A 57,671-nucleotide genomic window follows, 5' to 3' on the forward strand; every position below is an offset into this window, starting at 1 on the left:
GGACTTGCCACAATCCTTACATACATATCGCTGTGTGCCATCTTTACGATGACCATTGCGAACCACATGGATACAGCCACAAAGAGGGCATACACGACCATTTGCAAAGCGTTCCTTTGCTACGAAATCTTCAATATTCAAAGACTTTACAAAGGCAGGACTTAAAAGCATTGTTTTAAGGCTTTCCTGCTCTGCGACAGTCAACTTACCGATAATATCTAATGCGTCTTTGATAGTAGGCATATCCAATTACCTCCTTCGGTGGTACTGTTTCTTACTATTATTATACGATATTTCTCGTCAAAAATCAACCATTTGTTGTGACAGAGCCATTTAAAAAACCTCATGGAGAATACAGGATGGTCCTTGAATGAAGCAATGCGCGTATTGAAGATTCCACCCAATAAGGAAGCGCATTACAGACGGCTCATCAAAAAGCACTGACTGTGGTGAAATTTTATTTTATTGGGGTGTGATATTGTCGAATATCTCCTGTTTCGTGAGTCGGACCGTCTGCTCATGTCCGGCAGCGTCAGCTGCGGCCCGGTATTTCACATAGACCGTGAAATCTCCGTCCGGACGCAGCCAGACTACCATTTGAGCCACTGTCTGTGTATGGCTCGTCTCATCGCCTGTACGCCATAGCGAATTGACCGGACCGGCGGTCTGATCCTCGCCGATGCGAATGAAATCAGCGAGCGTATACTGTTTTTGAGTCTGCAGCAGTTCCATGACCCGGTCATAGCGTTTATGGCTGCTCTCATAATACTTCTCATTTTGCGCCGCCAGATCGGTGCTCAGATAATGGTTCGTATGGGCCAAGACGCCGTTCTGACGCCTCTCTATGCGCACTTCTCCGTTCAGCCCGCCCTCTATCCAGGCGACCTCACTGCGGTCAGCCAGCATGACGAACCGCACGCCTCGGAATAGTTCCGGATGATGCACCGCCTCCTTGACCGTTGCATAGCGCTCCAGCACCTTGCGCAGTGTTCCTTGGACCGGCGGATGAGCTTCGGCAGCTGCGGCCTTCTGCTTCTTCGTCACCGAGCTGACTGCCGCCGAATAGGCCACGAGTCCTGCCTCATTGACACCGCCACGCAGCTGATGACGCTCGAACGGACCACCATAGAGACCATAATAACGATAACCGCCTGGCTGGCGCGGTTCTGCTAGATGCAGTGACTGTTCCTGCGGCCGCCAGTCGCGGTTCTTTGCTGCTATCGTACCGCCGTCTGCTACAGCCGTTCCCTGCGCAGCATAAAGTGTACAGGCCAATGCTGGCACAGGAATACACAGCAACATTGCTCCGAGCATGCCTGCTAGTGCTCCCCGTAAGCCTTTGCCAGACTGTCCTAGCTTACCATGTAGCTGGCTTTTATTCATTTTATATCACTCCAAATCGTACACTATATCGCCAACATAACACAAAAAACTTTATCCTGCAAGAGTCGCAGCTTTTCACAGCTGTGGTTGTGCGTCTAAAAGACGGTATGGTATAATTGATAGATAAAAGTTGGAGGCTTCGCAGACATTGCGTGGGATGATGAAGTAGCTGGTTAGTGGTAAACTACTGTCTTATCACTTGTGGGGGAGATGGATAGATGCATGATGAACAGGCGTACATTCATAAAACGAGCACTATTGGGAGCTGGAGCCTTGTATCTGTGGCCATGGCAATCTTGGACGCCAGTGTGGGGGAGCGAGCGTGCCTATAAACGCCTCGTTGTGCTCGGTGACCCACATCTGCCGGTGCGCGTGGAGAAGCATCCGGACAAAGCGAAGCGTCAGGCTATCGTAGCGGCTAAACTGCGCGCCATAGCCGATATAAATTCCTGGCCGGATGTCGATGGCATAGCAGTTGTGGGTGATATCGTGGCCCGCTACAGTATCCCGAGTGAGTATGATTTCATTCGTCAGTATTTTTCAGGTGTCAAGGTGCCACTGTACGTCATCGATGGCAATCATGAGATCCTATATGAGGATGAACCGAATGAGAACGGTAAGCTCGTGAAGGGTGATGCCGAATCCAGGCGGCGCAAGTTGCAGCATTTCTGCGAGTTCTGGCAGCTTTCGAAACCCTATTACAGTCTTGATCTTGGCGGATGTCATCTGATATTCCTAGCGACAGAGGGGCCATTGCCTACGCAGATAGGTGCTGAACAGTTCGCCTGGCTAAAGAATGATTTGGCAGAGCACCCGCAGCCTACGCTGATATTCTTCCATGGACCACTCATGGGGACGTTGCTGAACTATAACAACTCGGTGAACAAGAATCGGACCGTGGCTCAGCCGGTCAATGAGCTGCATGATTTGCTCATGTCCAATCCGCAAGTGCGTCTCTGGATTTCGGGACATACGCATACACCGGCTACAAATGACAGCTTTGCGGCTCCAGAAATCAATATGTATGGCTTGCGGATTATGAATATACACAATAGCGATATGGACAGAAAACATATCTGGACGAATTCGCTGTATATTTATGGCGACCATATCGATATTCGGACATTCGACCATAGAAGTCAGGACTGGATCGAAAACTATGATCGACAGATAAGACTTGATGATTGAGTGAAACTAAGTTAGGATAGATAATGAATAAGAGGTTGATGAACATGGCATTTATGGATTTGGCTAAGTCTAGATATTCGGTACGGAAATTCAGCGACAAGCCCATTGAGAAGGAAAAGTTGGATGCTATCCTGGAAGCCGGGCGCATTGCTCCGACGGGGCATAACTACCAGCCTTATCGGGTGTATGTGCTGCAGAGCGCGGAAGCACTGGAGAAGATCCGGGGGCTGACTCGCTGCGCGTTCAACGCGCCGGTCGTGCTGATGGTGACGGTGCGCAAGGATGAGGAATGGGTCAACCCGTTTGAGCACAGCATTCGCGCTGGTGAACAGGATGCGAGCATCGTGGCTACCCACATGATGCTGGAGGCTTGGGATCTCGGCATCGGCTCCTGCTGGGTGAACTTTTTCCCGGTGACGAAGACGGCGGATGCCTTCCAGCTGGAACTGAATGAGGTGCCTTTGCTGTTGTTGCCTATTGGTTATGCCGCGGCAGGAGCAAAGGCTGCCCCTCAGCACGCGCAGCGTAGGAGTAATGACGAGCTTGTAAAGGTATTGTAGTATCGCGCGGAGCAGTGGCAGTACAATCTCTTGAATGTCGTCATGCTGTACCTCGGCAATCGCAAGACCCAGGACAGCCTGATCGAGATGCTGCGCATCAAAATAAGGGCTTTTCAGCGTCATCCAGTTCTCGAAGCGTTGATCACTCGCTTTACACGAGCACACAAGATTCCATCAGCATCAGCTGGTGAGATTTTTTTTATGTATCCACTCTAAAAGAAAGTCACGGAAAAGGCGGCTTGCCTTTGTCGTGCGGACCTGCAGGTTTGCTACGAGATAGATTATCTGCCCGCCATTTTCTGCTTTCAGTCTTCGGCTCACGATATCTGGATGTGGGTATAGGGCATCCGCATAGTCGTAGCCGATGTTGATGGCCTTGTTTTCAAGGAGAAGCGCGCGGATGATGTTTTCATCAGCCGTTTCCGCAAGGATGTGGATCTGTCGGCCGGGCACGAGGATGTGCTGGTCGATATTGTGGCGGAAGCAGTCATAGGCACGGCCCTTGCTGATGATGGTCTGACCGTCCAGGTCGTCATAGGTCAGAAACGGTTTTTTCGCCAGAGGATGTGATTTGTGCATCCGTACACTGTAATTGCTGAAAAAGAGGGGGATTCCTTCAAAACGCGTCTCGTCCAGCGGCCCCGTTACGATGGCAAAGTTGCATTGCTGCGCCGTCAATGCGGCTAGAGCCATGGCATCTGTCGTATCTACGATGCTGAGAATGATGGAAGGATACGCCTCATGGAAGTCGTTGATCAGGGGCGCACCGAGATAGGCGAGCACATGGTCGAGTGCATGAATGGTGACCACACTTTTTGACTGCGCCGCGAGCGTGTGGAGGCCGCGTATGGCGTCGTATTCCTCTAGGAGACGTTTTGCATGAGGCAGCAGGATTGTTGCGTAGTCTGTTGGCATGACTCCTTTTATGCTGCGTACAAAAAGCGGCTGCCCCAGCTCTTCCTCAAGTAGACGGATTACCTTGCTCACGCCTTGCCTTGAGACAAATAGCCTGTCTGCGGCTGTCTTTATGTTCTGTGTCTGATAGACGGTTACGAAATACTGAAGCTGTTTCTGATTCATAGCGCACCTCCTGTGCTCATTATAGCGCAACTATATAGTTGCTTCAATCATCCCTTTATCTTCTTTTCCCTGTGTCATGACTCCGCTATAATGAGGCATATAAAGAACGAGGAGGTTTTGCATACTATGAAAATCACACAGATCCGCAACGCGACTAACCGTCTGGTATATGCCGGTAAGACGTTTCTCATCGATCCCTGGCTTTCCCCGAGCCACATGTTCACTGTCGCCGACGTGCCCGGGCATCCCTACCATATCCCTGACCAGGTGAAGGAGCATCTGCCGATGCCGTTCTATGACCTTCCCATGTCTACAGAAGAAATCCTGAAAGATGTCGACTGCGTCATCGTCACGCACCTCCATCCGGACCACATTGACATTTCTTTCGCCGACGGTACTGTAGGCGCCCCACTCGATAAGGCCGTACCCATTCTCTGCCAGAACGAAGAAGATGCGGTTGTCCTGAAGAAATCTGGATTTCAGGATATCACCATCCTTCCGAAAGAATGGATGAAAATAGGAGATGCCATCATCCGTCAGGTTCCCGCTCTCCACGGCACCTATATCCCCTGCGGGAATGCCATGGGCGTCCTCTTTGAAGCAAAAGACGAAAAGACATTCTATCTTGCTGGCGATACCATCTGGTATGAGGAAGTCGCTGCAACCATTGAGAAATTCCGACCAGAAGTGATCGCCCTCAATGCCTGTGCAGCGGAGACTCTCGAGAATGGCCGTTTGATCATGGGGGATGAAGATGTCTGGAATGTGTCGCTTGCAGCTCCTGATGCCAGACTCTATATCACGCATATGGACAATGTTGCTCATGCATCCATCACTCGTCATGCGATGCGCGGCCGACTGGCCTCTCGTGGCGTCGTGAATTACGATATGCCAGCCGATGGCGAGAGCGTTGTATATTGATGGATACCAATCAATCAAACTATTTGACTGAGACTTGCGTACAAGTTCGACAGATTCGTTTGCATGTGGTAACAAAATTGTGCTGTGGTAATTTTTGCGTTGTCAATCATCTGGAATCCTAGTAACGTCCATCGCACTGTGCTTGTTGCGATAAACTATACGCACAATATACAAAGAGACTGTTGAATCCTTATAAATAAGGGCTTTTCGGCGTTATCCAGTTCTCGAAGCGTTAATCACTCGCTTTACACGAACATACAAGTCCCACCGGCATCAGCTGGTGGGGCTTTTTGTATGCAGGAATCACGCGGGCTTGTCGCGAAGGATATATCTGTTTGGATGAAGCATGCAGGAAAGGATGAATCGTTATGCAGGAAGATCTGGAAACGTGCCTGAAGCGGCTGTTTGGCGCGGAGGCGAGGATTGTAGCGCAGTCACCTGTCTCGGGCGGCGATATCAATGAGGCGTATCATCTGGTGCTGCAGGATGGGCGTGATCTCTTTATGAAGTGCCATGAGGATGTGGCGGATGATTTCTTTGCGGTGGAAGCGGACGGCCTGAAGGCGATGCGCGAGGCGGGGGCCAGGACGCCGGAGGTACTGGCATTTGGCCGGAATGGAGACGGCAAGTCCTTTCTGCTCATGACGTACGTGCGTCCGTCCAGGCCGCGGCGCGACTATTGGCAGAATCTCGGCCACATGCTCGCCGCGATGCATCGGGCGGACACATCTGCCTGGACGAAGGGCAGGCGCTTCGGCTTTTACGAGAATAATTACAGCGGCTCAATCCGGCAGAAGAACCGGGTCCATGACAGCTGGGTGGAATTCTTCCGGTCGCAGCGCCTCCTGCCGCGCCTGGAGCTCACGCAGCAGTACTTCACGCCGGAAGACCGCCGCCGGGCGCGCTATCTGCTGGATCATCTCGAGGCGTATCTGGAGGAACCCGCGTATCCGTCCCTGCTGCACGGCGATCTTTGGTGCGGCAATGTCATGCTCGGCTCGGACGGCGAGGCTGTGCTGATCGATCCGGCCGCGGCGGTCGGCAATCGCGAATTCGACATCGCGATGACGCAGCTCTTCGGCGGATTTGAGCCAGCGTTCTACGATGCGTATCAAGAGGCGGCACCATTGGCACCGGACTATTCGGAGCGGCGCGACCTGTACAATCTGTACCATCTGCTCAACCATCTGTACCTCTTCGGCCGCGCCTATCTCACCGCTGTCACGCGCATCATCCGCCACTATGCAGGTTGAGCCCTGCTCAGGGCTTTTACGTCTCCGGGGAAGGCATGGCTTGGCCTGGCTATTTGGTGGCCCATTGTGGTACAATGAAAGATACGGCACAGGATTGTGCAATCGCGAAACGAAAAGGAAGAATGTATGGATATGACCGCTTTTATTGATGCTTGGAAGACGAAACAGGAAATCACTGTGGAAGAATTGGCCGCGCTGCCTGAGAATGAGGTCGAGCTCGTCGACATCCGCGATGAAGTGGCCTTTGAGCGCGGCTCTCTGCCGGGGGCTCATAACCTCAACCCTCTGGAACTGCAGCAGGGCGGATACGATCTGCCCGAGGACAAGCTCATTGTCTGCATCTGCATGTGGGGAAAAATCAGCCTGGGCCTCGCGCAGAATCTCCGGCAGCAGGGATATACCGCCGTTTCGCTGCAGGGCGGCTATGCGCTCTGGCTGCAGCGGAAGCTGGAGCGCGAGACGGCTGAGGCGGCCGAGGATGAAGAGCGCCTCAAGCGCATTGAGGGCTCGCTGCGCAAGAAGTTCAAGCATAAGATTTCCACGAAGTTCGTCGAAGCCGTCTGCAAATTCGACCTCGTGCGCCCCGGCGACAAGATCGCCATCTGCATCTCGGGCGGCAAGGACTCGATGCTCATGGCGAAGCTCTTCCAGGAGCTCAAGCGCCACAACAAGTTCCCGTTCGAGCTCGTCTTTCTCTGCATGGATCCCGGCTACAACGAGATGAACCGCCGCATCATCGAGGAGAATGCGAAGCTCCTCCATGTGCCGCTGACGTTCTTCTCGACGGACATCTTCGAGTCGGTCTTCCATGTGGAGGAGTCGCCGTGCTACCTCTGTGCCAAGATGCGCCGCGGCTACCTCTACCGCAAGGCCCGCGAGCTCGGCTGCAACAAGATCGCGCTCGGCCATCACTTCGACGATGTGATCGAGACGAATCTCATGAGCATGCTCTACTCCGGCGCCGTCCGCACGATGATGCCGAAGGTCAAGAGCACGAGCTGCCCCGGCATGGAGCTCATCCGCCCGCTCTACTATGTCCACGAGGCGGATATCAAGCGCTGGCGCGACGACAATGGCCTCTACTTCATCCAGTGCGCCTGCAAGTTCACCGAGACGTGCTCGACCTGCCACACGGACGGCACGACGGACTCCAAGCGTCTCGAGGTCAAGAAGCTCATCGCAAGGCTTGCCGCGACGAACAGCCAGGTCCCCGGCAATATCTTCCATGCGCTCGAGAATGTCAATCTCGACACCGTCCTGAAGTACAAGCAGGCAGGCGAGGAGCACACTTTCCTGGAACAGTATTGAGTGTGGGGACAATAGAAAGGCAGGGTAGGCACGATGTGCAAATTGAGCGAGGAGATCTACCGCGATGGACTTCACGACAGGGCAAGAGCAGACCTGAAACACCTCATGGAGAGTACGGGCTGGTCCTTGGTAAAGGCGATGCAGGTGCTGCGCATTCCGCCTGAGGAGCAGGACCGCTGCCGAGAGGAACTGGAGCGCTTCGAGCCGGTCAAGGATTCTTTCCGAGGGAATCCGGGCGATTTGTCGGAGGAGAACCGCATCCTGAGGGAGCTGATGGATGTAGTGCCGATTGGCTGCTATATCCTGCGCCCCGATCGCACGGTCCTCTATTGGAATCCTGCCGCCGAGCATATTCTCGGCTTCTCCGCTGCGGAAATGCAGGGGAAGCGGTGTGTCGACATGCCGCTGGGCTGTTCGTTTACCAACAGCGATTGCATTGAGGGGGCGTACTGTCCGGCCATGATTGCCTGTGCGACGGGCCGCTCCAAGTCACTCGAGATGTTCATGCGGCACAAGAACGGCAAGGATATCCTGATCCGCAACACGTTGGCGCCGCTGAAGGGAGCAGATGGCAAGGTCGAGAAGCTCATCTCGTTCTTTGTCCCGCTGACGGATGTGGATTATGATCAGGGACTCATCCGGGCCATCTATGAGACGGCGACGCGGGATCCGCTCACATGCCTGCCCGGGCGGAAATTCATGGAGGTCTGTCTCGATGAATCGATGGAGATCTATCGGCGGACGGGGCAGCCGTTTGCCGTGCTCTTCACCGATGTCAATAATTTCCACGACATCAACAATACGTATGGCCATAGCGTCGGCGACGACATCCTGCGCAGGCTCGGCATTGCTTTGCGGAAGTACGGCAGAAAGGCCGATAAGTTCTGCCGCTGGGGCGGCGATGAATTCGTGGGCCTGCTTCATCTGAAGACGCTCGACGACATCCGGGGTGCGGCGAGACGCTTCTTGAAGATTGCCAACAACTGCGAGTTGATCGAAGATGGTCAGACGGTGGTCTGCCGTGCCTCGATCGGCATCACAGCCGTCCGCAAAGAGGATACGATAGAGTCACTCGTATCCCGTGCCGACCGCTACATGTACCTGGCCAAGAAGCGCACAGGATCCCAGATCGTCACGGATTTTGATGTTTGACTGCATCGGTCTGTCCCCTGGGATGGAGCGCACAGCTGCCGTGCATGGCTGTGATTGGACAAAAAACAGCGCCGTCAAGGTGAGTTTCATCTTGGCGGCGCTGTTTTCATGCGCGCGATGCGACTGTTTGGTGGATGAGGTGCATGACCTGCTGGACGGTTTGGCGGAGATTCTGTTCGGTCGTCGCGCGGTCCATGGCTTCCTGCAGTGTCATGGGGGCGTGCAGGATGGGGAAGTATGCATCAATCCCATGTTGGTTGATGCGCTCGGCATCTCGGGCGGCAGAGCCACAGAGGGCCACGGTGAGGCAATGGGGTTGGCAGGATTTTGCCAGCTGGGCGACACCGGCCGGGCCCTTGCCCATAGCCGTCTGCTTGTCCATGCGCCCCTCGCCTGTGACGAGCAGGTCGGCCTTGGAGAGTGCCTCTTTGATGCCGATGGCCGAGAGGATGAGCTCGCTGCCTGGGGTCAGTGTGCCATGCAGGAAGGTGTGGAAGGCAAAGCCAAGCCCGCCGGCGGCACCGGCTCCGGCCATCTCCTGTCCCTTGATGCCGCAGGCTTTTTCGGCCAGCTGGGCAAAGTGATGGATGTCGTCGTCCATGCGTGCGACGATTTCCCGCGTGGCCCCTTTCTGCGGTCCGAAGACATTGGAGCAGCCTTCCGGCCCGCAGAGCGGATTGGTGACGTCGCAGGCAATCTCGAATGTGCAATCCTGAAGGCGGGAGTCGGCCTGCCGCGCGTCGATCTGCGCCACATCGGCGAGGTCTCCGCCTGCGACCCCAGCACGGCTGCCGTCTGCCTTCAGGAAGCGGAAGCCGAGTGCCGTGAGCATGCCGAGGCCGCAGTCGTTGGTCGCACTGCCGCCAATGCCGATGATGAAATGGCGGCAACCCGCGTCGATAGCCGCGAGGATGAGCTCGCCGAGCCCGTACGTCGTCGTGTGGAGCGGGTTGCGCTTTTCAGGCGGCACAAGGGGAAGCCCCGAGGCATCCGCCATCTCGATGACAGCCGTATTCGTGTCCGGCAGGAGCCCGTAGCGGCTCTCGATTTTCGTGCCGAGTGGCCCGGTGACAGGCACCTTGACAATGCGGCCATTCAGCCCCTGTGTCATAGCGTCTACCGTCCCTTCACCGCCGTCGGCCAGCGGGAATACGGAGACGGCATCGTCGGGATAGACATCTTCGATGGCCTGCTTCAGGAGCCTGCCGGAGTCGACAGAGGAAATACAACCCTTGAATGAGTCAATCGCAATTACAATGTTCATGATATGTCCTTTCTAGCATGTCGTGGATCGTAGATATGGATGGGTGTATTGTCAGAGCAGGACGAGTGATGCGAGGAAGATGGCAATCATGGAAACGATGCCGACAATCAAGGTCATCATCGTCTGTGTACGGTAGCCGTCCTGTGGATCCATGCCGGTGAAATTCGTGACGACCCAGAAGTAACTGTCGTTGGCGTGGGAGACGGTCATGGCACCGGCGCCGATTGCCATGACGGTGAGCAGTGCAGCCATTTCACTGTTCAGCCCCAGGGCGGTCATCATGGATGCGGAATCCGAGAACATGCCCATGATACCAGCCGTCGTCGTGATGGCAACGGTAGAAGATCCCTGTGCTGTCTTGAGGATGGCTGAGATCAGGAAGGGGAAGAAGATGCCGACGCTGGCGAGGAAATCAGCATTTGCTTTCATGAATTCGACAAAACCTGCTGCAGTGATTACTTTGCCGAGCACACCGCCGGCTGCCGTAATGAAGAGGATGGGGCCGACGGTCTTCATCGTCTCGTCGGTGACATGGTAGAAATCCTTCATCTTGCCGGTCACACACAGCAGGTAAACGGCAAACAACAGGCCGACCGTCAGAGCGATGATCGGTGTGCCGAGGAACTTGATGCCGGTTGCAATCGCCCCCTGCATGCCGGCCATGGAAGCGATGGAGCCCAGGGCCATGAGCAGGATCGGGACTACGATGGGCGCAAAGGAAGAGGCTGCACTGGGCAATTGCCCAAAACTCTTGACGAGTTCATCATAATCTCGTTCATCTGCGTCATTTTCTTCGCTGCTCTCGGTTACAGGGATGTTCTTTTTCGCGATGTAGAGGGAGAAGAGGTAGACGGCCAGGAGTGCGGGGATTGAAGCTGCTATGCCCACGAGAATGACCGCGGCAAGATTGTCGGCAATGCCCAAAGATCCGGCCGCCGCAATTGGTCCGGGCGTCGGAGGGATGAACACATGGGCGGTGTAGAGACCGCCAGAAAGGGCGACTGCCATGCCGACAGGGCTGATTCCCTTGATCTTCCGGCAGATTGCCCTGCGTATCGGGTTCAGGATGACAAAGCCGCTGTCACAGAAAACAGGGATGGAGACGATCCAGCCCATGAGCATCATGGCCAGCTGTGGATGGCGCTCACCTACGCAGTGAATGACGACGTCGGCCAGCCGGATGGCGGCGCCGGTGCGTTCCAGGATGAGCCCAATCAAGGCACCGAGGATGATGACGATGCCGATGCTGGCGAAGGTTCCGGAAAAACCAGCACCGATGATGCCCGGGATTTTCGCGAGAGGCAAGCCTACGACGATGGCCAGCAGGAGAGATGTCCCCATCAAGGAGAGGAATGGATGGATCTTCCATTTGGAAATCGCGACGATCATGAGCACGATTGCCAGGAAAAATGTGATTAAAAGTGGTATGCCTGTCATAAGATGACCCCCTTCGATGAAAATGCAATCGTTTCTTGCATATGGAGTGATGAATTGCATCTATAGTATATCATGTGGAAGAGTGGGTATATATGGTACAGGTACCATGTATTTTACTATAATTATAGACTTTGTACCATTGAAAAGCAGTTTATTCAAATAATTTAAGTACTTATGCTTTGCAAAAGCCCGTCAGGTGAATGTCCTGATAGAAGTAAAGGACGACATAGAAGACAGCGCTGGAGCGCAGTGATCGCGGGTCGTATCCGGTTCGCAGCGCTATTTTTTTCAGATGCTGCTGCAAAGTGTTTTTGTGGATGTAGAGAGCGGCAGCCGTCTTCGTGATGGAGCCATCGTGTTCAAAGAAACACTCGAGCGTATGGATGGCATCAGCCAGTTCCATTGTCGAATACCCATGAAAGATCTTTTTGACATATTCTCGCTTTGCCGCGAGCGGAATGAGGTCGGCAAAGATTTCCATATTGATCTCATCGTATCCCTTGATGTGTACGGTGCCCTTTCGGTGACAGGAGCAGAGTGCCTTGCGTGCCTGCTCGAATGCCTGGCGGAGTTTTGTATTATCGACGGCAGGAGAATCCATCCCGAAGCAGAGATCTACACCGCGCGCTTGCGCGTACTTCAGCAGTTTGTCGGCAAACGCATAGAGCTGCGGCTCTGAGCGCATACCGGTCAGGAACACGATCATCTGGTTGTTGGTGAGGACGCAGCATGCAGCATCCAGGCGCTGTGCTTCTATTTTCAGCTGCGAGGCGATGTCTGTGACCCGATGCGGCTCGGGCGACTCCACGAAATCGGCTACGACAATGCGGCGCGGTATGCTGAGGTCGATGTTCAAGAGACTGGCGCGCTCCACCTGTTCTTTAGACAGGAATGTTTCGCTGTGTTCCAGGAGTTCGCGCAGGAAGAGCTGCTGCTGGTATTCCAGATGGCTCTGTGCTTTCTGGTATTCCTGTTCGTGCACAAGGAGTTCGGTCATCTTCCGGATGACATTTGCCAGAGGCAGGATGGTTTCGTAGACGCCGGTGATTCCTAAGACGCCGATCGGCTCGCCCTCGACTTGCAGCATGAAATTCGTTCCGGGGCGCGCCCCGGGGTATTCATCATAGCGGTGGATGCGGAGTTCGTCGAGATTGTCCTGTATGATGCGGGCTGCACCGCCGTGGAAGGATTGGACGCGCTCGGGATCGGTGCTGGCAATAATGATGCCCTCTTTGTTCATCAAGTTGATTTTCTGAGGCAGGACGGTATTGATTTCGTGTACAATGGCTCGTGCTTGCTGTTCTTGTAGCTCCATATATCTTCCTTTCTTGTTTCTTGTCGTTCAGTCGCGGGGCATCTGACCTTATAAAAAATCCGGCAGGGGGTTCGTCCTGCCGGATTTTTTTCATGCCTTATTTCTTGAGTGCAGCCTTGAGCGTTTCCGTCATGGCTTTCTGCACGATGCGAAGGACATCCTCGACGACTGCGTTGTACATGTCACCGCCGTCAACGACGCCGCGGCCGTTCTCCGTGAGGAAGAACTTCTTCGGCGGCTCGTTTTCCTTGTACGCCTCGTTGAGCTTGTCCTGGACGAGCTTCTCGATTTCCTGTTCCGTCATCCTAGTCACCTCTTTCCCATAATAACCTGCATTTATTATTATACGACATCTTGTGCGTTTTTTCCTTGTTTTTTTGAAATAAACTTGCGAGAATCGCGCGTTTTGCAAATTCAATCGATTTCTAATTCCTTGCTAAAGTCAACTTAAATGCCTTTCGCTATAGTGTAAGTATCAAGAAGGAAAGAATCAGCTGACAGAAAGGCGTTGATGAATTATGATATGGAAACAGCGTAAAATCGTGGCCGGCATCGTGGCTGGCCTGGTGCTGACGGCGGGCGGCTTTGGCGTGCTCTCGGCACAGTCACAGGACAAGGCGGCTATGCAGCCGCGCTACTGCATGACGCAGGGAGAGCGGCCAGATGGCCAGCCGCCGCGGATGACGACGGATGAGGTAGCTAAGCACATTGCTGCGTCGTTCGGCGTGGACGAGAAGCAGGTCAAGAGTGCGCTGGACGACAATAAGGATTTCCGCGACATCGGTCAGGCGGCTATGTTGGCCAAGATCAGCGGCAAATCCTTCGAGGATGTGCTGGCTCTCAAGACGGATGACAAGGACTGGCGCACGATCGGCAGGTCGCTTGGCGTGACGCGCGAGAAGGTGGCATCGGTGCGCTGCGAGATGACGGCCAAGGACCTGAGCCAGGACGGCAATGTCGATGAGACGACGGCCATGAACCTCCTGAAGGATGGCTATGAGCCATGGGATATCTCTTGGGCAGCGGCACTCGCCAAGGCGGCGGACAAGGACATCCAGTCGGTGCTCGACCTCAAGAAGATCAACAACCGCTGGAGCGATGTCGCCGAGCAGCTCGGCGTGGACCGCCGTGCCCTGCAGAAATTCCGCGGCCCCGGCCCGCGCAGCATGGGCTGGCATCACGGCCCCGGACCGATGATGGACGATTCCGCGATGGATGACTGATGACCGTGCTGCCTGTGATACCTGTGATAGAAAAATTTCTGCACAGGGCTTGACATCACATGTAAAGTCGAGTAATATAATAGCCATCAACAAGTTAACAGTGTTACACAAAATCATCGAACAGGAAATAGTAGCACAGCCACTATCCCGACAGCGAGCCGTCGATTGGTGCAAGGTACGGCGCGATATGCTATGTGAATGGTCCTGCGAGAGCTCACCGAAATCCTTTCCGTGGAAGGAGGGGAGAGTAGGCTGGGACGGCCGCCACCGTTAAAGGGCTACGGTATCGGAAGGATTTCCCGTACCGGAAATGAGGAATGGCTATACCATTTGAAACGGGTGGTACCGCGAAGATTTTTCGCCCCGCTGAGCAATCTGCTCGGCGGGGCTTTTTGATTGATTTTTTTGCAGGTGCTTTTTGATGTGGACAAAGGATCGTGAGGGATGGAATGATGCTCAAGGCGAAATTGTGTGGTATGAAGACGGTCGGGGCGGCTCGTGCAGCGGAAGGTGCGGGCGCGGATTTCATCGGCTTCATCTTCTGGCGACGGAGCCATCGCTTCGTCGAGCCGGAGCAGGCCGCCCGAATTGTCGAGGCCGTGCCACATGTCAAGAAAGTGGGCGTATTCGTTGATGAGACACCGGAGGTGGTCAACCTCATCGCAAGGCAGTGCCATCTCGACTTTGTCCAGCTGCATGGTCACGAGGATGCGGCCTATGCGGAGCAGATGGAAGTCCCCGTCATCAAGGCCTACCGCTACGGTGACGGCTTCTCGGCAGAGGCTGCCAATGCCTATCCCGCCGCGATGATCCTCGTCGATGCCTACCAGGAGGGCGCGGCCGGCGGCACGGGAACGCGCTTCGACTGGCAGCGGGCGCAGCGCGAAGTCGCTGCGGTCCGGAAACCCGTGCTCATTGCGGGCGGCATCAGCGAGGCAAATGTCGGCGAGGTCAACGCGATTTTCCATCCGTTTGCCGTCGATGTCTCAGGCAGCTTGGAAGTCCATCGTGAGAAGTCAGCAGAGCGCATTGCCGCCTTTATGGCGCAGATAGACAAGATCAATGGGAGGAATTGACGTGCGGGATATATTAGCAGAGATTGTCGAGAAGAAGAAGGGCATCGTAGCCGATGCCAAGCGGCAGATGCCGCTCGATGAGGTGAAGCGGGCGCTCGTCTGTGGGAACTTCGAGATGGCACACCGCTTCCGCGAGCGCAAATGGAACCTCATCGCGGAGTGCAAGCTCCAGAGCCCCGCAAAGGGGAGGCTCTGCCGCCGCTACTCTGTCACGGAGCTCGCGCATATCTACGAGGACAATGGTGCGAGCATGCTCTCCGTGCATACGGACCCGCATTTCCTCGGCTGCAATGAGGATTTCCGCAAAGTCCGCGCGGAGGTCAGCCTGCCGCTTTTGCGCAAGGATTTTATCATTGACGCATACCAAATCTACGAGGCCAGGATGCTCGGCGCCAACGCTGTACTGCTGATCGCGCGCATCCTGACGCCGGAGACGCTCAAGAAGTTCCTCTACACGGCGTGGAGCCTCGGCATGGATGCGCTCGTCGAAGTCCACGATCGCCGAGACATGGAGGCGGCGCTGGCGACGCCGGCGGAATTCATCGGCATCAACAACCGCAACCTCGTCTCGTTCACGACATCAATCGAGCAGACGATGGAGCTGTTGCCATATGCCGACAGAAAGCGCACGCTGATCAGCGAGAGCGGCATCTTCACGGGTGAGGATGCAAGGCGGCTGCGCTCTGCGGGCTGCGACGGCATCCTCGTCGGCGAGGGCCTTGTCCGGGCGGACGATGTCGCCGCGCAGACGCGCCTGATGGCCGCTGCCGGTGCAGAACAGCAAGATATGGCCTGATTCCCACAGGACATACGAGATAGAGATGAGAAAGGAAGTACAGAGATGAACACGAAGGGCAGATTTGGTAAATTTGGTGGACAGTATGTGCCGGAAATCGTCATGCCGGCGCTCAATGAGCTCGAGGCGGCTTATGCCAAGTACAAGGACGATCCGGATTTCCAGGATGAGTTCAAGATGTACCTGCGCGAGTACGCAGGCCGTCCGACGAACCTCTACTACGCCGACAAGCTCACGAAGTATTACGGCCGCGCGAAGATCTTCCTCAAGCGCGAGGATCTCCTGCACACGGGCGCCCACAAGATCAACAATGCTCTCGGGCAGGCATTGCTCGCGAAGCGCATGGGCAAGAAGCGCATCGTCGCGGAGACGGGCGCTGGTCAGCACGGCGTCGCTTCGGCGACGGTCGCCGCGCTCTTCGGCATGGAGTGTCATGTCTTCATGGGGGCACTCGATGTCGAGCGCCAGAAGCTCAACGTCTTCCGCATGAAGCTGCTCGGCGCAAAAGTCATTCCCGTTTCGTCCGGCACGGGCACGCTCAAGGATGCGACGAGTGAAGCCATCCGCTACTGGGCGACGAACATCACGGACACGCACTACATCATAGGCTCGGCTGTCGGCCCGCATCCGTATCCGACCATTGTGCGCGACTTCCAGAAGGTCATCGGCGAGGAGATCCGCGAGCAGGCCATTGAGAAGATTGGCGGCCTGCCGGATTACCTCCTGGCCTGCGTCGGCGGCGGCAGCAACGCCATCGGCACGTTCTACGACTTCCGCAACGACCCGTCGGTCAAGAAGTTCGGCGTCGAGGCGGGCGGCCGCGGAGAGGCGCCGACGGACAATGCCAAGACGCTCTCGGGAGCCGGCGAACCGGGCATTCTGCACGGCGCTTTCAGCTATCTGCTGCAGGACCCGGATGGCCAGGTCGTCGAGGCGTATTCCATCTCGGCCGGACTCGACTACCCGGGTGTCGGACCGGAACATTCCTATTATAAAGATGAAGGGATCGTCAAGTACGTCTCGGTCACAGATAAGGAAGCGCTCGATGCATTCCAGCGCCTCTCGAGGGTCGAGGGCATCATCCCCGCAATGGAGAGCTCGCATGCGCTTGCGTACCTTGACAAGCTCATGCCGCAGACGCATCCCGATGAGTCGGTCGTCGTCACGCTCTCGGGCCGCGGCGACAAGGATGTACAGATGGTAGCAAAAGTTCTTGGGGAGGAGATTGACTGATGAGCACGCGTTTGGATAAAAAGATGGCTGAACTCAAGGCAGCCGGCAAAAAGGGGATTTTCATCTATATCACGGCTGGTGCGCCAGACGTGGAGACGACGCTTCGGGCTGTTCGCGAGGCGGAGAAGGCCGGTGCTGACGTCATCGAGCTCGGCCTGCCGTTCTCTGACCCGATGGCGGACGGTCCCGTCATCCAGTCGTCATCGGTCTGCGCTCTGAAGAACGGCATGACGCTCAAGAAGGAGCTCGAGATCGTGCGCGAGATCCGCAAGTTCTCGGAAATCCCGCTGATCGGCATGGGCTACATCAACAACATGTACCACTACGGCTTCGAGAAGTTCGTCACGGACTTCAAGGCGGCCGGCATGGACGGCATCATCGTGCCGGATGTGCCGCATGAGGAATCGGGCGAGATGCGGAAGATCTGCGCGGCCCACGACTTCCATCTGGCCGAATTCATCACGCCGGGCACGACGGAAGCGCGCATGGCAGAGACGTGCAAGGGCGCGACGGGCTTCATCTACTGCGTCTCGAACAACGGTGTCACGGGCGTCAAGAAGATCGACTACTCGACGATCGGCGCGGTCTGCGCGAAGGCGCGCAAGTTCACGGACACGCCGCTGGCTGTCGGCTTCGGCATCGGCTCGCCGGAGGCCGCCGTCGAGGCTGCGGCCAAGAGCGATGCTGTCATAGTCGGCAGTGCTGTCGTCAAGCGCCTCATGGACGGACGCTTTGCAGAGGCCATGGCGCTGATCGGAGCCATGCGCGAGGCCCTCGATGCGGCGTACGGCAAGGATGCCTGACCGCCATATTATCGGATATCCTATGTGTGACATGAGAGGAGCAATCATCATGGAACTCAAACCATCGCGGGAGGCGTTCTGCAAGCTGGCAGCGGAGACGAATCTCATCGCCGTTGCCAAAGAGATCAATATGGATCTCGACACGCCTGTATCTGTTTACTATAAACTCGTCGGCGAGAAGAAGGGCTTCATCCTGGAATCCGTCGACACGACGCACCAGCAGTTCGGCCGCTTTTCCTTCATCGGTGCAGAGCCGTTTGCCCGCCTGCAGGTCTTCAAGGACAAGCTCATGATCAACGAGAATGGCCTGATGAAGTGCATCGTGGGCGAGCCGGTTGAGACGCTCAAGACGTACATGCAGGGCTATAGGCCTGCCGTCGAGGATGCTTCACTGCCGCTCGCGAACGGCGGCATGGTCGGCTACCTCAACTACGACATCGTCGCGACGTTCGACCGCGTGCGCGGCATGGAACTCGGCGAGGAGGAGCTTCTCGGCCAGTTCATGATCTGCCGTGTCCTCGTCGTCTACGATGCGCTGCACAACAGCGCCCGCCTCATCTGCCTGGCTGATACGAAGGGGCGCGATGCCGATGAGGCGTACGATGCTGTCGTCGAGAAGATCGCGAAGGTCGAGGCACGTCTCTCGGCACCGCTCGCGCCGCAGGCTGGTGAGACGGCCAAGCGCCGCGAGAAGGTCGACTTCCTCAAAAAATTCGGCAAGGCGCCGGAGGACTTCCTGCAGGCCATCCACAAGGCCAAGGAGCACATCTTTGCCGGCGATATCTTCCAGGTCGTGCCCTCGCGCCAGTTCCGCGAGAAGATCACGAAGCCGTGCTTCCACTTCTACCGCCGCCTGCGTCAGGTCAATCCGTCGCCCTACATGTTCTACTTCAACTTCGGCCCCGTCAAGCTCGTCGGCGCTTCGCCGGAGATGCTCGTCAAGGTCGCAGGCGATGCGGTCTACACGTACCCGATTGCCGGCACGCGCCGCCGCGGCCGCGATGCCGCTGAGGATGCAGTCCTTGCCAAGGATCTCAAGGGTGATACGAAGGAATGTGCGGAGCACTCGATGCTCGTCGATCTCGCGCGCAACGACATCGGCCGCATCAGCGAGCCGGGGACAGTCCGCGTGACAAAGCTGCGTCAGGTCGAGTACTTCAGCCATGTCATGCACATGGTCTCGGAGGTCGTCGGCAAGCTCAAGAAGGGCTACACGCCAATGGATGTGCTGCGCGCGACGTTCCCGGCTGGCACGGTCAGCGGGGCGCCGAAGCTGCGCGCGATGGAAATCATCCGCGAGCTCGAACCAGTCAAGCGCAATTCGTATTCGGGCACAGTCGGCTACATGGATTTCTGCGGCAACATGGACATGTGCATCACGCTGCGCACCATGCGCATCGAACATGATGATACAGCGGTCATCCAGTCCGGTGCCGGCATCGTGGCCGATTCTGTGGCGGAAAAGGAGTACCAGGAGATCCTGCAGAAGTCAAAAGCCCTGTTTGAAGTCGTAGAGGAGGTCGAGAACGATGCTGTTGCTTTTAGATAATTACGACTCCTTTACCTACAACGTCTACCAGCTGTTGGCGGAGCTTGGCGCGGACGTCGAGGTCATCCGCCATGACCAGACGACAGTGGCCGAGATCGAGGCGAAACAGTACGCGGGCATCGTCATCTCGCCGGGGCCGGGCGTCCCGAGGGATGCGGGCATCAGCGAGGATGTCATCCGCGAACTTGGCGGCAGGGTGCCGATTCTCGGTATCTGCCTCGGCCACCAGGCCATCGGCGAGGTCTTCGGCGGCAAGGTCGTGCGCGCGGGCGAGATCGTCCACGGCAAAGTCTCGCGCATCCGCCACAACGGTCGCGGCCTCTATGAGGGACTGCCGCAGGACATCGAGGTCGGCCGCTATCACTCCCTGATCATCGACCGCGCGACGCTGCCCGATTGCCTCGAGGTCACGAGCGAACTCGCCGACGGCACGATCATGGGCGTGCGACACAAGGAGAAAGACATCGAGGGCATCCAGTTCCATCCAGAGTCCATCCTGACTCCGTCGGGACGGACGATGATGCAGAACTTCCTCAACCATCTCAAGGGATACGAGCAATAAAATCAAAGAGAAATCGGGAAATCCTTCTTTCGAGAAGGATTTTTCTCGTATCTCAGAGAATAGTGTAGAGTATCGAAAACGAAACGCAGCAGTTCGCAGGCGCATGCGACATGCGGGAATAGAGGAGGGAATTCGATGAAGTTCCATTTCATGAACGGCACGATGCGTGCCACAAGCAGCAAGAAGAAGATGACCGCCATCCTGCTGGGGCTGACCATGACCCTGGCACCGTATGGGATGACAAGCGCAGAGGCGGCACAAGCCGCAGAGCATCCTGCTGCGGCGGCAGCCGTGACGACTGAAGCGGCTGCACCGCAGGCGGCTAATGCTGCAGACGGAAAAGCTATAGCGGAAAAAGCAGAGGCTGCTGCCGACAAAGAGGCAGGCAAGGATGAGGCGAAGGGGGCCGTTGCAGCACAAGAAGTCGTCACGATCGATGCGAGGAGCTCGCTCGACCAGGACTTCGACCAGCTGGCAGAGGTCAAGAACGGCACGTATGACTTCAATCTCGCGGCTTCGACGCCGAAGGGCAGCACAGGGCTGACGAGCGACATCACATTTGTCTCGGAGCCGTACGCGCGGGCGAAGGGCACGATGCGCATCACGGTCACGCTGCCGGGCGCGCCGGCCTTTGAGCGCGAGCTGGCCTACTACATCCGCGAGACGGAGAAGGCTACAGCATTCTACTGCAAGCTCGGCCACGGCGAATGGCAGAAATCCGTCACGCCGCGCAAACCGGCCGACAAGAAGGTCAATGACTTCTGGTCCGCTGCCTTCTCCGACGGCTTCATGGACATCGCCAAGGATGTATCGTTCGGCGTACAGGAAGGCGCCAACCAGACTTATCTCGTGACGGTCGACGGCAAGGCGTTCGGGAAGCTGCTTGCTGATCAGATCGTGCCGACGGCTAAGGATGAAGTGATGCAGAAGACGCTGGCGGAGATCTGCCGCAGCCTGCCGGATTTCAGCTACACAGTCACGATCGACACGGAGAAGAAGCTGCTGACGGATGTCCACGCCAATCTCACGGAGCCCATCCGCAAGGCCGCATCCATCATCGTGAAGCGCCGTGACATGCCGCGCTCGGAGCGCGAGCAGCTGCTAAAGGACATCCGCGAGAGTACGGTAGACTTCCACCTGCAGGGACGCGATTTCAATACGCTCGAGGATGTGCAGGTACCGGCCGATATCCTGGCGAATGCCAAGGCGACGGACCTGCCGATGGGAGAATGATATTGGCTTGATAAAGGTTAGGGGGATTGGATTTGGATTGTGAGAGCATACAGCGGGAAATCGCAGCGACGGTGCGCCGCACGAAGGAGGACTGCCCCTTCGTACCGTCCATCACGAACTCTGTGACGATGGAGCTCGTGGCCAATGCGCAGCTGGCGGCGGGTGGCTCTGCCGCCATGGTCTATCTGCCCGATGAGGGCGAAGGCGTGGCAGCCGCCGGCGAATCCTTCTACATCAACTTGGGCACGGTCATGCCATTCTACGCGGAGACGCTGCCGCGCACCGTCCGGGCGCTCCATGAGCATCGCCGCCGCTGGGTACTCGATCCGGTGGCCATCGGCATCGGCAGCTTGCGCACGGAACTCTTGCGCTGCTTCCGCGCCATGCCGCCTGCTGTCGTGCGCGGCAATGCATCGGAGATCATCGCGCTCGCAAATCTCTGGGGGCTCGATACAGGAGCGGCCAAGGGCGGCGTGCGCGGCGTCGATGCGACGGACAGCGTCGGGGCTGCGCGCCCGGCCGCCGAGGCACTGGCTTCTTTCATCGACGGTGCTGTGGCTGTCTCGGGCGAGTGGGACCTCGTCACGGACGGCACGGTGACAGTCCGCAGTGAGGGCGGCTCACCGCTCTTCACGAAGATCACGGGCGCTGGCTGCTCGCTCGGCGGCGTCACGGCTGTCTACCTGGCTGAGGCCTCACCGTTCATCGCGGCGCTGACGGCTGTCCAGGCCTACAATCTGGCGGGTACCCGGGCGCAGAGGGAGGCCAAGGGCCCCGGCAGCTTCCGCGCGGCCTTCCTCGATGCGCTCTATCGCGCAAAGCCGGGCGCGATTGCGGAAAATCCATTTGCATTGATCTGATTGACCTGAGGAGAAGTTTCATGAACATGCGCAAGAATTTCGATATATCGGCCTACCTCGTCGTAGGTCCCGAGAATACGCTCGGACGGCCGGTGGCAGATATCATCCGGGCAGCCGTGGAGAACGGCTTCACCTGCCTGCAGATCCGCTCAAAGACGGCCTCGGCGAGGGAGCTCATCGCACTCTGCCGCGAGGCAGCGGATGTCCTGCGGGAACTCGGCAAGTCAGATGAAGTCGTCCTGCTCGTCAACGACAGGCTCGATGTCGCACTGGCGGCGCGCGAGGCGGGCATCAAGGTCGATGGCATCCACGTCGGCCAGAGTGACATCCCGGCAGCTGTCTGCCGCAAGTACCTCGGAGAGGAGGCCGTTATCGGCCTGTCGGCGCGCACGAATGAACTGCTCGACTACGTGCGCCATGCTGACACAAGCGCTATCGACTACTTCGGCGCGGGACCTCTCCATGAGACGCCGACGAAGAAGGACTGCGGTCGCGATGCTGAGGGCCATGTCATCACGAGAAGTTTCGCGGAGCTGACGGAACTCCACCGCATCAGCCCCGTGCCCGTCGTGGTCGGCGGCGGCGTCAAGGCACGCGATCTGCCCGCCCTGCGCAAGACGGGCGTCGACGGCTTTTTCGTTGTCAGTGCCGTGGCTGGGGCCGACGACCCGGCCGCTGCTGCGCGTGAGCTCGTGAAGACCTGGCAGTCTGCACCGCGTTCGTGACTCTATTGTAGAATAGATGAGATGGGTGCCGCTTGCGGCATTCATCTTTTTTTTGCAGAGCCCCTATGATAAAATGGATGGGATGAGTAACGTACAGCAGAGAAGAGAGGGATATATCTTGCGATTGATTGTCGGGATTTCGGGAGCCAGTGGTGTCATCATGGGGTGGTACCTCCTCAAGGCTCTCCATGAGCTGCCGGAGGTGGAGACGCATCTGATCATCACGGAGGGGGCGGCCGTGACCTTTCCCTATGAGACGGAACACTCCCTCGAGGAGGTCCGCGCGCTGGCCGATGTCGTCCACGACAACCGCAATATGGCGGCCTCGATATCGAGCGGCTCCTATGAGACGAACGGCATGATCATCATCCCCTGCAGCATGAAGACGGTGGCCGGCATCGTCAGCGGCTACACGGATGACCTGCTGCTGCGGGCGGCCGATGTCTGCCTCAAGGAGGGGCGCAAGGTCGTCATCGTGCCGCGCGAGATGCCGATGAGCCGCATCCATCTGCGCAATATCAAGGAGGCTGCAGATTATGGCTGCATTGTCGTGCCGCCGGTGCTGACGTTCTACAACGGTGCGGACACGGTCGAGAAGCAGATCCAGCACATCGTCGGCAAGATCCTCATGCAGTTCCACATCTCGTATCGCGATTTTGTTCCCTGGCAGGGTGGTAAGCCTATGGTCTGAGACGTTTGTCTCGGACTTTTTTTATGCCGGAAAAAATTTTTAAAAATAAAGTCAAAAAGTCAGAAAAAGTATTTGACTTTTTGACTTTATCCGCTATAATAGGATATAGAAACAAGCAAGTTTCAGAATAATGATGACAATAAGAGCGATTATGGAGGATATGATTATGGGACAAGAAAAATATACAGCGAAGACGCTGGCGGCCCTGCAGTCCGCTCAGCAGATCGCAGCCATGAAATACCATCAGGAGATTACGTCAGCGCACGTGCTGCTGGCTCTGGCCAAGGAGCCGGAGGGACTGCTCGCGACAATCTTTGAGGAATGCCAGACGGATATGCCGATGCTCAAGGCAAGACTGGAGCAGGAGCTCGCGAAGATTCCGAGCGTCAAGGGTACGGACCGCCTTGGCATGGGCATGGACATGGTGCGCGTGCTCGGCCGCGCCGAGGAATACGCCAAGTCCATGAAGGATGACTACGTCTCGACGGAGCATCTGCTGCTGGCTCTCGCAACGGACGGCAGCAGCGAGGTGCAGGACATCTGCCGCCAGTTCCACCTGACGAAATCCGCGATCCAGGCGTCCATCCGCAAGAACCGCAAGCAGAATGTCACGACGGACAACCCGGAAGAGGGCTATAAGTCCCTCGAGAAGTTCGGGCGCGACCTCACGGCTGCGGCGCGTGCCGGCAAGCTCGATCCGGTCATCGGCCGTGACGAGGAGATCCGCCGCACGATCGAGATCCTGTCACGCCGCACGAAGAACAACCCGGTGCTCATTGGTGAACCGGGCGTCGGCAAGACGGCTATCGTCGAGGGGCTCGCGCGCCGCATCGTGGCGGGCGATGTGCCAGAGTCGCTGAAGAACAAGACGCTCTTCTCACTCGACATGGGCTCCCTGATCGCCGGTGCGAAATACCGCGGTGAGTTCGAAGAACGCCTCAAGAGCGTCCTCAATGAGATCGCGAAGTCGGACGGCCAGATCCTGCTCTTCATCGATGAGCTCCACACGGTCGTCGGCGCCGGCGCGACGGAAGGCGCAATGGATGCCGGCAACCTCTTGAAGCCGATGCTGGCCCGCGGTGAACTCCGCTGCATCGGTGCGACGACACTCAACGAGTACCGCAAATACATCGAGAAGGATACGGCCCTCGAGCGTCGCTTCCAGCCGGTCATGGTCGGCGAGCCGAGCGTCGAGGACACGATCTCGATCCTGCGCGGCCTCAAGGAGCGCTATGAGGTCCATCACGGCGTGCGCATCCGCGATGCAGCTCTCGTTGCAGCGGCAACGCTGTCGGATCGCTACATCTCGGACCGCTTCCTGCCGGATAAGGCCATCGACCTCGTCGATGAGGCGGCCGCAAAGCTGCGCACGGAAATCGAATCCATGCCGCAGCCGCTCGATGAGATCCGCCGCAAGATCATGCAGCTCGAGATCGAGGAGCAGGCCTTGAAGAAGGAGACGGATGAAGCCTCCGAGGAGAAGCTCCAGAAGATCACGAAGGAGAAAGAAAAACTCCAGAAAGAGGAGACGGAGCTCAGATCGCAGTGGGAGGCTGAGAAGAATGCCATCCTGCGCGTCCGCGCCATCAAGAAAGAGATTGACGGCGTGAACAGCGAGATGGAGGCCGCTGAGCGCGCCTACGACCTCAACCGCATGTCGGAACTCAAGTACGGCAAGCTGCCGGAGCTCCAGAAGAAGCTCAAAGAAGAGGAGGCCATCATCGCGGCCAAATCGAAGGACAACCGCCTGCTCAAGGAAGAGGTCGGCGAAGAGGATATCGCGCAGGTCGTCAGCCGCTGGACGGGCATTCCGGTGACGAAGATGCTGACGGGCGAGCGCGAGAAACTGCTGCACCTCGAAGATGTCCTGCACGCGCGCGTCGTCGGACAGGACGAAGCCGTCAAGGCTGTCAGCGAAGCTATCCTGCGCGCACGTGCCGGCATCAAGGACCCGAACCGCCCAATCGGCTCGTTCATCTTCCTCGGCCCGACGGGCGTCGGCAAGACAGAGCTCGCGAAAACGCTGGCTGAGGCACTCTTCGACGATGAGCGCAGCATGATCCGCATCGATATGTCGGAGTACATGGAGAAGCACAGCGTATCGCGCCTCATCGGCGCGCCTCCGGGATACGTCGGCTACGATGAGGGCGGCCAGCTCACGGAAGCGGTTCGCCGTCGCCCGTACAGCGTCATCTTGCTCGATGAGATCGAGAAAGCGCATCGCGACGTCTTCAATGTACTGTTGCAGATCCTCGACGATGGCCGCTTGACGGATGGCAAGGGCCGTGTGGTCAACTTCAAGAACACGGTCATCATCATGACGTCGAACCTCGGCTCGCACGAGATCCTCAACAAGAGCTACGATGAGGCGAAGGGCGCGGTCAAGGAAATCCTCAAGGATTACTTCCGTCCGGAATTCCTCAATCGTGTCGACGATATCATTGTCTTCAAGGCGCTCCAGAAGGAGCAGGTCAAGAATATCGCGGCCATCATGCTCAAGAGTCTCAGCGACCGCCTTGAGAAGCAGATCAAGATCTCGCTCAAGTGGACGGATGAGGCGCTCACGGCACTTGCCGACAAGGGCTTCGATCCGAACTTCGGTGCCCGCCCGCTGCGCCGCCTGTTGACGCATACGGTCGAGACTTCCCTGTCGAAGCAGATCATCCGCGGCGATGTCCGCGAGGGCGATACCGTTGAGATCGGCTATGACGGGACAGACTTCACCTTTAAGACGCTCCCCCGCGTCAAGGAGGAAGAAGAGGCATAAGCCATCCCCCTTACATGAAAACAGCTCCAGGAGCCTCATGGCTCTTGGAGCTGTTTTTGTCTTATCGGATTGTCACTTGCATGTCATGGGTCATGGTGTTGGGACGAAGCGTGCGAGGAGCGTATGGCCGTTCTTGACGAGGTCGCGGCTCAGTGCGTCGAGCGGCGCGAAGATCGGCGCGTATTCGAGGCGCAGGCGGAAGCGCAGGAACTGATGTGAATTGCAGCCGAAGATCGGCACGCGGTCGAGGATGTAGGGGTTCTCGTCCGGGTTGGCCAGGCCGTAATGGACGGTGAAGGCGGCGCGGTAGCCTGCTTCCTTCGTCATGCGCTCGAGCTCTTCGTCGTAAGAGCCGCACGGATAGGCGATGAATTTGATGGGTTTATTCAGGCGCCATTCAAGGGCTTTCTTGGAGTCCGTGAGCTGGTGCTGTACCTGGTCAGACGGGATCTTGTCGAGCTCTGGATGCGAGAGCGTGTGGCTCTCGAAGTCGATGAGACCGCTCTGCTGCATCTCGTCGACCTGTGCCCAGGTCATGTAGTTGGGGTAGGTGCCGACGAAGTCTGAGATCAGGAAGATTGTCCCCTTGAGGTTGTACTTCTCGAGGATCGGGTAGGCGTTCTTGTAGTTGTCGACGTAGCCGTCATCGAACGTCAGGATGACGGGCTTCTCGGGCAGCGGCGTGCCGTTTTCCCAGGCGTCCATCATCTCCTCCGGTGTGATAGCGTGGTAGCCGTTGTCGGAGAGGTACTTCATCTGCTCGTCGAACTCGTCCGTGTGGACAGTCAGCGAGTTCTCGTCGCGGTCATTGATCTGATGGTAGTTGAGCACTGGTACGGCACGGGTGACCGAGTGCATGCGGTAGGCGCAGAGCGCGAATATCGCCAGGAAGATTATCAGCAGAGCCAGCAGGATTCGTTTGATCCAGGTAGTCATCGAGACACATCCTTTTCATTCATACAGTACACTTGGCAGTACGATCCGGGATGGACAAAGGGCCCATCTCCATACATATCGTTTAGTATATAACAAGCGGGAAATGAGGTCAAGGAAGCCCGGTGAGGTTCAGCTGAGCAGAAAAGGTTTTACAAATCGTCAAATCGGCTTATAATGATATAGGTGTAACATGCACAGGAATTGGCGGCATAAGGCCGTCCATCCCTCAGAATATCCATGATATCCATGATATATAGTATAAAGGAGTATTCATCCAGATGATGAGAAATGATTTATGCTGGTGTGGCAGCGGCAAGAAGTACAAGAAATGCCACGAAGACTTTGATGAGCGCATCTCGGAGATGAAATTCGACATCTTCCGCGGCCAGGTGCGCCCGCCGAAGAAGGTCATCAACAACGAGAAGGATATTGCCGGCGTGCGCGCCGCTGGCGTCATCAATGACGGCGCACTCGACCTCATGACGGAACTCGTCCGCCCGGGCGTCGATACGGCATCGCTCGACCAGGCTGCGGCTGACTACATCCGCGAGCGCGGCGGTATCCCGGCCTGCCTCAACTACGAGGGCTATCCGAAGAACGTCTGCATCTCGATCAACGAGGTCGTCTGTCACGGCATCCCGTCGAAGAAGACGATCCTCAAGGAGGGCGATATCCTGAATATCGACATCACGACGATCCTCAACGGCTACTACGCGGATGCCTCGCGCATGTACATCGTCGGCAAGGCTTCGCCGGAAGCAGAGAAACTCGTGCGCGTCACGAAGGAGTGCATGGAGCTCGGCATCAAGGCCATCCGCCCCTGGCACTTCCTCGGCGACATTGGCGCAGCCTGCGCGGCGCATGCCCATGAGAACGGCTACTCCGTCGTCACGGACCTCGGCGGTCACGGCGTCGGCAAGGACTTCCATCTCGAGCCGTTCGTGCCGCACGTCGGGGAGAAGGACACGGGCATGCTGCTCGTGCCGGGCATGATCCTGACGGTCGAGCCGATGATCAATGAAGGTTCTTACAAGGTCGTCGTCGACAAGGGAGACGGCTGGACGGTCCGCACGAAGGACGGCAAGCTTTCCGCACAGTGGGAGAATACGGTGCTCATCACGGAGACGGGGACGGAAGTCCTCTCATCCTGATGCGGTACGATCAGAAAGAATGAGAGGATAGATACATGACAACATTCCAGGAACTCGGCATCCGCGCCTCTCTCTGCGATGTCCTGCGCAATCACGGCATCAAGGAGGCGACGCCGGTGCAGGAGAAGGCCATGCCACTCGTGCGCGCAGGAAACGACTGCATCGTCAAGGCGCAGACGGGCACGGGCAAGACGCTAGCCTTCCTGCTGCCAATCATCGAGAAGATCAAGCCGCAGGCAGCCGTCACGCAGGCACTCGTCATCACGCCGACGCGCGAGCTGGCCATCCAGATCGCCAAGGTCGCGCAGTCGCTCGCGGCTGCGGCCGACATCTCTTCGCTCGTCATCTTCGGCGGGCAGGACATCGAGCGGCAGAAGCAGAAGCTCCGCCGCCATCCGCAGCTCATCATCGGCACGCCGGGACGCCTTTTGGACCACCTGCGCCGTCAGACAATCGACCTCTCGCAGGTCAATAAGGTCGTCCTCGACGAGGCCGATGAGATGATGCGCCTTGGCTTCATTGAGGACGTCGAGACGCTGCTGCAGGCAACGGCAGGCGACCGTCAGCTCATGCTGTTCTCGGCGACAATGCCGGACCGCGTCAAGGCACTCTCTGCGCGCTACATGAACGCGCCCCAGAACCTTGAGATCAAGTCGGAGCATGTGACGCTCGACGCCATCGACCAGGTCATCATCGACACGCGCGAGGAGACGAAGATCGACAAGCTCTGCGAGATCATCAATCAGGAGCAGCCGTATCTTGCGATGGTCTTCTGCCACACGAAGCAGCGCGCGCACATGGTCACGATGGCGCTCGCCGCGCGCGGCTACCTCGTCGATGAGCTGCACGGTGACCTCTCGCAGGTCCAGCGCACGCTCGTACTCAAGCGCTTCCGCAAGGCCGAGCTCCAGATCCTCTGTGCGACGGATATCGCGGCGCGCGGCCTCGACATCGAGGGCGTGACGCATGTCTTCAACTACGATATCCCGCATGATGCCGAGAGTTACATTCACCGCATCGGCCGCACGGGCCGCGCGGGCGAGCGCGGCAAGGCCATCACTTTCGTCAACGCGCGCCAGTATGACCTGTTGCGCCGCATCGAGAGCGGCATCAAGGACAGGATACGCAAGCAGCGCTCGGAGCGCGGACGCCGCCACAAGGAGAAGCAGGAGCAGATCCTCAAGGAGATTCGCGAGAAGCGTGCGGAGAAGAAGGCACAGCGCAAGCCGCTGTCGAAGTATGCCAACCGCAAGGGGGCCTCGCACAAGGGGCGCAATGACCGCAGCCGCCGCCAGAAGGCACGCGGCACGAAGTCGAATCTCGGCCATCGCGCCAAGCCGGGGCGTTCCGGCCGCAGATAAGAAAGGGCAATAGGAGCAGCCACTTCCTCAATCCGCTGGGGAAGTGGCTGTTTTTGACAAAAAATTTTCAAAAACTTTGAAAAACAATAGGATGCAAGCAGGAATATGGAGAAAAAAGACGAATAAATGTACTGTAATCAAATTTGAGTACCGAACGTACCAACAAACCTAAGGGGGAATTTCCATGATCGGCATCAAGAATGTTATCGCAATCGTCTGCGGCGGCGGCCCCGCTCCTGGCATCAACAGCGTCATCTCGGGTATCACGAATGAGGCGACGCGCCATGGCTGGGATGTACTCGGCATCTACGATGGTTTCTCGAGACTTGCGCGCGGCGAGAAGAATTACGTCCGCCTCGAGCCGAAGGACATCAGCCACATCCACATGGCGGGCGGCTGCATCCTCAAGATGAGCCGCTTCAACCCGACAAAGAAAGAGTCCGACCTGCGCACGGTCGTGGAGACGCTGACGGAGCTCGGTGTCACGCACCTCGTGACGATCGGCGGCGATGACACGGCCTACAGCTCGGCAGCCGTCTCGGAAGAGGCGCGCAAGATGGGCCGCACGATCAATGTCGTCCACGTGCCGAAGACCATCGACAACGACCTGCCGCTTCCGGAAGGCGTGCCGACTTTCGGCTTTGAGACGGCCCGCGCTTTCGCGACGACGGAGATCGAGAACCTCATGGAAGATGCGCGCACGACGAACAACCGCTGGTACTTCACGATCGCCATGGGCCGCACGGCCGGTCACCTGGCACTTGGCATGGGCCGCAGCGCCGGTGCTGCCATCACGATCATCCCGGAGGAGTTCCCGCAGAAGAAGATTCCGCTGCAGCAGCTCGTCGACATCGTCACGGGCTCCATCGTCAAGCGCTACCTGACGGGCAAGAACTACGGCGTCGCTGTCATCGCTGAAGGTGTCATCGAGAAGATTGCGCCGGAAGACTTCAAGAAGCTCGGCGAGGTCGTGACGGATGAGCACGGCCATATCCGCTACAGCGAGCTCGACTTCGGTGAGATCCTCAAGCAGGCAGTGCTCGCTGAGGTCAAGAAGATCGGCATCAAGATCTCCATCATCGATAAGGAGATCGGCTACGAGCTGCGCTGCACGGCGCCGATTGCTTACGATATCGACTACGCGCGCTCGCTCGGCTACTCGGCCGTCCGCTTCCTCATGCGCGGTGACAGCGGTGCACTGATCTCTATCCAGAACAACGAAGCTGTGCCGATGCGCTTCGAGGACATCAAGGATCCGGCCACGGGCAAGACGCGCGTGCGCAAGGTCAACATCAAGTCCGTCCAGTACCGCATCGCGCGCGGCTCGATGATGCGCATGGAGAAGGAGGACCTCGACGATCCGGGCCTTGCCAATGCGTACCGCATGGACCCCAAGGCATTCAAGGAGCGCTATGCATACCTCTTCGAGACTGGGGAGGAACCAGAGGCAGCGCAGGCTGGCAAGGCAGAGGAAAAGAAAGCGTGACGCATCTCTTCCATATATAATGGACAGGGCAGGCATGGGCCTGCCCTGATTTTTTTTGCGATCTGGCGATTTTTTTTGTTTTTAGGTGTTGACAATCGGGGAGAAAGGCTCTATAATTATATCTTGTCAGCCGGAAGTAGTACGGCAGACATGATATCGCGGGATGGAGCAGTCGGTAGCTCGTCGGGCTCATAACCCGAAGGTCACAGGTTCAAGTCCTGTTCCCGCAACCAATATGATAATCCGCAAAATCATAGATATAGATTCATCGCGGGGTGGAGCAGTCGGTAGCTCGTCGGGCTCATAACCCGAAGGTCACAGGTTCAAGTCCTGTCCCCGCAACCAAATGTGAGGTCGCTGATATAGCTCAGTCGGTAGAGCGTATCCTTGGTAAGGATAAGGTCACCAGTTCAATCCTGGTTATCAGCTCCATTCATACATGGCGGCATAGCTCAGTTGGCTAGAGCATGCGGTTCATACCCGCAGTGTCCGGAGTTCAAATCTCTGTGCCGCCACCAATTCATCAACTGAACCCCTGATGCAGGGGTTTTATTTATGCCATCTGGCAGGCAGCTGCTTTGACAGGTCCGGGCAAAAAGATTTCTTTTTGTCAAGGATTTTGTGTTGACAGCGCCTGCCAACTGTGCTAAATTGTATTAGTGACATTATGAAAAAGTCAACTTTCGCAACGTAAGGGGTGTAATAAAGGATGCGCAACAATATCACGTTGGAGTGCACGGAGTGCCACAGCCGCAACTACCGCACGAACAAGAATAAGAAGAACAACCCGGATCGTCTGGAGTTCAATAAGTACTGCAAGTTCTGCAAGAAGCACACGGTGCATAAGGAAACGAAGTAAGGACGCGTTGTCAGTACGAACGGGGATGTGAAGTGATTGTGAAGAAGTTCCTGGACGAAGTAGTCGCAGAGATGAAAAAAGTGTCCTGGTCCACCAAGAAGGAGCTCGTCAATTATACGGCTGTTGTCGGCATCGCTGTTGCTGTCGTATGCGCCCTGATCTGGATCTGCGACACGTTCTTCGCGAGATTGTTCCACATCATTTTAAGGTGAGCTGGGTGAGATAAGCATGGCAGAAAAAGACGAGATGGATCTCCGTCAGGATAACCCTGGCAGAGCCTGGTACGTCATCCACACGTATTCGGGCTATGAGAATAAGGTCAAGGCCAATCTTGAGCGCCTGATCCACACGGCCAACATGGGCAACATGATCTTCAATGTGGTCGTACCGGTTGAAGATGAGGTCGAGATCAAGGACGGCAAGAAAAAGGTCGTCCCACGTAAGGTCTTCCCTGGATATGTCCTCGTCGACATGATCGTCGATGAACATTCCTGGTACGTTGTGCGCAACACCACCGGTGTTACTGGTTTCGTCGGTTCTGAGAAGCATCCGATACCGCTTACCGATGCTGAGGCAAAACGTATTCTGAAATCCATGGGAGAAGAAGAGGAACACAAACCTGAACTCAATGTTGCAGTCGGGGATGTCGTTCGCATCAACTCGGGTGTCTTCGAGAACTACACGGGCACGGTTTCCGAGATCGATACGGAAAAAGCGCGCCTCAAGGTCATCGTCGAAGAGACGCCGATTGAGCTTGGTTTCGATCAGGTCGAAACGCTTTGAGCGGAACCATCATTCCATCATTTTTAGGAGGTGAAACAAACAATGGCTAAGAAAGTTTCTAAGATTGTAAAGCTTCAGGTTATGGCTGGCAAAGCTAATCCGGCTCCTCCGGTAGGTCCTGCACTGGGCCAGGCTGGCGTCAACATCATGGGCTTCTGCAAGGAGTTCAACGAGAGAACCAAGGCACAGGCTGGTCTTACGATCCCGGTCGTGATCACGGTTTTTGAGGATAGATCCTTCACGTTCATCACGAAGACTCCGCCGGCTGCTGTCCTTCTGAAGAAGGCCGCTGGTCTTGAGAAGGCTTCTGGTGAGCCGAACAAGAACAAAGTAGCAAAGCTGCCGCGTGCAAAAGCACAGGAAATCGCTGAGAGCAAGATGAAAGATCTGAACGCTGGCGATATCGAGGCTGCTACCCGCATGATCGAGGGTACGGCTCGCAGCATGGGCATCGAGATCGTAGACTGATCCTGATCCCTTCCTCCTGTGGGAGGCAATACCGTTATAACCACAAAAAGGAGAACAACACAAATGGCTAAAGCTGGTAAGAAATATCAGGAAGCTGCCAAGCTCGTAGAGGCTGGCAAGCTTTACACGGCCGCTGAAGCAATGGAACTCGTCAAGAAGACGGCTACGAAGAAGTTCGATGAGACGATCGAGCTGCACGTCCGCCTCGGCGTTGATCCGAAGTATGCTGATCAGCAGGTCCGCGGCGCTATGGTCCTGCCGCATGGCACGGGTAAATCCAAGCGCGTCCTCGTCTTTGCAAAAGGCGAGAAAGTCAAGGAGGCAGAGGCTGCAGGTGCAGACTTCGTTGGCTCCGATGAAATCGTCCAGAAGATCCAGGGTGGCTGGCTCGACTTCGATGTCGCTGTTGCTACGCCGGATATGATGGGTACGGTTGGTCGTCTCGGTAAGATCCTCGGCCCGCGCGGCCTCATGCCGAACCCGAAACTCGGTACGGTAACGATGGATCTCACGAAGGCAATCAGCGAGATTAAAGCAGGTAAAGTCGAATACCGCACCGATAAGGCCGGTAATGTCCATTGCCCGATTGGCAAGGCATCTTTCGACGCTGAGAAGCTTCAGCAGAACTTCCAGGCCCTGATTGATACACTGATCCGCGTTAAGCCGGCTGCTGCAAAGGGCCAGTACATCCGCTCCATCACGGTTAGCGCCACGATGGGCCCGGGCGTACCGGTTCAGCTCTAAGCCGCTCTGAGGATCAGGCGAGACTCCGGTCTCCAATCGCATATCGAAGGCTGTAGACAGCAGGTTTGATATTTCATCATCTAACGACGATCATGTCGCCTGCCGAGGCCGGAGTCACCTAACTTAGAAAATGTGACCTCCGGCGGACAGCCGGAGGTTTTTTGATCTGTTTTAAAATCCAAGAAGACAGGAGGTGTAATAGAATGGGTGTTACTTCCGCTAAACAGGCTGTTGTCGCTCAGCTCAAGGAGCAGCTCGAGTCCGCTAAGGGCGTCGTGCTCACGAGCTACAAGGGTCTTACGGTTGCACAGGATACGGAACTCCGTCGCGAACTCCGCGAGGCTGGCGTTTCCTATCATGTCGTAAAGAACACGATGCTCCGCATCGCTGCCAAAGAGGCAGGTATCGAGGGCATCGAAGAGCACCTCGAGGGCACGACGGCTTTCGCATTCTCCACGGAGGATGCTGTTGCTCCGGCAAAGGTCATCTGCGGCTTCATCAAGAAGAACAAGCTCGAGGATGCTGAGGTACTGACGGTCAAAGTCGGTATGGTCGAAGGCAAGGTCATCGGCGTCGACGAGGTCAAAGCTCTCGCAGCTCTGCCGTCCCGCGAGGAACTCATTGCCAAGCTGCTTGGCAGCATGAACGCACCGATTTCCAACACGGTCAACGTTCTGCAGGGCGTTATCCGCAATGCGGTCTATGTGCTTGACGCAATCCGCTCGCAGAAAGAGTCCGCTTAATTCCATTCAGGAGGCTCAGGCCGCCTGAGGGGTTAAGAAATAAACACGAAGAATTCAAATCGAAAATAACAAAACATTGGAGGAAAATCAAATGACTAAAGAAGAAATCATGGAAGCCATTGAAAACATGACTGTCCTCGAGCTGTCCGAGCTCGTAAAGGCTATGGAAGACAAGTTCGGCGTTAGCGCTGCTGCTCCGGTTGCAGTTGCTGCTGCTGGCGCTGCTGCTGGCGCTGCTGCTGAAGAGAAGACTGAGTTCACGGTCGTTCTCTCCGCTGTTGGCGACAAGAAGATCAACGTCATCAAGGCTGTCCGTGAAGCTACGGGCCTCGGCCTGAAGGAAGCTAAGGCTCTCGTTGATGGCGCTCCGGCTCCGGTCAAGGAGAACGTCTCCAAGGCTGATGCTGATGCCCTCAAGGCTAAGCTCGAAGAGGCTGGCGCTACGGTTGAGCTGAAGTAATTCAGTTTGCTGAATATGGGACCGTCCGCAAGGACGGTCTTTTTTTTATGCACCTGACTTGACAGTCAAGTCAAGCTATGGTATAGTGTTAAACTACAGGAAATTGAATAGGGATAACTATGCGTATGTGGAAAGGAACGGAAGCAAGGTGCAAAAAAATAAGCTGACCTTGTTTTTTTCTTGTTCTATGATTCCGCATCTATTTGTGTTATTTCTCTATCTTTCAAAAAACATTCTAGTAAAATCAGGCTAAGGGGTGAAGGATTTAATGTTTAATCCTGTGCCGGTGGGCAAACGAACCAGGTATAGCTATGCCAGAATCAAAGAGGTCATGGAGATGCCGCATCTGCTGGACATCCAGCGGAACAGTTACCAGTGGTTCCTCGATAAAGGACTGCAGGAGATTTTCCATGATATCTCACCAATCCAGGATTTCTCCGGAAATCTGGTCTTGTCCTTCGAGAGCTTCTCGCTCGGCGAGCCGAAGTACGATCTCGACGAGTGCAAGGAACGCGATGTGACGCTGGCAGCACCTCTTCGGGTGAATGTCCGCCTCATCAATCGCGAGACAGGCGAAATCAAAGAGCAGGAAGTCTTCATGGGCGATTTCCCGCTTATGACCGATACGGGTACGTTCATCATCAATGGTGCAGAGCGTGTCATCGTCAGCCAGCTCGTTCGCTCTCCGGGCGCCTACTACGGCGAGGAGATCGATCCGACCGGCAAGCACCTCTACAATGCAACGGTGATCCCGAACCGTGGTGCGTGGATCGAGCTCGAGACGGATACGAATGACGTCGTCTCGGTCCGCATCGACCGCACGCGCAAGATGCCCGTAACGTATTTCATCCGCGCACTCGGTTTCGATACGGATGAGAAGATCATCGAGCTCTTCGGCGACGATCCTCGCATGCTCAACACGATCGAGCGTGATGGTGAAGACGTCAAGTCGCAGGGCAAGGCTGTCATCGAGATCTACAAGCGCCTGCGTCCGGGCGAGCCGGCGAATGAGGACAATGCGACGCAGCTCCTCAATTCGCTGTTCTTCGATCCGAAGCGCTACGACCTCGCTACGGTCGGCCGCTACAAGCTGACGAAGAAGCTCGGCTGGAAGCGCCGCATCCTCGGCAAGGTCCTCGCAGAGCCGATTGTCGACCACGAGACGGGCGAGATCGTCATCCCGCAGGGCGAAGTCGTCACGGAAGACATGCTCGATGCTGTCGATGTCGAGCGCGAGAAGCAGCTCTTCGGTGAGGGCAACCTCATCACGCTGTTCCTGCTCAAGAAGGATGGCACGAAGGTCCGCCTGCTCTGCTCGCCAACGCTTGACATCCACGACCGCACGATCACGAAGAACGATATCCTCGCTTCGATCAGCTATCTGCTCAACCTCATGGATGGCTTCGGCACGACGGATGATATCGACCACCTCGGTAACCGCCGCGTCCGCGCCGTCGGTGAACTGCTGCAGAATCAGTTCCGCATCGGCCTCTCACGCATGGAGCGCGTCGTCCGCGAACGCATGACGATCCAGGATGTCGATGTCATCACGCCGCAGGCACTCATCAACATCCGTCCGGTCGTCGCTGCGGTCAAGGAATTCTTTGGTTCCTCCCAGCTCTCGCAGTTCATGGACCAGCACAACCCGCTGTCCGAGCTCACGCATAAGCGCCGTCTCTCGGCTCTCGGCCCGGGCGGTCTTTCCCGTGAGCGCGCAGGCTTCGAAGTCCGCGATGTCCACAACTCCCACTACGGCCGCATGTGCCCAGTCGAGTCCCCAGAAGGCCCGAATATCGGCCTCATCGGTTCTCTGGCCACGTATGCGCGCGTCAACCAGTTCGGCTTCATGGAGACGCCGTACCGCCGCGTCGACAAGGAGAACCACCGCGTGACGGACGAAGTCCGCTACCTGACGGCCGATGAAGAGGACGAGCTCGTCATCGCACAGGCCAACGAGCCGCTCGACGAGAACGAGTGGTTCGTCAACGAGCGCGTCACGGCGCGTTTCAACGAAGAGACGGGCCTGCACACGCGAGAGACGGTCGACTACATGGACGTCAGCCCGCGCCAGGTCTTCTCGATCGCGACGACGATGATCCCATTCCTCGAGAACGACGATGCGAACCGTGCCCTCATGGGTGCGAACATGCAGCGCCAGGCCGTTCCTCTTCTGCGCACGCAGGCTCCGCTCGTCGGCACGGGCATGGAGTACAAGGCAGCCTGCGACTCGGGCGTCATGGTCCTTGCCAAGCATGCCGGCGTCGTCGAGGAAGTCACGGCGGATTACATCAATGTCCGCACGCAGAGCGGCGAACTCGACCACTACAAACTGCAGAAATTCCTGCGCTCCAACCAGGGTACCTGCATCAACCAGGTCCCGATTGTCTATAAAGGCGACGAAGTAGAGGAGAAACAGCCAATCGCTGACGGCCCGGCAACGGACCACGGCGAACTTGCACTCGGCTACAACATCATCGTTGCGTACATGCCTTGGGAAGGCTACAACTACGAGGATGCTGTCCTGCTCTCCGAGAACCTCGTCAAGCGCGATATCTACACGTCCATCCACATCGAGGAATACGAGTGCGATGCGCGTGATACGAAACTCGGCCCTGAGGAGATCACGCGCGACATCCCGAATGTCGCTGAAGAAGCCCTCAAGGACCTCGATGAAGAAGGCATTATCTCGATCGGTGCCGACGTCCGTCCTGGCGATATCCTCGTCGGCAAGGTCACGCCGAAAGGCGAGACGGAGCTCACGGCAGAGGAGCGCCTGCTGCGCGCCATCTTCGGCGAGAAGGCACGCGAGGTCCGCGACACGTCGCTGCGCGTCCCGCACGGCGAGCAGGGCAAGATCGTCGACGTCAAGATCTTCAGCCGCGAGAACAACGATGAGCTGCCGCCAGGCGTCAACCGCCTCGTCCGCGTCTACATCGCCCAGAAGCGCAAGATCTCGGTCGGCGATAAGATGGCAGGCCGTCACGGCAACAAGGGTGTCGTCTCGCGCATCATGCGCCAGGAAGACATGCCGTTCCTGCCGGACGGCACGCCGGTCGACATCGTCCTGAACCCGCTGGGCGTCCCGTCCCGCATGAATATCGGTCAGATTCTCGAGGCACACCTCGGCCGTGCTGTCCTCGAGATCGGCAAGCAGATCAAGGAGCACAATCCGACGATCGAGCAGCGCCTGCGCGACCTCGGCTACGACGTCGACCGCCTCGGCATGCCGAAGCCGGATGTCGCCGGCCTGCACATCGCGACGCCTGTCTTCGACGGTGCGAGCGATGAAGAGGTATTCGGCACCATCAAGGCTGCTGGCCTGCCGGTCGACGGCAAGACCGTCCTCTACGATGGCCGCACGGGTGAGCCGTTTGAGAACCGCGTAACCGTCGGCTGCACGTACTTCCTCAAGCTGCATCACCTCGTCGACGATAAGATCCACGCTCGTTCCACAGGTCCGTACTCCCTCGTCACGCAGCAGCCGCTCGGTGGTAAAGCACAGTTCGGCGGCCAGCGCTTCGGCGAGATGGAGGTCTGGGCACTCGAGGCATACGGCGCCGCTTATACGCTGCAGGAGATCCTGACGGTCAAGTCTGACGATGTCGTCGGCCGTGTCAAGGCGTACGAGGCCATCGTCAAGGGCGAGAATATCCCAGAGCCGGGCGTTCCGGAATCCTTCAAGGTCCTCATCAAAGAGCTCCAGTCCATCGGTCTTGACATCAAGGTCCTCAATGAGGATGCTAAGGAAATCACGATCCAGGACGACGATGACGATGATGAGAACATCAACGAAAAAGCAAAGAACCTCGATCTCGATGTAGCAGGCGTTGACCCGACGAAGGGCGAGGACGCCGCTGCGAAGGCTGATGCCGCTGACCACTACGACGAGGGTGCTCCGTCCGACGACGAGAAGCCGGATGACATCATCGCCGATATCGGCAGCCTCGGTTCGATCGTAGATCCGTCCGATGATGGAGAAGATGAGAAATAAGAAGGGAGTGTCATCTCTTTGCTGGATGTAAATAATTTTGATTCGATGCGCATCGGGCTTGCATCCCCGGACAAGATCCGGGAGTGGTCCTACGGCGAAGTCAAGAAGCCGGAGACGATCAACTACCGCACGCTCAAGCCAGAGCGTGACGGCCTGTTCTGCGAGCGCATTTTCGGACCGACGCGTGACTGGGAATGTCATTGCGGCAAGTACAAGCGCATCCGTTATAAGGGCATCATCTGCGATCGCTGCGGCGTCGAGGTGACGCGGGCGAAAGTCCGCCGTGAGCGCATGGGCCACATCGAGCTCGCCGCTCCGGTCTCCCATATCTGGTACTTCAAGGGCATCCCGAGCCGTATGGGCCTGATTCTCGATATCTCGCCGCGTGCGCTTGAGAAAGTCCTCTACTTTGCCTACTACATCGTGCTCGATCCGGGCGAGACGGATTTGACGAAGAAGAGCCTGCTCTCTGAGAAGGACTACCATGAAGCGCTCGAGAAGTACGGCAATACCTTCCGCGTCGGCATGGGCGCTGAGGCCATCAAAGAGCTCCTCGAGGAACTCGACCTCGATCGCATGAGCGAAGTCCTGCGCAAGGAAGTCCGCACGGCTTCCGGCCAGAAGAAAGTCCGCGCCATCCGCCGCCTGGAAGTCGTTGAGGCATTCCGCAAGTCGGGCAATAAGCCGTCGTGGATGATCCTCGATGTCGTTCCGGTCATCCCGCCGGACCTGCGCCCGATGGTACAGCTCGATGGCGGCCGCTTCGCGACCTCGGATCTCAACGATCTCTACCGCCGCGTCATCAACCGCAACAACCGCCTCAAGCGCCTCCTGGACCTCGGTGCGCCGGACATCATCGTGCGCAACGAGAAGCGCATGCTGCAGGAGGCTGTCGACGCCCTGATCGATAACGGCCGCCGTGGCCGTCCGGTCACGGGCCCGGGCAACCGCCCCCTGAAGTCCCTTTCGGACATGCTCAAGGGCAAGCAGGGCCGTTTCCGCCAGAACCTGCTCGGCAAGCGCGTCGACTATTCGGGCCGTTCCGTTATCGTCGTCGGCCCGGAACTCAAGCTGCATCAGTGCGGCCTGCCGAAAGTCATGGCACTCGAGCTCTTCAAGCCGTTTGTCATGAAGAAGCTCGTCGCTTCGGGTGCTGCGCACAACATCAAGAGTGCAAAGCGCATGGTCGAGCGCGCGCGTCCAGAGGTCTGGGACGTCCTCGAAGACGTCATCAAGGAGCATCCGGTTCTCCTGAACCGTGCTCCGACGCTGCATCGTCTCGGCATCCAGGCCTTCGAGCCGGTCCTGACGGAAGGTCATGCACTGAAGCTCCATCCGCTGGCCTGCACGGCCTACAACGCCGACTTCGATGGTGACCAGATGGCTATCCATCTGCCGCTGTCGGCCGAGGCACAGGCTGAGGCGCGCATCCTGATGCTCGCAGCCAACCACATCCTCGCACCGAAGGACGGCAAGCCAATCATCGTCCCGACGCAGGATATGGTTCTCGGTTCCTACTACCTGACGATCCTCAAGCCAGGCGCCAAGGGCGAGGGCATGGTCGTCACGGGTATCGCTGAGGCACTGCTCGCTTATCAGCAGCACGACCTTGAGCTGCAGGCGGAGATTCGCTGCCGCATCGAAGGCTATGGCCTCGTGCGCACATCTCTCGGCCGCATGATCTTCAACGAGATCCTGCCGCCGGAGCTCCGTTACTACCATCAGGACAAGGGCAGTGACGAGTGGAAGCTCGGCATCCTCATGAACAAGAAAGAGCTTGGCAAACTCGTTGCCAACTGCTATAACCACTTTGGCGCGACGAAGACGGCAGAAGTCATCGACGGCGTCAAGAACCTCGGTTACCATTATGCCTGCATCGCCGGCATGACGGTCGCCATCTCCGACGTCATCGTGCCGCCGAAGAAGAAAGTCATCATCGGCGATACGCAGAAGATCGTCAACAAGGTCGAGCGCCAGTACGACCGCGGTCTTATCACCGAGGACGAGCGCTACCACAAGGTCGTCGCTCTCTGGTCGAAGGCTACGGACGATGTCGCAGACGCCATGATGGACAACATGGACGCCTTCAACCCGATCTTCATGATGGCGGACTCCGGTGCCCGCGGTAACAAGCAGCAGATGCGTCAGCTCGCCGGCATGCGCGGCCTCATGGCTGATCCGTCTGGTAAGATCATCGACCTGCCAATCACGGCAAACTTCCGCGAGGGCCTGTCGGTATCCGATTACTTCATTTCCTCGCACGGTGCCCGCAAGGGTCTGGCCGATACGGCACTGCGTACGGCTGACTCGGGTTACCTCACGCGCCGTCTCGTCGATGTCGCGCAGGATGTCATCGTCCGCGAAGAGGACTGCGATGTCTCGACGCTGAACCTCGTCCAGGCGCGCGCACGCCTGACGGCCTCAACATTCGATGCCCTCGAGCTGCTCAACGACAGCCTCATGGGCCGTCTGCTCGGCGCCGACGTGCTCGATCCGGAGACGAAGGAAGTCCTCTTCCCGAAGGATACGATCCTCGACGAAGAGAAACTCACGACGATCGGCGAGAAGAATGTCCACGAGATCATGGTCCGCGGCTCCTCGCTCGCATCGGAGGCTTCGCTCTCCAATGCGATGATCACGGAAGTCGTCACGCTCGGCGAACCGGATGAGAAGGAGCGCGAGAAGACGCGTCAGGCCATCTTCCAGGAGATGAATGGCAAGGAAGTCACGCACGACGTCGTCGCTCTCGACGGCACGGTTGTCTTTGAGGCAGGCGAGAAGCTCACGCAGCAGAGCATCCAGGATATCCTGGACAGCGACGCCAAGGAGATCCACATCCGCAACAACAATGTTCGCGGCATCGAAGTCGAAGCCATCAAGGAAGGCGACGGCATCATCGAGTCGCTGGCAGAGCGCATTGTCGGCCGCTTCCTCGCCGAGAACATCGACGATCCGGAGACGGGCGAACGCATCGCTTCCATCAACGACATGGTCGACGAGGCCCTTGCAAAGCGCATCGAGAAGGTGCGCGACCGCGTTTCCATCCGCAGCGTCCTGACCTGCAAATCGCAGTTCGGCGTCTGCGTCAAGTGCTACGGCCGCGACCTCGCCAACCAGGCAGAGGTCGAGATCGGCGAGGCTGTCGGTACGATTGCCGCACAGTCCATCGGCGAGCCGGGCACGCAGCTCACGATGCGTACGTTCCATTCCGGCGGTGTCGCTGGTGACGATATCACCCAGGGTCTTCCGCGTGTCGAAGAGCTCTTCGAGGCACGCAAGCCGAAGCATCACGCCATCATCGCAGAGATTGAAGGCGATGCCGAGGTCGAGGATACGGGCAAGGGCATGCGCAAGGTCACGATCCATCCGAGCGAGGGCCAGGCGCGCGAGTATGCCATCCCGTACGGCGCACGCATGCACGTTAAGCAGGGCATGCACCTCATGCCGGGTGACAAGCTCACTGAGGGTTCGGTCAACCCGCACGACATCCTGCGCGTCTGCGGCCTGCAGGCTACGCAGCGCTACCTCGTGTACGAAGTACAGAAGGTATACAAATCCCAGGGTGTTGAGATCAACGACAAGCACATCGAGGTCATGGTCCGCCAGATGCTCCACAAGGTGAAGATCGAGGAGTCCGGTACGACGGATTTCCTGCCGGGCGAGTACATCGACATCAATGCCTTCGAGACGGCCAACACCAAGGCCATCGAGGAAGACGGCGAGCCGGCTGTCGCCAAGCCGATCCTGCTCGGCATCACGAAGGCTTCTCTGGCCACGGATTCCTTCCTCTCGGCTGCATCGTTCCAGGAGACGACGCGTGTCCTGACGGATGCTGCCATCAAGGGCAAGGTCGATCCGCTCATTGGCCTCAAGGAGAACGTCATCATCGGCAAGCTCATCCCGGCTGGTACGGGCATGAGCCGTTATCGCAACCTCAAGGTCATCGATAACGACCCGAAGCCGGTGGAAGAAGCTCCTGTCGCTGCTCCGGAAGAGTCCGCTGAATCAGCTGAGACAGTTGAGACGGTTGAGACGGAAGCTACGACGGAAAACACGGGCGCATAATCCAAGAACCCCAACAACAAAAATAAAACCTTCCCCGCTCTTGCGGGGAGGGTTTTTGCATTATCAATGATAGGATTGAGAAATACTAAGCGATATAGTCTGGAGGTATCACTATGTCAGAAACATGCAACCATGACTGCGGCTCCTGCGGGACAACCTGTGGCCAGGACACACGCAAGAAGGACTTCCACGAAGCGCCGAATGAGCTCAGCACAATCCGCCACGTCATCGCTGTCGTCAGCGGCAAGGGCGGCGTCGGCAAATCGCTCGTCACAGGGCTGATGTCGGTGGCCATGAGCCGCAAGGGCAAGCACACGGGCATCCTCGATGCCGATATCACGGGCCCGTCCATCCCGAAGATGTTCGGCACGAAGGGCGAAGTGCGCGGCAACCAGGCTGGTGCCTATCCGGTGCGCACGGCCGGCGGCATCGAGGTCGTCAGCATGAATCTCCTGCTTGAGAACTCGACGGACCCCGTCGTCTGGCGCGGTCCGATCATCAGTGGTGTCGTCAAGCAGTTCTGGCACGACTTCATCTGGGAGGACATCGATTACCTGTTTGTTGACATGCCGCCGGGAACGGGCGATGTGCCGCTGACAGTCATGCAGTCCATCAAGCTCGATGGCATCATCATCGTCACGAGCCCGCAGGAACTCGTCTCGATGATCGTCGAGAAGGCCGTCAAGATGGCCGAGGGCATGAAGGTGCCAATTCTCGGCCTCGTCGAGAACATGAGCTACTTCGAGTGCCCCGACTGCGGCAAGCGCCACGAGATTTTCGGCCACAGCCACATCGAAGAGATCGCGAAGTCGTACGGCCTCGATGTGCTCGCGCGCATCCCCATCGAGCCGCAGCTCGCCGCTAAGTGTGATGCTGGCCAGATCGAGACGGTCGCCGACACGCACATGCAAGACGCCGTTCAGAAGCTGCTCGACCGCGAGGAGAAAGCATCGGAGTGATATCCGGCAGGCTCGTGACTGGCACGCCATTCCTTGGGCGAGCAGTGGAAGAGCGCATGGAAGGCTCGTGAGAATGTCGAGTAATCGCGGAAGCCTGCAAGATGGCTGATCTCGGTGACGGACTTTCCTGTGCGGAGCTGGTCGCGCGCGAAGAGCAGACGCTTGTTGCGGATGTAGGCATGCAAGCTGTAACCTGTATCGGCTTTGAACTTCTTCATGAGGTAATAGCGGCTCAGGAAGACGTGGCCCGCGAGCACCGCGATCGAGAGGTCGTCCGCGAGATGCTCGTTGATATAGGTGAGCACTTCCTGGATCTTGGGGTCGTATGAGACGGCGTCCAAGGTCTTGAGCTCGTGGTCCCCGAGGCTGCGGTTGAGCAGGATCAAGAATTCAATAAAGAGGATCTCTGTGTACAGCCCATTGGCGAAACCCTCGCCATGGGCTGTTTTTTCGAGCTTGTCCATGTGGAAGAGCAGGTCATGGCTGCGGTTCGGCAGCTGATGCATGACGCTGCCGTGTTCCCTGGCCTCCGTGAAGCACTGGGAGAGCTTCGCGCGTGTGTCGAGGCGCCGCAGGAAGTCCGGCGCGATGTAGATGACGATGCGCTCGTATGCCGCTTCATCGTCGAGGAAGACCGGCCGATGGATCTCGCCAGCCGTGACAAAGACGATGTCGTTTGGCCGCAGGTGATATGTCTTGCCCTCGATGATGTAGTCGACATGGCCGCCGAGGAACAGGATGATCTTATGGAAATCGTGGTAGTGAAAGGGGATATCGCGCAGCTTCCTGTCGTGCAGGTGGAAGACGCGGAAGTCGCTGCTCAGATAGCCCTTTTTGGGATACGTCTGCATTAAAACACCTCCTGCTTCTATCATAGGACACTTTTTGCAATATATAAAGCATATTTTGTGATTTTCTTGCATATCGATGACTGCTATAATAGAGCCATCGCAAGCAAGAAAGAAAGGGTGACCGGTATGATGATCGTTCGAATCTATCAGGTAGAGAAACAGGAATATATGGTAATGGATGGCACGACGGGATTCATGCCGGGAGCAGCAGCCATCCGGCTGCTCGCACATCGCCGCTTCGGCGTCGGTGCTGACCGCGTTCTCGTCTTCACGGGCAGCGAGGCGATTCCCTCGTTCAAGGCCTTCACGGCAGACGGGGAGGAGCAGGAGATGCAGGAAAGTGATTATGCAGCACTCGCCAAGGTCAAGGAAGACTTTGAAGTCCACTTGACGGATTCCTTTGTACAGAGGATGCGCCAGGCCGATCGTGCAAAAATGGCAGCTGCCTGCTGAGTGGATTGTCAGGAGTCATTGCGAGAGCAGTGGCTCTTTTTTTATGGAATATCTTTGACTTTTTGTTGTTTATGGTGTATATTAATACCTGTACGTTAGCACTCGGAGACTATGAGTGCTAACACCTATCTGTGCATATAACAATCCTAGATAAAGAGAGGCAGATTTCCATGGCAAAAGAAACACATGAATTCCAAGCGGAGACAAAGCAGCTGCTCGACCTCATGATTCATTCCATCTACACGAATCACGAGATCTTCCTGCGCGAGCTCATCTCCAATGCATCGGATGCAATCGATAAAGCGCATTTCGAGAGCCTGACAGACCGCAGCCTGCTCGAAGGCGATGAGGCCTTCCAGATCTTCCTGACGCCGGATGCAGAGCAGCACACGCTGACGATCGCCGACAACGGCATCGGCATGAACCGTGATGAGCTCATCGAGAACATCGGCACGATCGCGAAGTCCGGCACGAAGGCTTTCCTTGAGCAGCTCAAGAAGGCGAAAGAGGAGAACAAGGACCTGACGGACAAAGAGATGATCGGCCAGTTCGGCGTCGGCTTCTACTCGGCCTTCATGGTCGCGGACCATGTGACGATCGTGACGCGCAAGGCAGGCGAGAAGCAGGCCTGGAAGTGGGAGTCGAATGCAGACGGCTCCTACACCATTGAGGAGTGCGAGAAGGCGGAGCGCGGCACGGCCATCACGCTACACCTCAAGGATGCGTTCTGCGGCAAGGAAGCCGAGCAGGACTTCACGGACAACTACGAGCTCGAGCGCCTCGTCAAGAAGTACAGCGACTACGTCCGCTACCCGATCAAGATGGACTTCACCTTCGAGGAGACACCGAAGGACAAGGACGGCAAGGAGATCGAGGGTGCCGACAAGATCAAGAAGGTCGAGACGCGCACGCTGAACTCCATGCAGCCGCTCTGGACGAAGAACAAGTCGGAGATCAAGAAGGAAGAGTACAACGAGTTCTTCAAGCACCAGTTCCACGAGTGGGAGGACCCGATGGAGGTCTTCCACACGAAGGCAGAGGGAACGGTCGAGTATACGGCACTCTTGGCCATCCCGGCGCATGCGCCGTTCAACCTTTACCAGACGGACTACGAGCCGGGCCTGCAGCTCTACAGCCGCCATGTCTTCATCATGGACAAGTGCAAGGACCTGCTGCCGGACTACCTGCGCTTCATGAAGGGCCTTGTCGACTCGCCGGATCTCTCGCTGAACATCTCGCGTGAGCTCCTGCAGCAGAGCCGCGAGCTCAAGGCCATCGGCCGTGCTCTGGAGAAGAACATCCTCAAGACGCTGTCGCGCAAGCTCAAGAATGACCGCGAGTGGTACGAGAAATTCTGGAACGAGTACGGCAAGTCGCTCAAGATTGGCATTTACAACAGCATCTACAGCGGCTCGGATACGGTCGACAAGCTCAAGGACCTCATCCTCTTCCTGAGCTCGAAGGAGGGCAAGCTCGTCACGCTCAAGGAATACGTCGAGCGCATGCCGGAGAGCCAGAAGAAGATCTACTACGCGACGGCCAAGGACAAGGAGACAATCGAGCAGCTGCCGCAGATGGAGACGCTGCGCGACAAGGGCATCGAGGTGCTCTACCTGCTCGACCCGGTCGATGAATTCGCCATCGAGACGATCCACCAGTACGAGGAGAAGCCGTTCCACTCCATCAGCCGCGGTGACCTCGGCCTCGACGATGCGGAGAGCCAGGAGGTCAAGAAGGAGACGGAGGAGATCCAGAAGGACAACAGCGACCTCATGAAGGATATCAAGGAAGCGCTCGGCGACAAGGTCGAGGACGTCAAGGTATCCTCGAGGCTCAAGTCCAGCGCTGTCTGTCTCGTCGCTGACGAAGCGGGTCCGTCGCTCGCGATGGAGCAGGCGTTCTCTCAGATGAAGAATCCGATGTTCAAGGCACAGCGCATCCTTGAGATCAACCCGCATCACGAGCTCTTCAGCCGCCTCAAGGAGATCCACGAGGCAGGCAAGGACAGCCAGGACTTCAAGGATTACTGCGATCTCCTCTACACGCAGGCCTTGCTGATCGAGGGCATCCTGCCGGAGAATCCGGTCGATTTTGCCAATAAAGTGGCCAAACTCATGGCAAAATAAATTGTCATTCTTGATAGGAGAGATAGGGTATACGTTTACCCTATCTCTCCTTTTTTGCCCCCTCAAAACGACGAATTGCAACTACAATTTAGAAAACAGATAAAAAAGTAAAAATCCCTGAAAATCCTCTTGCTTTTTATTATTTAATAGCGTATAATACTAACTGTAAACAAAAGAAAACGTTTGCTACTTGCGAAAGAAAAGACAACAAGGTTACCAAGAGAACTCATCTCAATCATTTCGGATCCTGCCTTGTTGGGGAGAGCTGTCTTATCGAAAGAGAAAACGTTTACACTTTGAAAGGGGAAATCTACTATGAAAGAGAATCTCGTCATCACGATCAGCCGTCAGTATGGCGCGGGCGGACGTGAGCTGGCCGGCATCCTCGCCGAGAAGCTCGGCATCAAGCTCTACGATCGCCAGCTCGTACATCTGGCAGCGGCAAAGCTCGGCATCCACGACCTTAGCGAAGACGAGCTGCTCGAAATGGAGAACACGGTCAAGCCGCTCTCGATGAGTTTCATCCCGTTCCATTCGTTCGGTACGCACATGGGCGAATCGAGCCAGGGCATGTTCATGAGCGAGTCCGCCGTCATCCGCAAGATTGCAGAGGATGGCTCGTGCATCTTCCTCGGCCGCTGCGCTGACTACGCACTGCGCAACAACGACAACCACTTCGATATCTTCGTCTGCGCAGATGATGAGTTCCGCGAGAAGCGCGGCCAGACGATCTACGAAGGCAAGAGCCTCAAGGAGCTCAACCGCGAGAACGAGAAGCGCGCCCGCTACTACAACTACTACACGGGCCGCACGTGGGGCGACGGCGCAAATTACGACCTCGTCGTCAACACGAGCAAGGGCGCTTCGCTCGAAGAGGTTGCCGACGGCATCATCGCTTACATCAACAAGGTCAAAGCATAACCTATCATCACTGGGGATTCATTAGGGGAGGCATTCATAATGAATAGCAAATTACTGCAGCGCATCTGCTATGCGTGCGGCACGTTCGGTCATGACGTGTTCTATGCCATGATCGGTACCTACTTCATGATTTTTGTCACGAGTAACCTGTTCCACTCGGACAACCCGAGCCATGATGCTTACATGATCGGCATTGTCACGACGATTATCCTCGTGCTCCGTATCCTCGAGCTCTTCGTCGATCCGTTCATCGGCAACTTGATCGATAAGACGAAGACGCGTTGGGGCCGCTTCAAACCATGGGTCATCGTCGGCGCCTTTGTCGCAGCCATCACGCTGGCTTTCCTGTTCACGGACTTCGGCGGCCTGACGGTCACGAATCCGACGCTCTACCTGATCCTCTTCGCCATCGTATACTTCATCATGGATATCTTCTACAGCGCGAAAGACGTTGCTATCTGGTCCATGATCCCGGCGCTCTCCTTCGATTCGCATGAACGCGATATCACGGCTACGATTGCCCGTATCGGTTCCGTCTTCGGTGCCAACCTCGTCACGGTCATTGTCATGCCGGTCGTCCTCTACTTCTCGCTGAACCAGAACGGCGGCGCTGGTGACCCGACTGGTTGGTTCGCATTCGCCTGCGTCGGCGGCGGTATCGCAACGCTCGGTGCCATTATCCTCGGCCTCGGCACGCACGAGCAGGAATCTGCACTGCGTGAGAACAAGACGGAGACTTCTGCAAAAGACGTATTCAAGGTCCTGACGCAGAACGACCAGCTCATGTGGACGGCTATCGCTTACCTCGTCTACGGTATCGGCATCAACATCGTCAACAACTTCAACCTCTACTACTTCATCTACGTCATCGGTGATGCTACGAAATTCTCCATCCTCGGTGTCATCAACACAGTCATCGGCCTTATCGCCGTTGCCCTGTTCCCGGCTCTGACGGCTAAGTTCAGCCGCCGCAAGCTCTTCTTCGCTTCCATTGCCATCATGCTCGTTGCGCTCCTCATCTATGCTGGTTCCGGCACGAATGTCACGATGGCACTCATCGGCGCAGGCCTCTTCGCTCTGCCGCAGCCGCTCGTCTTCCTCGTCGTCCTCATGACGATTACGGACTCCGTCGAGTATGGCCAGCTCAAGATCGGTCATCGCGATGAAGCTGTCTGCCTCTGCGTACGTCCTCTCGTCGATAAATTCGCTGGTGCTGTCTCGAGCGGCATCATCGGCCTCGTCGCTGTCTGGGTCGGCATGACGGGCGGTGCTTCCGCTGCTGACATCAAGCCGGACGCACTCTTCCATTTCCAGATCGTCATGTTCGCAGCTCCGATCGTCCTCATGGTCATCGCTTCCTTCATCTATCGTGCAAAGGTAACGCTGACGGAGGCAGAGCATGCGCGCATCGTCCGCGAGCTCGAGGAGAAATGGGAAGACCTCAGCAAATAATGTGTTAAAAATGAACAGCGTCGTCGATGGCATCCATGCCATCGCATGACATGTGACCTTAGGAGGGGGCCGTTGTACCAGATTGATACAGCGGCCTTTCTTCGTGAAAAAAGGAGGAAATATCTGATGTTTACAGTCGATCGTCTTGCAGACCCCACGTTCTTTGCAGAGAACCGCCTGCCGGCCCACAGTGACCACGTGGCCTTCGCCGATGCGATGGAGATGGCGGAAGGCGTCTCCTCGCTGCGTCGCAGCCTAAACGGCATCTGGTCGTTCCACTACGCGCGCAACCTCGCCGCGCGTCCGCAGGGCTTCGAGCAGCCGGATTACGATGTCAGCGGCTGGGAGACTATCCGTGTGCCGGCACACTGGCAGATGGAAGGCCACGGCGTGCCGCAGTACACGAACCAGACGTATCCGTGGGACGGCCATGAAGTCGTCCATCCGGGCCAGGTGCCGCAGCGCGACAACCCTGTCGGCTCCTACGTCAAGGACTTCGTCCTGCCAGAAGGCTGGGACAATGCCGTGCTCTCGCTGCAGGGCGTCGAGTCGGCTGTCGCTGTTTACCTCAACGGCCAGTACGTCGGCTACAGTGAGGATTCCTTCACGCCGTCCGACTTCGACCTCACGCCGTATCTCAAGGCTGGCGTGAACCGCCTGGCGCTGCAGGTCTTCCGCTTCAGCTCGGGCAGCTGGATCGAGGACCAGGATTTCTGGCGCTTCTCGGGCATCTTCCGCGAGGTCATCCTCTATACGAAGCCGGCCATCCACCTCGATGACCTGCGCGTCACGGCAGCGCCAATTCATGGCTACCAGGACGGCAAGCTCCACCTCGACATGAAGTGGAACAGCGGCGAGGCACACAAGGTGCAGATTGAGCTCTTCGATGCTGAGACGGGTGAGTGCTGCCTCAAGGAAGAGCAGCAGGCCGAGGGACTCACGTCCTCTTTCGAGGCGGAGCTCACGGGCGTCAAGCTCTGGAGCGCAGAAGCTCCGAATCTCTACCGCGCCGTCATCTCGGTCGAGGATGAAGCGGGCCATCTGCTTGAGGTCATCCCGCAGAACATCGGCTTCCGCGAGTTCCGCATGGACGATGGGCTCATGAAGCTCAACGGCAAGCGCATCGTCTTCAAGGGCACGAACCGCCACGAGTTTGACTGCTACAGCGGCCGCGCGGCAGATCCTGCGGAGATCGAGAAGGACATCATCATCATGAAGCAGCACAACATCAATGCGCTGCGCTGCTCGCATTACCCGAACTCGAGCTACATCTACGAACTCTGCGACCGCTACGGCCTCTACGTCATCGATGAGACGAACCTCGAGACGCACGGCTCCTGGATGCGCAACGGCAAGTGCGACATCGTCGAGGAGACGCTGCCGAATGACCACGAGGAGTGGCAGGATATCATCCTCGACCGCGCGAAATCCATGCTTGAGCGCGACAAGAACCACGCTGCCATCCTGATCTGGTCCTGCGGCAACGAGTCCTGCGGCGGCAAGGACCTCTACGTGATGAGTGAGTACTTCCGCCAGGCTGACCCGACGCGCCTCGTCCACTACGAGAACATCTTCTGGGACCGCCGCTATAACGGTACGAGCGACATGGAGAGCCAGATGTACCCGACGGTCGCGGACATCAAGAAGTTCCTCGCCGAGCACCGCGACAAGCCGTTCATCTGCTGCGAGTACACGCACGCGATGGGCAACAGCATCGGCGGCATGCACAAGTACACGGACCTCACGGATGAGGAACCGCTTTACCAGGGCGGCTTCATCTGGGACTTTGTCGATCAGGCCATCTGGCACAAGGACCGCTATGGCAAGGATGCGCTCGCGTACGGCGGTGACTTTGGCGACCGCCCGAATGACGGCAACTTCAGCGGCGACGGCATCCTGTTCGCTGACCGCAAGCTGACGACGAAGATGCAGGATGTCAAGTTCAACTACCAGAACTTCGACCTCGATGTCACAGCTGAGCAGGTCACCATCCACAACAAGAGCCTGTTCACCGATACGGCGTCATATGAGCTGCACCTGGAGCTCATGCTCGACGGCAAGACCATCTGGGAGACGACTGCGGACGCGCCGCACATCCTGCCGGGCGAGTCGGGCACCGTCTCTCTTGAGGACCTGCCTCTGACGAATGCGGGTGAGGAGACGGTCACGGCGTCGCTGTGCCTCAAGGAAGACACGCTCTGGGCTAAGAGAGGCTTTGAGATTGCCTTCGGCCAGGGCACGTGGCATGTCGATGAGGTCGAGGTGCCGGAGCCGCACGAAGCTGTCTGCGCGACGGACTTTGTAAAGAGCGCGCGCTGCTTCCACTACACGCCGAACATGGAGCTTGAGACGAAGCCAGAGAAACCGCTGCACATCGTCCACGGCGACATCGACCTCGGCGTGCGCGGCACGGGTTTCGAGATCATGTTCTCGGGGGCTTCGGGCAACCTCACGTCCTATAAGTGCAACGGTGTAGAGCTCATCGAGGAGGCTCCGAAGCCGTCGTTCTGGCGTGCGCCGGTCGACAACGACTACGGCAGCCGCCGCGACTTCATGACGGCGCAGTGGAAGCTCGCGAGCCTCTACCGCCGCTGCGTCAAGAAAGAGCTGCTCGATGATGCGGGCAACTGGCAGGAGTTCGACTGGTTCGGCCAGCTCGGCCAGAAGGAGTACGAGGCACGCTCTATCTCCGTCCGCTTCACGTATGAGCTGGCGACACAGCCGCTCTCGTCCTGCCGCATGACGTACACGGTCGTCCCGGATGGTTCTATCAAGGTTGAGCTCGACTACGACGCAGTCGAGGGCCTGCCGGAAATCCCGGATTTCGCGATGATCTTCACGATGCCTGCTGACTACGGCCAGGTGCGCTTCTACGGTTACGGTCCGCTCGACAACTATGCAGACCGCCAGCGCGGCGCAAAGCTCGGCATCTTCGAGACGCAGGCCAAGGATGAGGTCGAGCCGTACCTGCTGCCGCAGGAGACGGGCAACCACTGCGGCGTCCGCTGGATTGAGGTCACGGATCACCGCGGCCGCGGCGTGCGCCTTGCCATGGACGAGGAGCCGTTTGAAGCATCGGCTCTGCCGTACAGCGCCCACGAGCTCGAGAACGCGCGCCATGCCTACGATCTGCCGGAGGTCCATCACACCTTCCTGCGCGCATCGCTCGGCCAGTGCGGCGTCGGCGGCGACAACACCTGGGGTGCTCCGGTCCTGCCAGAATACACCGTCAAGAACACGGCAAAGCACTTTGCCTTCTACTTTAAGGGTATCTGAGTGAAAGGATAGGATGAGCAATGATCCAGTTTGATGAAAAGACAGGCATCTTCCATCTGAGCAATGCGAAGATGAGCTATGTCATGCAGGTCGTCCGCGGCCGCTACCTCATGCATCGATACTGGGGCAGGAAGCTGCGGACTTTCCGCGATAGCCGCCCGTTCCAGGAAATCGACCGCGCGTTCTCGCCGCAGCCGGCTGCCTATGAGAATGAGCGCACGTTCTCGCTCGATGTGCTGCCGCAGGAATATCCGAGCTACGGCCACGTCGACTACCGCATCCCAGCATACGAGGTGCGTCTCCAGGACGGCACGACGACGACGGAGCTTTTCTACAAGGGCTATGAGATCGTGAAGGGCAAGCCGGCACTTCCAGGCCTTCCGGCTTCGTATGCCGCAGAAGATGAGGCGGAGACACTCAAGATCACGCTGGCGGACTCGCAGGGCAAGCTCGAGGCAGAGCTCCTCTACACGGTATTTGCGGGCGCGGACGCCATCGCGCGCAGCGTGCGCCTGAAGAATAGCGGTGAGGAGCCTCTGGACCTGCTCAATGCGGCGAGCTTTGCGCTCGACTTCCCGGATCACGACTTTGAGCGCATGAACCTCTGGGGCGGCCATGCATCCGAGCGCACGGCAGAGCGCGTGCCACTGATGCACGGCATCGAGGAGAGTGCGAGCCGCCGCGGTGCGAGCTCGCATCAGGCATCGCCATTCCTCGCGCTCGTGCGCAAGGACGCGGGCGAGGAGAGCGGCGAGGTCTACGGCTTCAGCCTCATATGGAGTGGTGAGTTCTCGCTCAAGACAGAGGTCGAGCAGTTCGGCACGACGCGCGTCGTCGGCGGCATCAACCCGTTCGAGTTCCGCTGGCACCTGGAGCCGGGTGAATCCTTCCAGACGCCGGAGGCCATCCTCGTCTACAGCACAGAAGGACTCAATGGCATGAGCCAGTCCTTCCACGAGATCGTGCGCCATCACATCGTGCGCGGCAAGTACCGCGATGCCGTGCGTCCAATCCTCGTCAATAACTGGGAGGCGACGTACTTCGATTTCGACGATGCGAAGATGGACAACCTCGCCGCCTGCGCCAAGGACCTCGGCATCGAGCTCATGGTGCTCGATGACGGCTGGTTCGGCAAGCGCGAGGACGACAACAGCTCGCTCGGCGACTGGGTTGTCAACATGGAGAAACTAAAGGGCGGCCTGCAGGGCGTCGCAGAGAGCGCACACAAGCGCGGCCTCAAGTTCGGCCTCTGGTTTGAGCCGGAGATGGTGTCGGTCGACTCTGACCTCTACCGCGCCCATCCCGACTGGGTGCTCAGGGCGCCGTCGTACCCGGTGAGCTTCGGCCGCCATCAGCTCGTGCTCGACCTCTCGCGCGCCGATGTGCGCGACTACCTCGTCGACGCTGTCTGCAAGATTCTCGACACTGCGCCGATTGACTACGTCAAGTGGGACTTCAACCGCCATCTGACGGATGCCTTCTCGGGGAAATTGCCGCCAGAGCGCCAGGGTGAGGTGCGCACGCGCTTCGTGCTCGGCCTCTACGACATTCTCGAGCGCATCACGCAGACGCATCCGGACATCCTGTTCGAGAGCTGCTCGGGCGGCGGCGGCCGCTTCGATGCAGGCATCCTGTACTACATGCCGCAGACCTGGACGAGCGATGACACAGATGCCATCTGCCGACTCTCCATCCAGAGTGGCACGAGCATGGTCTTTCCGCCCATCACGATGGGTGCCCATGTCTCCGTGACGCCGAACCATCAGGTTGGCCGCGTGACGCCGATGCAGACGCGCGCCTTCGCCGCGATGATGGGCTGCTACGGCTACGAGATGGACATCACGCGCATGAGCGAGGCGGAGAAGGCAGAGGTCCGCAGCCACATCGCGCTTTACAAGAAGATCCGCCCGACGATGCAGCTCGGCCGTTTCTACCGCCTGCTCACGCCGTTTGCGGGCAAGGGCAACGAGACGGCTTGGGAGTTTGTATCGAGAGACGGTCAGGAGGTCGTGCTCCTCTACTTTAAGACGCTCGCGACGCCGGCAACGGAACTGCGCACGCTGAAGCTCCAGGCACTCGATGCGGCCGCAGAGTATGATGTCGCCGCTTATTACCCGGCTCAGGGACTGTCGCATGACGGTGCGGGCAGCAAGAGCCTGAGCCTTGCAGGCAAATCCTTCTACGGCGATGAACTCATGTACAGCGGCATCGAGGTGCCGAAGATCGACACGGACTTCGCCGCCTACATGTGGGTCTTCCACAAGAAATAAGCGAGATTCTCACGTTTTTCTAGCAAAAGCTGTCACATTGCTGTGGCAGCTTTTTTCTTGTGGCAGGAAAAGGCCGCCATCGTGTATAATAATATATTGTTATCGTATTACATGCGTGTACGTGGCAGGTGGGGAACTGCCACCGTCTACAAGCGACAAGCAAAATGTAAAATGTTAGGGGAATTCAACATGCAGAAAATCAGAAAAGCAGTCATTCCGGCGGCCGGCTACGGCACGCGCTTCCTGCCGGCGACGAAGGCGACGCCGAAGGAGATGCTGCCAATCGTCGATAAGCCGACCATCCAGTACATCGTCGAAGAGGCGCTCGCGAGCGGCATCGAGGAGATACTCATCGTCAGTGGTCACGGCAAGCGTGCCATCGAGGACCACTTTGACTCGGCGCCGACGCTCGAGGCAGAGCTCAAGAAGAAGGGCAAGCTCGACCTCCTGAAGATGGTGCAGGATACGGCTAACATCCGCATCCACTACATCCGCCAGCGCTACATGCGCGGCCTCGGCGACGCCATTCTCTGTGCCAAGGCCTTCATGGGCGATGAGCCGTTTGCCGTGCTCTTGGGCGACGATGTCGTCTACAATCCCGCGAAGCCGGCGCTGCGTCAGCTCATCGATGTTTACGACAAGACGGGCGGCTCTGTGCTCGGCTGCCAGATGGTGCCCGACGACAAAGTCTCGTCCTACGGCATCGTCGCGGGCGATGCGACGGAGGATCCGCGCCTCATGCGCGTGCGCGACATGATCGAGAAGCCGAGCCTCGAAGAGGCGCCGAGCCGCATGGCCGTCCTCGGCCGCTACATCATCCGTCCGGAAATCTTTGGCATCCTGGAGCATACGGCACCCGGCAAGGGCGGCGAGATCCAGCTCACGGATGCACTCCTTGAACTGGCGCGCCAGCAGGCCGTCTACGCTTACGATTTTGAGGGCAAGCGCTACGACCTCGGCGACAAGCTCGGCTTCCTCAAGGCGACGGTGGAATTCGCGCTGCGCCGCGAGGATCTCGGCACGCCGTTCAAGAAGTATCTCAAGGATCTCGTCGCGAGAATCTGAGGTGTGAAGGTTGCAGAAGAAAAATAAGGCGAATCTGGCACTCGGCATCAGCGCGGCCGGTTTCCTCGGCACGATGGCGGCGGGGGGCTCCGGCTTCGTGATGGGGCTCTTCCATCACGGCTTCCTGGCCGCGACGATCGGCGGCCTGGCGGATTGGTTTGCCGTCACGGCGCTCTTTCGCAAGCCGCTGGGCATCTCGTACCGCACGGATGTCCTGCGCCGCAACAGGAAGCGCATCATGGACGCCATCGTGACGTTCGCGAGCGATGACCTCTTGAGTACCGAGAACATCATGCGCGTCATACGCGAACAGGACACGGCGGGACTGCTCGTCGACTACCTCGAGCACCGCGGCGGCCGCGAGGGCGTCATCGAGGTCGTCGATACCGTCGTCCTCAAGGTCGTCAATGACCTCGACAGTGAGGCCCTGGCAAGGGACTTGGCCCCGGCAGTGCGCGAGGGCCTGCGGGGACTCGCACTCGAGAACGTCCTGCTGGAGCTCGTGCGCACGCTTGGCGAAGAGCAGCATTCCAAGCGCATCCTGCACAGCGTCCTGACCATCGGCGAGCAGGTCCTGCAGTCGCCGGCCATGCAGCAGGTCCTGTTCGACAACATCAAGGTGCTGCGCAAGGAATACGAAGGCGAGTCAGCCGGGCGCGCTTTCGTGCTGTCGGCCCTCGGCCTCGACGACAAGGAGCTCCTCGCAATCTTCAACGAGAAGGCGCAGAAGGGACTCGAAGATCTCTTGAGCGAGCAGACAGAGGGGTATGCGCGCCTCAAGGCCGGCTTTGAAGGCATGGTCCTCTCTTTCAGCAACGATGCATCGTTGCGCCATGCGCTCGGGGAGTGGAAAGAGCGCTGGCTCGCGCAGA

At 57.6% G+C, this 57,671-nt stretch carries 48 protein-coding genes, 4 tRNA genes and 1 other annotated feature (1 of these 53 running past the window's edge); of the genes, 43 read left to right on the plus strand and 9 right to left on the minus strand.

The features are described from left to right. Both T518_RS11620 and T518_RS06790 read right to left on the minus strand, forming a co-directional pair. On the minus strand, nt 1–243 hold a 243-nt coding region (locus tag T518_RS11620), incomplete at its 3' end, for a transposase-like zinc-binding domain-containing protein (RefSeq protein WP_162177214.1). A gap of 219 nt (nt 244–462) precedes the next feature. Next, nucleotides 463–1,314, minus strand: coding sequence for a C45 family autoproteolytic acyltransferase/hydrolase (locus T518_RS06790; RefSeq protein WP_162177216.1), 852 nt, complete (start codon nt 1,312–1,314; stop codon nt 463–465). Between the two features lie 291 nt (nt 1,315–1,605). On the opposite strand from T518_RS06790, the gene T518_RS06795 reads away from it, so the two are divergent. Together T518_RS06795 and T518_RS06800 are read left to right on the plus strand one after the other, a co-directional pair. Next, complete coding sequence (locus tag T518_RS06795; protein ID WP_036377320.1) at nt 1,606–2,571, plus strand: metallophosphoesterase family protein; 966 nt, start codon at nt 1,606–1,608, stop codon at nt 2,569–2,571. Between the two features lie 44 nt (nt 2,572–2,615). Next, nucleotides 2,616–3,131: a nitroreductase family protein gene (locus tag T518_RS06800; RefSeq protein ID WP_036377436.1), complete on the plus strand. Its 516-nt coding sequence runs from the start codon at nt 2,616–2,618 to the stop codon at nt 3,129–3,131. Between the two features lie 180 nt (nt 3,132–3,311). Here T518_RS06800 and T518_RS06805 read toward each other — a convergent pair whose 3' ends face one another. Further along, nucleotides 3,312–4,211: a LysR family transcriptional regulator gene (locus T518_RS06805; RefSeq protein ID WP_036377323.1), complete on the minus strand. Its 900-nt coding sequence runs from the start codon at nt 4,209–4,211 to the stop codon at nt 3,312–3,314. A 126-nt stretch (nt 4,212–4,337) separates the two neighbouring features. On the opposite strand from T518_RS06805, the gene T518_RS06810 reads away from it, so the two are divergent. From T518_RS06810 to T518_RS06825, 4 genes are all read left to right on the plus strand, one after another. After that, nucleotides 4,338–5,132: an MBL fold metallo-hydrolase gene (locus tag T518_RS06810; protein ID WP_036377326.1), complete on the plus strand. Its 795-nt coding sequence runs from the start codon at nt 4,338–4,340 to the stop codon at nt 5,130–5,132. 368 nt (nt 5,133–5,500) lie between these two features. Then, nucleotides 5,501–6,385 (plus strand): fructosamine kinase family protein, encoded by an 885-nt coding sequence (locus tag T518_RS06815; protein ID WP_036377329.1) that lies wholly within the window; start codon nt 5,501–5,503, stop codon nt 6,383–6,385. A 132-nt stretch (nt 6,386–6,517) separates the two neighbouring features. Continuing rightward, a complete protein-coding gene (locus tag T518_RS06820) occupies nt 6,518–7,693 on the plus strand; it encodes a PP-loop family protein (protein ID WP_051652236.1) in 1,176 nt (391 codons plus the stop codon). 33 nt (nt 7,694–7,726) lie between these two features. Further along, nucleotides 7,727–8,845, plus strand: coding sequence for a sensor domain-containing diguanylate cyclase (locus T518_RS06825; protein ID WP_036377330.1), 1,119 nt, complete (start codon nt 7,727–7,729; stop codon nt 8,843–8,845). 106 nt (nt 8,846–8,951) lie between these two features. Here the strand turns inward: T518_RS06825 and T518_RS06830 are convergent, their stop codons facing one another. From T518_RS06830 to T518_RS06845, 4 genes are all read right to left on the minus strand, one after another. After that, nucleotides 8,952–10,109, minus strand: coding sequence for a glycerate kinase family protein (locus tag T518_RS06830; protein WP_036377333.1), 1,158 nt, complete (start codon nt 10,107–10,109; stop codon nt 8,952–8,954). A 51-nt stretch (nt 10,110–10,160) separates the two neighbouring features. Continuing rightward, on the minus strand, nt 10,161–11,546 hold the full coding sequence (locus T518_RS06835) for a GntP family permease (RefSeq protein ID WP_036377335.1): 1,386 nt from the start codon (nt 11,544–11,546) through the stop codon (nt 10,161–10,163). Between the two features lie 172 nt (nt 11,547–11,718). Further along, nucleotides 11,719–12,861, minus strand: coding sequence for a CdaR family transcriptional regulator (locus T518_RS06840; RefSeq protein ID WP_072003586.1), 1,143 nt, complete (start codon nt 12,859–12,861; stop codon nt 11,719–11,721). A gap of 97 nt (nt 12,862–12,958) precedes the next feature. Beyond that, on the minus strand, nt 12,959–13,165 hold the full coding sequence (locus T518_RS06845) for a hypothetical protein (RefSeq protein ID WP_036377341.1): 207 nt from the start codon (nt 13,163–13,165) through the stop codon (nt 12,959–12,961). A gap of 214 nt (nt 13,166–13,379) precedes the next feature. Here T518_RS06845 and T518_RS06850 point away from each other — a divergent pair, with 214 nt between their 5' ends. From T518_RS06850 to clpB, 12 genes are all read left to right on the plus strand, one after another. Then, a complete protein-coding gene (locus T518_RS06850) occupies nt 13,380–14,084 on the plus strand; it encodes a hypothetical protein (protein WP_051652233.1) in 705 nt (234 codons plus the stop codon). Nucleotides 14,085–14,191: 107 nt separating this feature from the next. After that, nucleotides 14,192–14,453, plus strand: a binding site (T-box leader). Between the two features lie 83 nt (nt 14,454–14,536). Then, nucleotides 14,537–15,160, plus strand: a complete 624-nt coding sequence (locus T518_RS06855; RefSeq protein ID WP_036377444.1) for a phosphoribosylanthranilate isomerase — start codon at nt 14,537–14,539, stop codon at nt 15,158–15,160. A 1-nt stretch (nt 15,161) separates the two neighbouring features. Beyond that, nucleotides 15,162–15,956 carry an indole-3-glycerol phosphate synthase TrpC gene (gene trpC, locus T518_RS06860; protein WP_036377343.1) on the plus strand — a complete coding sequence of 265 codons (795 nt, stop codon included), beginning with the start codon at nt 15,162–15,164 and terminating at the stop codon, nt 15,954–15,956. Between the two features lie 45 nt (nt 15,957–16,001). Then, nucleotides 16,002–17,189: a tryptophan synthase subunit beta gene (gene trpB / locus T518_RS06865; RefSeq protein ID WP_036377346.1), complete on the plus strand. Its 1,188-nt coding sequence runs from the start codon at nt 16,002–16,004 to the stop codon at nt 17,187–17,189. Then, nucleotides 17,189–17,992: a tryptophan synthase subunit alpha gene (gene trpA, locus T518_RS06870; protein ID WP_036377349.1), complete on the plus strand. Its 804-nt coding sequence runs from the start codon at nt 17,189–17,191 to the stop codon at nt 17,990–17,992. Before trpB ends, trpA begins: the two co-directional genes overlap by 1 nt. A 49-nt stretch (nt 17,993–18,041) precedes the next feature. Further along, nucleotides 18,042–19,541, plus strand: a complete 1,500-nt coding sequence (locus tag T518_RS06875; RefSeq protein WP_036377352.1) for an anthranilate synthase component I family protein — start codon at nt 18,042–18,044, stop codon at nt 19,539–19,541. Next, the gene (locus tag T518_RS06880) at nt 19,522–20,103 is read left to right on the plus strand and encodes an anthranilate synthase component II (protein ID WP_036377355.1); all 582 of its coding nucleotides are present in this window, start codon (nt 19,522–19,524) and stop codon (nt 20,101–20,103) included. The genes T518_RS06875 and T518_RS06880 overlap by 20 nt, the downstream gene beginning before the upstream one ends. A gap of 135 nt (nt 20,104–20,238) precedes the next feature. Continuing rightward, nucleotides 20,239–21,336: a hypothetical protein gene (locus T518_RS06885; RefSeq protein ID WP_036377358.1), complete on the plus strand. Its 1,098-nt coding sequence runs from the start codon at nt 20,239–20,241 to the stop codon at nt 21,334–21,336. Between the two features lie 32 nt (nt 21,337–21,368). Beyond that, a complete protein-coding gene (thiM, locus tag T518_RS06890) occupies nt 21,369–22,196 on the plus strand; it encodes a hydroxyethylthiazole kinase (RefSeq protein WP_036377361.1) in 828 nt (275 codons plus the stop codon). 20 nt (nt 22,197–22,216) lie between these two features. Beyond that, entirely contained in the window at nt 22,217–22,921 is a 705-nt protein-coding gene (locus tag T518_RS06895) for a thiamine phosphate synthase (RefSeq protein WP_036377364.1), read from the plus strand. 118 nt (nt 22,922–23,039) lie between these two features. Further along, nucleotides 23,040–23,612, plus strand: coding sequence for a UbiX family flavin prenyltransferase (locus T518_RS06900; RefSeq protein ID WP_264293488.1), 573 nt, complete (start codon nt 23,040–23,042; stop codon nt 23,610–23,612). Between the two features lie 166 nt (nt 23,613–23,778). Beyond that, on the plus strand, nt 23,779–26,379 hold the full coding sequence (gene clpB, locus T518_RS06905) for an ATP-dependent chaperone ClpB (RefSeq protein WP_036377365.1): 2,601 nt from the start codon (nt 23,779–23,781) through the stop codon (nt 26,377–26,379). A 90-nt stretch (nt 26,380–26,469) separates the two neighbouring features. Here the strand turns inward: clpB and T518_RS06910 are convergent, their stop codons facing one another. After that, complete coding sequence (locus T518_RS06910; protein WP_036377366.1) at nt 26,470–27,315, minus strand: polysaccharide deacetylase family protein; 846 nt, start codon at nt 27,313–27,315, stop codon at nt 26,470–26,472. A 278-nt stretch (nt 27,316–27,593) separates the two neighbouring features. On the opposite strand from T518_RS06910, the gene map reads away from it, so the two are divergent. From map to T518_RS06995, 17 genes are all read left to right on the plus strand, one after another. Further along, on the plus strand, nt 27,594–28,466 hold the full coding sequence (gene map, locus T518_RS06915; protein WP_036377369.1) for a type I methionyl aminopeptidase: 873 nt from the start codon (nt 27,594–27,596) through the stop codon (nt 28,464–28,466). A gap of 35 nt (nt 28,467–28,501) precedes the next feature. Continuing rightward, nucleotides 28,502–29,827 (plus strand): DEAD/DEAH box helicase, encoded by a 1,326-nt coding sequence (locus tag T518_RS06920; protein ID WP_036377372.1) that lies wholly within the window; start codon nt 28,502–28,504, stop codon nt 29,825–29,827. Between the two features lie 184 nt (nt 29,828–30,011). Beyond that, a complete protein-coding gene (pfp, locus tag T518_RS06925) occupies nt 30,012–31,313 on the plus strand; it encodes a diphosphate--fructose-6-phosphate 1-phosphotransferase (protein WP_036377375.1) in 1,302 nt (433 codons plus the stop codon). 157 nt (nt 31,314–31,470) lie between these two features. Continuing rightward, nucleotides 31,471–31,546 (plus strand) — tRNA-Met (locus T518_RS06930). 36 nt (nt 31,547–31,582) lie between these two features. Beyond that, nucleotides 31,583–31,658 (plus strand) — tRNA-Met (locus T518_RS06935). A gap of 11 nt (nt 31,659–31,669) precedes the next feature. Next, nucleotides 31,670–31,745, plus strand: a tRNA-Thr gene (locus tag T518_RS06940). A gap of 9 nt (nt 31,746–31,754) precedes the next feature. After that, nucleotides 31,755–31,831: transfer RNA gene (locus T518_RS06945), tRNA-Met, on the plus strand. Between the two features lie 191 nt (nt 31,832–32,022). Further along, on the plus strand, nt 32,023–32,172 hold the full coding sequence (gene rpmG / locus T518_RS06950; RefSeq protein ID WP_005839118.1) for a 50S ribosomal protein L33: 150 nt from the start codon (nt 32,023–32,025) through the stop codon (nt 32,170–32,172). A 32-nt stretch (nt 32,173–32,204) separates the two neighbouring features. Next, a complete protein-coding gene (gene secE / locus T518_RS06955) occupies nt 32,205–32,384 on the plus strand; it encodes a preprotein translocase subunit SecE (RefSeq protein WP_036377380.1) in 180 nt (59 codons plus the stop codon). 16 nt (nt 32,385–32,400) lie between these two features. Beyond that, on the plus strand, nt 32,401–32,955 hold the full coding sequence (nusG, locus tag T518_RS06960) for a transcription termination/antitermination protein NusG (protein ID WP_036377383.1): 555 nt from the start codon (nt 32,401–32,403) through the stop codon (nt 32,953–32,955). A 42-nt stretch (nt 32,956–32,997) separates the two neighbouring features. Continuing rightward, nucleotides 32,998–33,423 (plus strand): 50S ribosomal protein L11, encoded by a 426-nt coding sequence (rplK, locus tag T518_RS06965; RefSeq protein WP_005839123.1) that lies wholly within the window; start codon nt 32,998–33,000, stop codon nt 33,421–33,423. A 63-nt stretch (nt 33,424–33,486) separates the two neighbouring features. Beyond that, nucleotides 33,487–34,167 carry a 50S ribosomal protein L1 gene (gene rplA / locus T518_RS06970; protein WP_036377385.1) on the plus strand — a complete coding sequence of 227 codons (681 nt, stop codon included), beginning with the start codon at nt 33,487–33,489 and terminating at the stop codon, nt 34,165–34,167. A 203-nt stretch (nt 34,168–34,370) separates the two neighbouring features. Beyond that, entirely contained in the window at nt 34,371–34,910 is a 540-nt protein-coding gene (gene rplJ / locus T518_RS06975) for a 50S ribosomal protein L10 (protein WP_005839126.1), read from the plus strand. Nucleotides 34,911–35,001: 91 nt separating this feature from the next. Further along, a complete protein-coding gene (rplL, locus tag T518_RS06980; protein WP_036377387.1) occupies nt 35,002–35,370 on the plus strand; it encodes a 50S ribosomal protein L7/L12 in 369 nt (122 codons plus the stop codon). Between the two features lie 268 nt (nt 35,371–35,638). After that, complete coding sequence (gene rpoB, locus T518_RS06985; RefSeq protein WP_036377389.1) at nt 35,639–39,361, plus strand: DNA-directed RNA polymerase subunit beta; 3,723 nt, start codon at nt 35,639–35,641, stop codon at nt 39,359–39,361. A gap of 18 nt (nt 39,362–39,379) precedes the next feature. Next, complete coding sequence (gene rpoC / locus T518_RS06990) at nt 39,380–43,426, plus strand: DNA-directed RNA polymerase subunit beta' (protein ID WP_036377391.1); 4,047 nt, start codon at nt 39,380–39,382, stop codon at nt 43,424–43,426. A gap of 113 nt (nt 43,427–43,539) precedes the next feature. Then, nucleotides 43,540–44,385, plus strand: a complete 846-nt coding sequence (locus tag T518_RS06995) for an Mrp/NBP35 family ATP-binding protein (protein WP_036377394.1) — start codon at nt 43,540–43,542, stop codon at nt 44,383–44,385. Here T518_RS06995 and T518_RS07000 read toward each other — a convergent pair. Further along, complete coding sequence (locus T518_RS07000) at nt 44,346–45,236, minus strand: helix-turn-helix transcriptional regulator (RefSeq protein WP_070099891.1); 891 nt, start codon at nt 45,234–45,236, stop codon at nt 44,346–44,348. The two genes, T518_RS06995 and T518_RS07000, sit on opposite strands and share 40 nt — an antisense overlap. 126 nt (nt 45,237–45,362) lie before the next feature. Here T518_RS07000 and T518_RS07005 point away from each other — a divergent pair, with 126 nt between their 5' ends. The 8 genes from T518_RS07005 to T518_RS07040 form a co-directional block, all read left to right on the plus strand. Further along, complete coding sequence (locus T518_RS07005; protein WP_244881869.1) at nt 45,363–45,689, plus strand: diaminopimelate epimerase; 327 nt, start codon at nt 45,363–45,365, stop codon at nt 45,687–45,689. Nucleotides 45,690–45,859: 170 nt separating this feature from the next. Further along, complete coding sequence (gene htpG / locus T518_RS07010) at nt 45,860–47,815, plus strand: molecular chaperone HtpG (RefSeq protein ID WP_036377397.1); 1,956 nt, start codon at nt 45,860–45,862, stop codon at nt 47,813–47,815. 315 nt (nt 47,816–48,130) lie between these two features. After that, the gene (locus T518_RS07015; protein WP_036377401.1) at nt 48,131–48,736 is read left to right on the plus strand and encodes a cytidylate kinase-like family protein; all 606 of its coding nucleotides are present in this window, start codon (nt 48,131–48,133) and stop codon (nt 48,734–48,736) included. Between the two features lie 39 nt (nt 48,737–48,775). Then, nucleotides 48,776–50,188: a glycoside-pentoside-hexuronide (GPH):cation symporter gene (locus tag T518_RS07020; protein WP_036377403.1), complete on the plus strand. Its 1,413-nt coding sequence runs from the start codon at nt 48,776–48,778 to the stop codon at nt 50,186–50,188. A gap of 126 nt (nt 50,189–50,314) precedes the next feature. Further along, the gene (lacZ, locus tag T518_RS07025) at nt 50,315–53,464 is read left to right on the plus strand and encodes a beta-galactosidase, LacZ type (RefSeq protein WP_036377405.1); all 3,150 of its coding nucleotides are present in this window, start codon (nt 50,315–50,317) and stop codon (nt 53,462–53,464) included. A gap of 20 nt (nt 53,465–53,484) precedes the next feature. Beyond that, nucleotides 53,485–55,734 carry an alpha-galactosidase gene (locus T518_RS07030; protein ID WP_036377407.1) on the plus strand — a complete coding sequence of 750 codons (2,250 nt, stop codon included), beginning with the start codon at nt 53,485–53,487 and terminating at the stop codon, nt 55,732–55,734. 189 nt (nt 55,735–55,923) lie between these two features. Further along, nucleotides 55,924–56,799 (plus strand): UTP--glucose-1-phosphate uridylyltransferase GalU, encoded by an 876-nt coding sequence (gene galU, locus T518_RS07035; RefSeq protein WP_036377410.1) that lies wholly within the window; start codon nt 55,924–55,926, stop codon nt 56,797–56,799. Between the two features lie 10 nt (nt 56,800–56,809). Beyond that, nucleotides 56,810–57,671, plus strand: partial view of a DUF445 domain-containing protein gene (locus tag T518_RS07040; RefSeq protein WP_036377413.1) — the 5' portion only. The gene runs 377 nt beyond the window's last position; only the first 862 of its 1,239 coding nucleotides appear in the window; it begins with the start codon at nt 56,810–56,812; its stop codon lies off the right edge, out of view.

The organism is Mitsuokella jalaludinii DSM 13811 (assembly GCF_000702905.1).
GTDB lineage: Bacteria > Bacillota > Negativicutes > Selenomonadales > Selenomonadaceae > Mitsuokella > Mitsuokella jalaludinii.

Coding starts and splice junctions, on each gene's coding strand:
- T518_RS06790 (WP_162177216.1), bottom strand. CDS start 1,314: ATGCTCGGAGCAATGTTGCTGTGTATTCCTGTGCCAGCATTGGCCTGT.
- lacZ (WP_036377405.1), top strand. CDS start 50,315: ATGTTTACAGTCGATCGTCTTGCAGACCCCACGTTCTTTGCAGAGAAC.
- T518_RS06795 (WP_036377320.1), top strand. CDS start 1,606: ATGATGAACAGGCGTACATTCATAAAACGAGCACTATTGGGAGCTGGA.
- T518_RS07020 (WP_036377403.1), top strand. CDS start 48,776: ATGAATAGCAAATTACTGCAGCGCATCTGCTATGCGTGCGGCACGTTC.
- clpB (WP_036377365.1), top strand. CDS start 23,779: ATGGGACAAGAAAAATATACAGCGAAGACGCTGGCGGCCCTGCAGTCC.
- trpA (WP_036377349.1), top strand. CDS start 17,189: ATGAGCACGCGTTTGGATAAAAAGATGGCTGAACTCAAGGCAGCCGGC.
- T518_RS06875 (WP_036377352.1), top strand. CDS start 18,042: ATGGAACTCAAACCATCGCGGGAGGCGTTCTGCAAGCTGGCAGCGGAG.
- trpB (WP_036377346.1), top strand. CDS start 16,002: ATGAACACGAAGGGCAGATTTGGTAAATTTGGTGGACAGTATGTGCCG.
- rplK (WP_005839123.1), top strand. CDS start 32,998: ATGGCTAAGAAAGTTTCTAAGATTGTAAAGCTTCAGGTTATGGCTGGC.
- map (WP_036377369.1), top strand. CDS start 27,594: ATGATGAGAAATGATTTATGCTGGTGTGGCAGCGGCAAGAAGTACAAG.
- T518_RS06825 (WP_036377330.1), top strand. CDS start 7,727: ATGTGCAAATTGAGCGAGGAGATCTACCGCGATGGACTTCACGACAGG.
- T518_RS06800 (WP_036377436.1), top strand. CDS start 2,616: ATGGCATTTATGGATTTGGCTAAGTCTAGATATTCGGTACGGAAATTC.
- rpmG (WP_005839118.1), top strand. CDS start 32,023: ATGCGCAACAATATCACGTTGGAGTGCACGGAGTGCCACAGCCGCAAC.
- T518_RS06835 (WP_036377335.1), bottom strand. CDS start 11,546: ATGACAGGCATACCACTTTTAATCACATTTTTCCTGGCAATCGTGCTC.
- T518_RS06920 (WP_036377372.1), top strand. CDS start 28,502: ATGACAACATTCCAGGAACTCGGCATCCGCGCCTCTCTCTGCGATGTC.
- T518_RS06840 (WP_072003586.1), bottom strand. CDS start 12,861: ATGGAGCTACAAGAACAGCAAGCACGAGCCATTGTACACGAAATCAAT.
- T518_RS06885 (WP_036377358.1), top strand. CDS start 20,239: ATGAAGTTCCATTTCATGAACGGCACGATGCGTGCCACAAGCAGCAAG.
- T518_RS07030 (WP_036377407.1), top strand. CDS start 53,485: ATGATCCAGTTTGATGAAAAGACAGGCATCTTCCATCTGAGCAATGCG.
- nusG (WP_036377383.1), top strand. CDS start 32,401: ATGGCAGAAAAAGACGAGATGGATCTCCGTCAGGATAACCCTGGCAGA.
- htpG (WP_036377397.1), top strand. CDS start 45,860: ATGGCAAAAGAAACACATGAATTCCAAGCGGAGACAAAGCAGCTGCTC.
- T518_RS07005 (WP_244881869.1), top strand. CDS start 45,363: ATGATGATCGTTCGAATCTATCAGGTAGAGAAACAGGAATATATGGTA.
- T518_RS06910 (WP_036377366.1), bottom strand. CDS start 27,315: ATGACTACCTGGATCAAACGAATCCTGCTGGCTCTGCTGATAATCTTC.
- T518_RS06880 (WP_036377355.1), top strand. CDS start 19,522: ATGCTGTTGCTTTTAGATAATTACGACTCCTTTACCTACAACGTCTAC.
- galU (WP_036377410.1), top strand. CDS start 55,924: ATGCAGAAAATCAGAAAAGCAGTCATTCCGGCGGCCGGCTACGGCACG.
- rplL (WP_036377387.1), top strand. CDS start 35,002: ATGACTAAAGAAGAAATCATGGAAGCCATTGAAAACATGACTGTCCTC.
- T518_RS06850 (WP_051652233.1), top strand. CDS start 13,380: ATGATATGGAAACAGCGTAAAATCGTGGCCGGCATCGTGGCTGGCCTG.
- T518_RS06995 (WP_036377394.1), top strand. CDS start 43,540: ATGTCAGAAACATGCAACCATGACTGCGGCTCCTGCGGGACAACCTGT.
- rpoB (WP_036377389.1), top strand. CDS start 35,639: ATGTTTAATCCTGTGCCGGTGGGCAAACGAACCAGGTATAGCTATGCC.
- T518_RS06805 (WP_036377323.1), bottom strand. CDS start 4,211: ATGAATCAGAAACAGCTTCAGTATTTCGTAACCGTCTATCAGACACAG.
- T518_RS07015 (WP_036377401.1), top strand. CDS start 48,131: ATGAAAGAGAATCTCGTCATCACGATCAGCCGTCAGTATGGCGCGGGC.
- pfp (WP_036377375.1), top strand. CDS start 30,012: ATGATCGGCATCAAGAATGTTATCGCAATCGTCTGCGGCGGCGGCCCC.
- rplA (WP_036377385.1), top strand. CDS start 33,487: ATGGCTAAAGCTGGTAAGAAATATCAGGAAGCTGCCAAGCTCGTAGAG.
- T518_RS06820 (WP_051652236.1), top strand. CDS start 6,518: ATGACCGCTTTTATTGATGCTTGGAAGACGAAACAGGAAATCACTGTG.
- T518_RS06815 (WP_036377329.1), top strand. CDS start 5,501: ATGCAGGAAGATCTGGAAACGTGCCTGAAGCGGCTGTTTGGCGCGGAG.
- T518_RS06830 (WP_036377333.1), bottom strand. CDS start 10,109: ATGAACATTGTAATTGCGATTGACTCATTCAAGGGTTGTATTTCCTCT.
- T518_RS06895 (WP_036377364.1), top strand. CDS start 22,217: ATGAACATGCGCAAGAATTTCGATATATCGGCCTACCTCGTCGTAGGT.
- rplJ (WP_005839126.1), top strand. CDS start 34,371: ATGGGTGTTACTTCCGCTAAACAGGCTGTTGTCGCTCAGCTCAAGGAG.
- T518_RS06845 (WP_036377341.1), bottom strand. CDS start 13,165: ATGACGGAACAGGAAATCGAGAAGCTCGTCCAGGACAAGCTCAACGAG.
- T518_RS06855 (WP_036377444.1), top strand. CDS start 14,537: ATGCTCAAGGCGAAATTGTGTGGTATGAAGACGGTCGGGGCGGCTCGT.
- T518_RS07000 (WP_070099891.1), bottom strand. CDS start 45,236: ATGCAGACGTATCCCAAAAAGGGCTATCTGAGCAGCGACTTCCGCGTC.
- T518_RS06810 (WP_036377326.1), top strand. CDS start 4,338: ATGAAAATCACACAGATCCGCAACGCGACTAACCGTCTGGTATATGCC.